Origin of the sequence: Pseudomonas sp. NPDC089547 (genome assembly GCF_050280665.1) — a bacterium.
Taxonomy (GTDB): Bacteria; Pseudomonadota; Gammaproteobacteria; order Pseudomonadales; family Pseudomonadaceae; genus Aquipseudomonas.
Genome location: NZ_JBNNVS010000035.1, coordinates 1 through 56,377, shown reverse-complemented (window position 1 = coordinate 56,377; position 56,377 = coordinate 1). Strand labels below are relative to the sequence as shown.

The 56,377-nt window shown below is 62.8% G+C and carries 53 protein-coding genes (1 of these 53 cut by a window edge); 32 read left to right on the top strand and 21 right to left on the bottom strand.

From position 1 onward, the window contains the following. A protein-coding gene (gene ptrR / locus ACQKPZ_RS21010; RefSeq protein ID WP_391125323.1) for a putrescine utilization regulator PtrR crosses the window boundary here: on the top strand, positions 1-33 show its 3' portion. It extends 861 nt beyond the left edge of the window; only the last 33 of its 894 coding nucleotides appear in the window; its start codon lies off the left edge, out of view; its stop codon occupies positions 31-33. Between the two features lie 124 nt (positions 34-157). Next, the gene (locus ACQKPZ_RS21005) at positions 158-286 is read left to right on the top strand and encodes a PA1414 family protein (protein ID WP_009683677.1); all 129 of its coding nucleotides are present in this window, start codon (positions 158-160) and stop codon (positions 284-286) included. Positions 287-425: 139 nt separating this feature from the next. On the opposite strand, the gene ACQKPZ_RS21000 is transcribed toward ACQKPZ_RS21005, so the two are convergent. Then, entirely contained in the window at positions 426-1,805 is a 1,380-nt protein-coding gene (locus ACQKPZ_RS21000) for a sodium:solute symporter (protein WP_391125326.1), read from the bottom strand. A gap of 133 nt (positions 1,806-1,938) precedes the next feature. Then, a complete protein-coding gene (gene speB, locus ACQKPZ_RS20995; protein WP_003254586.1) occupies positions 1,939-2,889 on the bottom strand; it encodes an agmatinase in 951 nt (316 codons plus the stop codon). Between the two features lie 224 nt (positions 2,890-3,113). Here speB and ACQKPZ_RS20990 point away from each other — a divergent pair, with 224 nt between their 5' ends. The 3 genes from ACQKPZ_RS20990 to ACQKPZ_RS20980 all read left to right on the top strand — a co-directional run bounded on the left by ACQKPZ_RS20990 (position 3,114) and on the right by ACQKPZ_RS20980 (position 6,373). Beyond that, a complete protein-coding gene (locus ACQKPZ_RS20990) occupies positions 3,114-4,007 on the top strand; it encodes a LysR family transcriptional regulator (RefSeq protein WP_391125329.1) in 894 nt (297 codons plus the stop codon). A gap of 136 nt (positions 4,008-4,143) precedes the next feature. After that, the gene (locus ACQKPZ_RS20985; RefSeq protein ID WP_391125332.1) at positions 4,144-5,709 is read left to right on the top strand and encodes a methyl-accepting chemotaxis protein; all 1,566 of its coding nucleotides are present in this window, start codon (positions 4,144-4,146) and stop codon (positions 5,707-5,709) included. Positions 5,710-5,773: 64 nt separating this feature from the next. Further along, positions 5,774-6,373 (top strand): tRNA-uridine aminocarboxypropyltransferase, encoded by a 600-nt coding sequence (locus ACQKPZ_RS20980; RefSeq protein WP_427541744.1) that lies wholly within the window; start codon positions 5,774-5,776, stop codon positions 6,371-6,373. Between the two features lie 125 nt (positions 6,374-6,498). Here the strand turns inward: ACQKPZ_RS20980 and ACQKPZ_RS20975 are convergent, their stop codons facing one another. The 3 genes from ACQKPZ_RS20975 to ACQKPZ_RS20965 form a co-directional block, all read right to left on the bottom strand. After that, positions 6,499-7,857, bottom strand: coding sequence for a TolC family outer membrane protein (locus tag ACQKPZ_RS20975; protein WP_391125338.1), 1,359 nt, complete (start codon positions 7,855-7,857; stop codon positions 6,499-6,501). 311 nt (positions 7,858-8,168) lie between these two features. Beyond that, complete coding sequence (locus ACQKPZ_RS20970; RefSeq protein WP_427541741.1) at positions 8,169-8,534, bottom strand: YbaN family protein; 366 nt, start codon at positions 8,532-8,534, stop codon at positions 8,169-8,171. Positions 8,535-8,541: 7 nt separating this feature from the next. Beyond that, the gene (locus ACQKPZ_RS20965; protein ID WP_300030602.1) at positions 8,542-9,129 is read right to left on the bottom strand and encodes a YecA family protein; all 588 of its coding nucleotides are present in this window, start codon (positions 9,127-9,129) and stop codon (positions 8,542-8,544) included. Positions 9,130-9,374: 245 nt separating this feature from the next. On the opposite strand from ACQKPZ_RS20965, the gene recQ reads away from it, so the two are divergent. Together recQ and ACQKPZ_RS20955 are read left to right on the top strand one after the other, a co-directional pair. After that, positions 9,375-11,522: a DNA helicase RecQ gene (gene recQ / locus ACQKPZ_RS20960; RefSeq protein WP_427541738.1), complete on the top strand. Its 2,148-nt coding sequence runs from the start codon at positions 9,375-9,377 to the stop codon at positions 11,520-11,522. A gap of 150 nt (positions 11,523-11,672) precedes the next feature. Beyond that, entirely contained in the window at positions 11,673-12,110 is a 438-nt protein-coding gene (locus tag ACQKPZ_RS20955) for a MarR family transcriptional regulator (protein WP_016711876.1), read from the top strand. Between the two features lie 118 nt (positions 12,111-12,228). Here the strand turns inward: ACQKPZ_RS20955 and ACQKPZ_RS20950 are convergent, their stop codons facing one another. Then, entirely contained in the window at positions 12,229-14,415 is a 2,187-nt protein-coding gene (locus ACQKPZ_RS20950) for a patatin-like phospholipase family protein (RefSeq protein WP_427541735.1), read from the bottom strand. A 67-nt stretch (positions 14,416-14,482) separates the two neighbouring features. Here ACQKPZ_RS20950 and ACQKPZ_RS20945 point away from each other — a divergent pair, with 67 nt between their 5' ends. Continuing rightward, complete coding sequence (locus ACQKPZ_RS20945; protein WP_427541732.1) at positions 14,483-14,764, top strand: SelT/SelW/SelH family protein; 282 nt, start codon at positions 14,483-14,485, stop codon at positions 14,762-14,764. Here ACQKPZ_RS20945 and ACQKPZ_RS20940 read toward each other — a convergent pair whose 3' ends face one another. Together ACQKPZ_RS20940 and ACQKPZ_RS20935 are read right to left on the bottom strand one after the other, a co-directional pair. After that, complete coding sequence (locus ACQKPZ_RS20940) at positions 14,765-15,652, bottom strand: DMT family transporter (RefSeq protein ID WP_427541729.1); 888 nt, start codon at positions 15,650-15,652, stop codon at positions 14,765-14,767. 183 nt (positions 15,653-15,835) lie between these two features. Next, complete coding sequence (locus ACQKPZ_RS20935) at positions 15,836-16,603, bottom strand: helix-turn-helix domain-containing protein (RefSeq protein ID WP_427541726.1); 768 nt, start codon at positions 16,601-16,603, stop codon at positions 15,836-15,838. Between the two features lie 126 nt (positions 16,604-16,729). Here ACQKPZ_RS20935 and ACQKPZ_RS20930 point away from each other — a divergent pair, with 126 nt between their 5' ends. After that, on the top strand, positions 16,730-17,530 hold the full coding sequence (locus tag ACQKPZ_RS20930) for a UDP-2,3-diacylglucosamine diphosphatase (RefSeq protein ID WP_427541723.1): 801 nt from the start codon (positions 16,730-16,732) through the stop codon (positions 17,528-17,530). Between the two features lie 138 nt (positions 17,531-17,668). Here the strand turns inward: ACQKPZ_RS20930 and ACQKPZ_RS20925 are convergent, their stop codons facing one another. After that, positions 17,669-17,980 (bottom strand): Mpo1-like protein, encoded by a 312-nt coding sequence (locus ACQKPZ_RS20925; protein ID WP_391125365.1) that lies wholly within the window; start codon positions 17,978-17,980, stop codon positions 17,669-17,671. Between the two features lie 153 nt (positions 17,981-18,133). On the opposite strand from ACQKPZ_RS20925, the gene ACQKPZ_RS20920 reads away from it, so the two are divergent. Beyond that, positions 18,134-19,195, top strand: coding sequence for an AraC family transcriptional regulator (locus ACQKPZ_RS20920; RefSeq protein ID WP_427541720.1), 1,062 nt, complete (start codon positions 18,134-18,136; stop codon positions 19,193-19,195). Here ACQKPZ_RS20920 and ACQKPZ_RS20915 read toward each other — a convergent pair. After that, a complete protein-coding gene (locus ACQKPZ_RS20915; protein WP_391125369.1) occupies positions 19,152-20,606 on the bottom strand; it encodes a TrkH family potassium uptake protein in 1,455 nt (484 codons plus the stop codon). The two genes, ACQKPZ_RS20920 and ACQKPZ_RS20915, sit on opposite strands and share 44 nt — an antisense overlap. 102 nt (positions 20,607-20,708) lie before the next feature. Between ACQKPZ_RS20915 and ACQKPZ_RS20910 the strand changes: the two genes are divergently transcribed. Next, positions 20,709-21,266 (top strand): nitroreductase family protein, encoded by a 558-nt coding sequence (locus ACQKPZ_RS20910; protein ID WP_427541718.1) that lies wholly within the window; start codon positions 20,709-20,711, stop codon positions 21,264-21,266. A gap of 141 nt (positions 21,267-21,407) precedes the next feature. Here the strand turns inward: ACQKPZ_RS20910 and ACQKPZ_RS20905 are convergent, their stop codons facing one another. The 5 genes from ACQKPZ_RS20905 to ACQKPZ_RS20885 form a co-directional block, all read right to left on the bottom strand. Further along, positions 21,408-22,745 (bottom strand): ATP-binding protein, encoded by a 1,338-nt coding sequence (locus ACQKPZ_RS20905; protein WP_427541716.1) that lies wholly within the window; start codon positions 22,743-22,745, stop codon positions 21,408-21,410. Between the two features lie 58 nt (positions 22,746-22,803). Further along, entirely contained in the window at positions 22,804-23,220 is a 417-nt protein-coding gene (locus ACQKPZ_RS20900) for a Spy/CpxP family protein refolding chaperone (protein WP_403198646.1), read from the bottom strand. 129 nt (positions 23,221-23,349) lie between these two features. Next, a complete protein-coding gene (locus tag ACQKPZ_RS20895) occupies positions 23,350-24,027 on the bottom strand; it encodes a response regulator transcription factor (RefSeq protein WP_403198643.1) in 678 nt (225 codons plus the stop codon). A 205-nt stretch (positions 24,028-24,232) separates the two neighbouring features. Next, positions 24,233-24,532 carry a YciI family protein gene (locus ACQKPZ_RS20890; RefSeq protein ID WP_012273585.1) on the bottom strand — a complete coding sequence of 100 codons (300 nt, stop codon included), beginning with the start codon at positions 24,530-24,532 and terminating at the stop codon, positions 24,233-24,235. 1 nt (position 24,533) lies between these two features. Then, complete coding sequence (locus tag ACQKPZ_RS20885; RefSeq protein WP_391125384.1) at positions 24,534-25,127, bottom strand: septation protein A; 594 nt, start codon at positions 25,125-25,127, stop codon at positions 24,534-24,536. A 67-nt stretch (positions 25,128-25,194) separates the two neighbouring features. Between ACQKPZ_RS20885 and ACQKPZ_RS20880 the strand changes: the two genes are divergently transcribed. From ACQKPZ_RS20880 to rluB, 5 genes are all read left to right on the top strand, one after another. Further along, complete coding sequence (locus ACQKPZ_RS20880) at positions 25,195-26,055, top strand: PHP domain-containing protein (protein WP_427541714.1); 861 nt, start codon at positions 25,195-25,197, stop codon at positions 26,053-26,055. 13 nt (positions 26,056-26,068) lie between these two features. Then, positions 26,069-26,698, top strand: coding sequence for an L-threonylcarbamoyladenylate synthase (locus tag ACQKPZ_RS20875; RefSeq protein ID WP_391125478.1), 630 nt, complete (start codon positions 26,069-26,071; stop codon positions 26,696-26,698). 125 nt (positions 26,699-26,823) lie between these two features. Next, complete coding sequence (locus ACQKPZ_RS20870; protein WP_427541750.1) at positions 26,824-27,549, top strand: segregation and condensation protein A; 726 nt, start codon at positions 26,824-26,826, stop codon at positions 27,547-27,549. Next, a complete protein-coding gene (scpB, locus tag ACQKPZ_RS20865; protein ID WP_427541712.1) occupies positions 27,536-28,306 on the top strand; it encodes an SMC-Scp complex subunit ScpB in 771 nt (256 codons plus the stop codon). Before ACQKPZ_RS20870 ends, scpB begins: the two co-directional genes overlap by 14 nt. Positions 28,307-28,581: 275 nt before the next feature. Beyond that, positions 28,582-29,649 carry a 23S rRNA pseudouridine(2605) synthase RluB gene (gene rluB / locus ACQKPZ_RS20860; protein WP_391125390.1) on the top strand — a complete coding sequence of 356 codons (1,068 nt, stop codon included), beginning with the start codon at positions 28,582-28,584 and terminating at the stop codon, positions 29,647-29,649. Between the two features lie 478 nt (positions 29,650-30,127). On the opposite strand, the gene ACQKPZ_RS20855 is transcribed toward rluB, so the two are convergent. Continuing rightward, positions 30,128-30,394: a hypothetical protein gene (locus ACQKPZ_RS20855; protein ID WP_427541710.1), complete on the bottom strand. Its 267-nt coding sequence runs from the start codon at positions 30,392-30,394 to the stop codon at positions 30,128-30,130. On the opposite strand from ACQKPZ_RS20855, the gene ACQKPZ_RS20850 reads away from it, so the two are divergent. After that, positions 30,393-31,811, top strand: coding sequence for an amino acid permease (locus ACQKPZ_RS20850; RefSeq protein WP_427541707.1), 1,419 nt, complete (start codon positions 30,393-30,395; stop codon positions 31,809-31,811). The two genes, ACQKPZ_RS20855 and ACQKPZ_RS20850, sit on opposite strands and share 2 nt — an antisense overlap. A gap of 176 nt (positions 31,812-31,987) precedes the next feature. Here the strand turns inward: ACQKPZ_RS20850 and ACQKPZ_RS20845 are convergent, their stop codons facing one another. Then, the gene (locus tag ACQKPZ_RS20845; protein WP_427541705.1) at positions 31,988-32,872 is read right to left on the bottom strand and encodes a LysR substrate-binding domain-containing protein; all 885 of its coding nucleotides are present in this window, start codon (positions 32,870-32,872) and stop codon (positions 31,988-31,990) included. Positions 32,873-33,024: 152 nt separating this feature from the next. Between ACQKPZ_RS20845 and ydiJ the strand changes: the two genes are divergently transcribed. After that, complete coding sequence (gene ydiJ, locus ACQKPZ_RS20840) at positions 33,025-36,045, top strand: D-2-hydroxyglutarate dehydrogenase YdiJ (protein ID WP_427541701.1); 3,021 nt, start codon at positions 33,025-33,027, stop codon at positions 36,043-36,045. Between the two features lie 120 nt (positions 36,046-36,165). On the opposite strand, the gene ACQKPZ_RS20835 is transcribed toward ydiJ, so the two are convergent. From ACQKPZ_RS20835 to phhA, 3 genes are all read right to left on the bottom strand, one after another. Continuing rightward, positions 36,166-37,353, bottom strand: coding sequence for an MFS transporter (locus tag ACQKPZ_RS20835; RefSeq protein WP_427541697.1), 1,188 nt, complete (start codon positions 37,351-37,353; stop codon positions 36,166-36,168). Positions 37,354-37,763: 410 nt separating this feature from the next. Continuing rightward, complete coding sequence (locus ACQKPZ_RS20830) at positions 37,764-38,120, bottom strand: 4a-hydroxytetrahydrobiopterin dehydratase (RefSeq protein WP_003254532.1); 357 nt, start codon at positions 38,118-38,120, stop codon at positions 37,764-37,766. A gap of 39 nt (positions 38,121-38,159) precedes the next feature. Beyond that, positions 38,160-38,948, bottom strand: coding sequence for a phenylalanine 4-monooxygenase (gene phhA / locus ACQKPZ_RS20825; protein ID WP_427541694.1), 789 nt, complete (start codon positions 38,946-38,948; stop codon positions 38,160-38,162). Positions 38,949-39,203: 255 nt separating this feature from the next. Between phhA and ACQKPZ_RS20820 the strand changes: the two genes are divergently transcribed. Then, the gene (locus ACQKPZ_RS20820) at positions 39,204-40,763 is read left to right on the top strand and encodes a sigma-54-dependent transcriptional regulator (protein ID WP_427541691.1); all 1,560 of its coding nucleotides are present in this window, start codon (positions 39,204-39,206) and stop codon (positions 40,761-40,763) included. A gap of 152 nt (positions 40,764-40,915) precedes the next feature. Here the strand turns inward: ACQKPZ_RS20820 and ACQKPZ_RS20815 are convergent, their stop codons facing one another. Further along, on the bottom strand, positions 40,916-41,170 hold the full coding sequence (locus ACQKPZ_RS20815) for a DUF2790 domain-containing protein (RefSeq protein WP_003254526.1): 255 nt from the start codon (positions 41,168-41,170) through the stop codon (positions 40,916-40,918). 398 nt (positions 41,171-41,568) lie between these two features. Here ACQKPZ_RS20815 and acs point away from each other — a divergent pair, with 398 nt between their 5' ends. The 13 genes from acs (at position 41,569) to astE (ending at position 56,261) form a co-directional block, all read left to right on the top strand. Then, a complete protein-coding gene (gene acs / locus ACQKPZ_RS20810) occupies positions 41,569-43,530 on the top strand; it encodes an acetate--CoA ligase (RefSeq protein WP_427541688.1) in 1,962 nt (653 codons plus the stop codon). Positions 43,531-44,152: 622 nt separating this feature from the next. Then, positions 44,153-44,938: an ABC transporter substrate-binding protein gene (locus tag ACQKPZ_RS20805; RefSeq protein ID WP_391125414.1), complete on the top strand. Its 786-nt coding sequence runs from the start codon at positions 44,153-44,155 to the stop codon at positions 44,936-44,938. 88 nt (positions 44,939-45,026) lie between these two features. Further along, complete coding sequence (locus tag ACQKPZ_RS20800; RefSeq protein ID WP_016488497.1) at positions 45,027-45,716, top strand: ABC transporter permease; 690 nt, start codon at positions 45,027-45,029, stop codon at positions 45,714-45,716. Further along, positions 45,713-46,411 carry an ABC transporter permease gene (locus ACQKPZ_RS20795; RefSeq protein WP_016711852.1) on the top strand — a complete coding sequence of 233 codons (699 nt, stop codon included), beginning with the start codon at positions 45,713-45,715 and terminating at the stop codon, positions 46,409-46,411. The genes ACQKPZ_RS20800 and ACQKPZ_RS20795 overlap by 4 nt, the downstream gene beginning before the upstream one ends. 22 nt (positions 46,412-46,433) lie before the next feature. Continuing rightward, entirely contained in the window at positions 46,434-47,198 is a 765-nt protein-coding gene (locus ACQKPZ_RS20790; protein ID WP_391125421.1) for an ABC transporter ATP-binding protein, read from the top strand. Between the two features lie 98 nt (positions 47,199-47,296). Further along, positions 47,297-48,277 carry a transcriptional regulator ArgR gene (gene argR / locus ACQKPZ_RS20785; protein WP_427541685.1) on the top strand — a complete coding sequence of 327 codons (981 nt, stop codon included), beginning with the start codon at positions 47,297-47,299 and terminating at the stop codon, positions 48,275-48,277. A gap of 342 nt (positions 48,278-48,619) precedes the next feature. After that, a complete protein-coding gene (locus tag ACQKPZ_RS20780) occupies positions 48,620-49,840 on the top strand; it encodes an aspartate aminotransferase family protein (protein WP_391125427.1) in 1,221 nt (406 codons plus the stop codon). Between the two features lie 135 nt (positions 49,841-49,975). Next, positions 49,976-50,995 (top strand): arginine/ornithine succinyltransferase subunit alpha, encoded by a 1,020-nt coding sequence (gene aruF, locus ACQKPZ_RS20775; RefSeq protein WP_427541682.1) that lies wholly within the window; start codon positions 49,976-49,978, stop codon positions 50,993-50,995. Positions 50,996-51,073: 78 nt separating this feature from the next. Beyond that, positions 51,074-52,102 (top strand): arginine N-succinyltransferase, encoded by a 1,029-nt coding sequence (astA, locus tag ACQKPZ_RS20770; RefSeq protein WP_391125433.1) that lies wholly within the window; start codon positions 51,074-51,076, stop codon positions 52,100-52,102. Further along, the gene (astD, locus tag ACQKPZ_RS20765; RefSeq protein ID WP_427541679.1) at positions 52,103-53,566 is read left to right on the top strand and encodes a succinylglutamate-semialdehyde dehydrogenase; all 1,464 of its coding nucleotides are present in this window, start codon (positions 52,103-52,105) and stop codon (positions 53,564-53,566) included. A 22-nt stretch (positions 53,567-53,588) separates the two neighbouring features. After that, positions 53,589-54,938 (top strand): N-succinylarginine dihydrolase, encoded by a 1,350-nt coding sequence (astB, locus tag ACQKPZ_RS20760; protein ID WP_427541676.1) that lies wholly within the window; start codon positions 53,589-53,591, stop codon positions 54,936-54,938. Positions 54,939-54,952: 14 nt separating this feature from the next. Beyond that, on the top strand, positions 54,953-55,243 hold the full coding sequence (locus tag ACQKPZ_RS20755) for a topoisomerase II (RefSeq protein WP_003256592.1): 291 nt from the start codon (positions 54,953-54,955) through the stop codon (positions 55,241-55,243). A gap of 10 nt (positions 55,244-55,253) precedes the next feature. Continuing rightward, positions 55,254-56,261 carry a succinylglutamate desuccinylase gene (gene astE, locus ACQKPZ_RS20750; protein ID WP_391125442.1) on the top strand — a complete coding sequence of 336 codons (1,008 nt, stop codon included), beginning with the start codon at positions 55,254-55,256 and terminating at the stop codon, positions 56,259-56,261. Positions 56,262-56,377: the final 116 nt, after the last annotated feature.

Genomic DNA, 56,377 nt, shown 5'->3' with positions numbered 1-56,377 from the left:
GACCAGTCGTCGGAATGCGCCGCCACGGCTTGATCCGGGTCAAAATGGCCCTTATCTGTAAGAGTAGAGGCATGCGTAATACAGGACATCGGGCTATGATCTGTATGAAACATCGCAGGATTGATTTGCCGTGAGGCTGACCCGTCAAGGGGGCATTATGAATAAACCACTGTCCAACTGGCTCCACGACCTGGCGGTCGCCTTGGGGCTGATTCCACCACCCTTGCAGCCGGTGCCGATCCCGACTGATGAAGAGCAGCGCAAGCGCCAACCCCGTCGTCGCTGATCCTACTGAAGAGCAAGACAAAGGCCGCTGCACCTGGGTGGGTGCAGCGGCCTTTTTGTGTCTGCTGGTTGTGCGTTGCTTGTACCGGCCTCTTCGCGGGTTTACCCGCGAAGAGGCCAGTGCAGGCAACCAGGAACTATCAGGCCAGGTTCACGGCACCGACGGGTTTACGCGACATCAGGCTAACCACCACAAAGCTCACCAGGCCAACAGCCAGGCTGTAGTAGATCGGGGTATTGGCCTCCAGCCCATCCTTGAACATGAACAGCAGGGCGGTGGCAAAGCCCAGCGACATGCTGGCGATGGCGCCGGCGGTGGTCGCACGCTTCCAGAAGATCGCCCCGATCAGCGGGATCAGCATGCCGCCGACCAGAAGGTTATAGGCGAGGGTCAGGGCGTTGATCACGTCGTTCACCATCAGCGCGATGCCCAATACCACCAGGCCGGTGAGCAAGGTGAACAGCCGGCTGAGACCCAGGCTCGACTGTTTGCCGCCGCGCAGCTTGGGCAGCAGGTCTTCGGTCACGGTGGTCGAGGCAGCCAGCAGGCCGGCACTGGCGGTGGACATCATCGCCGCCAGGGCAGCTGCCATCAGCAGGCCACGGATGCCATCGGGCAGGGTACTCTTGATCATCTCGGCAAAGGCGTTGTTCGGGTTGGCCAGGTCGGGCATCAGCACATGGGCGGCCATGCCGATGGCCGCGCAAGCCAGGCCGTACAACACGCAGTACACACCGGCAACGGTACCGGCACGCTGGCAGACCTTCTCGTCACGTGCAGTGAACACACGCTGCCAGATGTCCTGGCCGATCAGGATGCCGAAGAAGTAGATCAGGAAGTAGGTGATGATGGTGTCCCAGCCAATGGTGGTCAGCTGGAAGCTGGCCGCCGGCAACTTGGCCACCAGGGTGTCCCAGCCACCGGCCTTGTACAGGCACACTGGCAGCAGGATGAACATCAGGCCGACGGTCTTGATCACGAACTGCACGATGTCGGTCAGGGTCAGCGACCACATGCCGCCAATGGTCGAATACAGCACTACCACACCGCCGCCGAGCAGCAGCGAGGCCCAGAACGGCAAGTCGAGCAGCACTTGCAGCACGGTGGCCATGGCCAGGGTCGAGGTAACGCCGATCATCAGTGCATAAGCCAGCATGATCACGGCACTGGCCTGGCGCGCGGTAGGGTTGTAGCGCTGCTCGAGCACCTGGGTCACGGTGAAGATGCGCAGGCGCAGCAACGGCTTGGCCAGGAACAGGTTGATGGCAATGATGCCCAGGCCCAGGGCTGCGCACAGCCAGAAGCCGGAGATGCCGTGGACGTAGCCCAGGCGCACGGTGCCAACGGTAGAAGCGCCACCCAGCACGGTGGTGGCCATGGTGCCCATGTACAGGACCGGGCCGAGGTTACGCCCGGCTACCAGGTAGTCTTCATGGGTTTTCGCGCGCCGCATGCCATACCAGCCAAGCCCTAGCATGCCGGCGGTATAGATCATTACAACAATGATGTCCAAGGCCATTGGGGGTCTCCCGATTATCTTTATTATGGCGAGATCGACCACGCGGGCGCGTTTTCGGCGCCCGGCGGTCTTGTCGTGTTGTTGGCGGGCCTCTGTGGCCCTCCCTCATGGCTCCTGCCGGGGTGTAGCGGTGTTAACGACGCACTACGCCCGGTAGCACGCAGAGCATCTCGAACAGCAGGTTGGCACCGAGCAGCGAGGTGTTGCCGGTGGTGTCGTAAGGCGGGGAGACTTCGACAAGGTCACAGCCGATCAGGTCCAGGCCGTGGCAGCCGCGAATGATCTCCATCGCCTGGATGGTGGTCAAGCCGCCGATTTCCGGGGTGCCGGTGCCAGGCGCCCAGGCCGGGTCGATGCCGTCGATGTCGAACGACAGGTACACCGGGCCGCCGCCGACCTTTTCCCGTACTTCAGCCATCAGTGGTTCCAGCGACTTGTGCCAGCACTCTTCGGCCTGCACTACGCGAAAGCCCTGGCGGCGGCTCCAGTTGAAGTCGTCGGCGGTGTAGCCCTGGGCGCGCAGGCCGATCTGCACCACGCGGTCGCAATCGAGCAGGCCTTCTTCCACGGCACGGCGGAAGGTGGTGCCGTGGGCGATCTTCTCGCCGAACATGTGGTCGTTGACGTCGGCGTGGGCATCGATGTGCACCAGGCCGATCTTGCCGTGCTTCTTGTGCAGCGCACGCAGGATCGGCAGGGTGATGGTGTGGTCGCCGCCCAGCGTCATCGGGATGACATTGTGCTCGACGATTTCATCGTAGGCTTCTTCGATAATGCGCACGGCGTCGAGCAGGTTGAAGGTGTTGATCGCCACGTCACCGATGTCGGCAACAGACAGCGAGTCGAACGGTGCAGCCCCGGTGGCCATGTTGTAAGGGCGGATCATGACCGATTCGGCGCGGATCTGCCGTGGCCCGAAGCGGGTGCCGGAGCGCAGCGAGGTGCCGATGTCCAGTGGCACGCCGATGAAGGCGGCATCCAGGCCTTCGGCGCTTTGCAGGTGGGGGAGACGGAGCATGGTGGCGATGCCGCCGAAACGCGGCATTTCGTTGCCGCCCAGTGGTTGGTGGAGAGTCTTGTCCACGGTGGGCCTCATCAGTCGGTCGATTGTTCTGTTTGTTCGAACCTGTGCCGCCGCGCGCCTTCCACGGGGGAGTTGCCGGCGGGCAGGGACATTTCGGCCAAGTCTGCTCAAGGTAGTGGCGGGGAAGAATCGCTACCGACAAAAACTTAGTTCAGGAATTTCTGAACTAAAGCTGGCCGCAGCGGTTAGACTGCGCGCTAATACTGTTGCGGAATCGTTGCACCATGGCCTCGACCTTGCCCGACCTGAAACTGCTGCGCATCTTTGTCAGCGTGGTGCGCCACCAGGGCTTCGCCAACGCGCAGCGTGACCTGAACCTGTCGACTTCGGCCATCAGCACCTACATGAGCCAGTTGGAAAGCGCACTGGGCATTGTGCTGTGCCACCGTGGGCGTGGCGGTTTCAGCTTGACCAGCAAGGGCGAACTGTTCCATCAGGAAACCCTGCGCCTGCTGGCTGAACTGGACGGCTTCGAGCAGTATGCCGCTGCCCTCAAGGGCGAACTGCGTGGCACCCTCAACCTTGGGGTGATCGACTCCACGGTTGGTGACCGGGCCTTGCCGCTGGCCGAAGCCATCGGTGCCTACAGCCAGGAGCATCCGGCGGTGCACCTGCACCTGTCGGTGTCCAGCCCGTACGAACTGCAACTGGGCGTACAGGACAACCGCCTGGACTTGGCCATTGGTGCGTTCTCCTCGCGCATGAGTGGCCTGCTCTACCAGCCGTTGTACCGTGAACAGCACTGGCTGTACTGCAGCAGCCGCCACCCGCTGTACACCGAGCGGCGCATCCCCGAGCAGGTGGTGACCCAGCAACGCATGGTCGGGCGTGGCTACTGGAGCCAGGCCGAGCTGGCCCGGCATGGTTTCAAGCACAGTGCGGCGACAGTGGAGAGTATGGAGGCGCAGTTGATCCTGATCCTTTCCGGTGCTTATATCGGCTATTTGCCCGAGCACTACGCGCAGGCCTGGGTCGACAAGGGCGACTTGCGGGTGCTGTCGCCGTCGACCTTTGGTTATCAGGCACCGTTCTCGCTGATCATTCGCCGTGGGCGCACCCGCGAGCCGCTGATCCAGACCTTCCGCGACCTGCTGAAAAGCCAGCTCAATGTGGGTTGATAAACACGCTGTTCATGTATTTCGTCGGGAGGCTCTAATTTCCTGCATGGGCTGGCCGCTAACCTGATAGCGCTCTGCTACATATCAACTTGCGCTGATGATTTTTCCCCCATTCATCCTGCAAGGATCGCCCAAGATGCGCATGAATTTGCCCGTCACTGAGCACGAAAGAACCTTTTCCAGCGATCAACGCCTGATTTCCACCACGGACTTGAACAGCCGTATCACCTACTGCAACGACGCCTTCGTGGCGATCAGCGGCTTTACCTACGACGAGCTGGTCGGCCAACCCCACAACCTGGTGCGCCACCCGGATATGCCACCGGCGGTGTTCGGGCATATGTGGGAGACCATCAAGCAGGGCAAGCCGTGGATGGGGGTGGTCAAGAACAGGGCCAAGAACGGCGACTACTATTGGGTCAGCGCCTATGTCACGGCGATTTACGAGCAGGGCCGCATCAGTGGCTATGAGTCGGTACGTTCGGTGCCCACGCGTGAGCAGATCCGCCGTGCCGAGGCATTGTATGCACGGCTGCGGGCCGGCCATGCCGCGGTGCCCTGGGCGGCGCGGCTTGGGCATGGCCTGGGGCATGGCTGGCCGTTGATTGGCGCGGGCCTGCTGTCGGCGGCGGGCTACCTGTGGCTGCCACCCTATGCAGCGCTTGGGGTGCTGATGGCCAGCCTGCTGCTGGCCTGGTACCTGGTCGAGCACCGGCAGAACCAGGCCATCCGCCGTACGCTGGCCGAGCACCCCAAGGCCTTCACCAGCCCGCTGGTGGCGCTGACCTATAGCGACAATCCCGGGCTGCAGGGCCAGCTCGACCTGGCCATCATCAGTGAAGAAGCACGGCTGCAAACGGCTTTGACCCGTTTGGTGGATGCAGGCGTGGGGGTGAAGTCGCGGGCGGCGCAGTCATCCGATCTGTCGGATGCGCAAGCGCAAATGCTCGACCGCCAGCGCAGCGAGACCGACCAGTCCGCCACGGCCATCGCGCAGATGGCTGCGACCATCCAGCAAGTGACCCACAACGTGCAGAGTACGGCACATGCGGCGGGTGATGCCGACCAGCTGGCGCAACAGGGCAGCGAGCTGGCGCTGCAAAGCCTCAAGGCCATGGGCAGCATGAGTGATGCGGTCAATGACATCGGCCAGGCGGTCAATGCATTGGCCGAGCAAACCCAGTCGATTGGCAGCGTGGTCGATGTGATCACCTCGATAGCCGAGCAGACCAACCTGTTGGCACTGAACGCAGCCATCGAGGCGGCGCGTGCCGGCGAGCAGGGGCGCGGGTTTGCCGTGGTGGCGGATGAAGTACGTTCGCTGGCCCAGCGCACCCGTGCCTCGACCGATGAGATTCACCACATCATTGCCTCGCTGCGTGCAGGTGCCGAGCGAGCGGTGAGCACTGCCAGCCGGGGTGAGCAGATCTCGCGGGACAGCGTGCACAGCGTCGAGGCCGTGCAGGCGGCGTTGAGCGGCATAGCCCAGGCGGTCAGCCGTATCACTGGCATGAGCCAGCAGATGGCGACGGCGTCGGAGCAGCAGAGCCATGTGGCCGAGGACATCAACCAACAGATCGTGAGGATTGCCCAGTTGTGTGACCAGAGTGCCGGGCAGGCCAGGCAGGGTGCGGAGATCAGCCAGGACCTGGAGCGTATGGCCGAGTACCTGCATAGCTTGGCGGAGCGCTTCAACCGCTGAAATTGCCGGGCCCGCCAAGCGGGCCCCGGTTCTGTGGCAAAATGTCCCCGCCAAGGAGACCCCCATGCCCAGACCCCGCTGCGAGCGCTGTCAGCGCCCGCTCGACCATTGCCTTTGCCCACTGATTCCCGCGCTCGACAGCCGCACCCGCGTCATCCTGCTGCAGCACCCCAGTGAAACCGCCCATGCCCTGAATACTGCGCGCCTGGCTGCCCTCGGCTTGAACAATGCCGAGTTGCGCATTGCAGAGGTGTTCGATGACTTGAGTGGACTGTTGGCGACGCCCGGTTACCGCCCGGCGCTGCTGTTCCCGGGGGACGACGCCCAGGTGCTCTCGGCGTATGACGAACCCGAAGACAAACCCCTCCTGTTGATCGTGCCCGACGGCACCTGGCGCAAGGCGCGCAAGCTGCTGTACATGAACCCGTTGCTGGAGGGGTTGCCGAGGGTGACCCTGGGGGCTGTCACGCCTTCACGTTACCGGCTGCGCAAAGCGCCGGAAGCGGGGGCATTGTCGACGATCGAGGCGGTGGTGGGGGCGTTGAATGCGCTGGAGCAGCCGGTTAGCTTCGATGCGTTGCTGGCACCGTTCGAGGCGCTGATCGAGGGGCAGATCAAGGCAATGGGGGTGGAGACGTTCCAGCGTAACCATGGCACCGAGTAAGCGCTGGGGGCTACTGTGCAGCCCATCGCGACACAAGGCCGCTCCTACAGGGGATCGCGTACTCGTGTAGGAGCGGCCTTGTGTCGCGATGGGCCGCAAGGCGGCCCCGGCTATCTCTAGCCCGATCAACGCATCTCGGGCAAACGCGCCTCGGTACGCACCTCGGTAGTGGCCAGCGCTTCTGGCGGCAGCGAAATATGCTGCTTGGTCAGCAACTCACCCATGGTCGCCAACACGCGGTAGCGCGAGAACTCCTCGGTATAACGCACTTCGGTGTAGCGGCGGTCGGCGTTGTACAGCTCGTTTTCACTGTCGAGCACGTCCAGCAGGGTGCGCTGACCCAGGCCGAACTGGTCCTGGTAGGCGGCTCGCACGCGCTTGGTGGTCTCGGCGTATTCACGCGCAGTCGGCAGCTGCTTGCTGGCGTTGTTCATGGCGTTCCACGCCAGGCTCAGGTTCTCGGTCAACTCGCGCAGGGCGTTGTTGCGGATATCCAGGGCCTGGTTGATCTTGTGCGCGTCGGACTGCAGGCGGGCCTTGTCGCTGCCGCCACGGAACAGGTTGTAGTTCATCTCCACGCCAGCTTGCCAGTCGTTGTTGTTGTGGCCCTTCTCGCCGCCGGTGTTGTTGTTGGCACCGGTTGCCAGAATGGCGTCGAAGCGCGGGTAGAAGGTCGACTTGCCCACTTCGTACTGCTGCTCGGCGGCGTTGACGTCAGCCTGGGCAGATTTGATGTAGGGGTTGTTCTGACGCATGCTGTCGCGCGCGCCGTCGAGGGTTTCAGGTACCTCGCCCTTGATGGTCTGCGGGCTTTCCAGCTCGTCCGGGGCACGGCCGATCACGCTGAAGAAGTTGGCCTCGGCATCGGCCAGGTCGACTTCGGCGGTATCCAGGTTGTTTTCTGCCAGGGCGCGACGTGCGCGGGACTGGTCAAGGTCGGCGGTGCTGCCGACGCCGCGCTCGTTACGCAGGCCGATCTGGTCGTTGACGCGCAGGTGGGCTTGCAGGTTGTTCTTGGCCAGGGTCACCAGCTCACGGCGCTTGAGCACTTCCAGGTACACCTCCACCGCACGCAGGGCGACATCCTGGGCAACTGCCTGGGTGTAGTAGGCGCGGGAGGTGGAGACAGCCTCGGTACGGCCCACTTCATTCGACGTGTTGAAACCGTCGAAGATCATCTGCCGCAGGCGCAGCTCGGATTGGGTGTAGTTGAGGGTTTCCTTGTTATGGTTACCTTCGGCACGGGTGGTGGCGTTGTCCGAACGCTGGCGACCATAGCCTGCGACCAAGTCCACGGAAGGGTAGTAGCCACCGCGCGCAAACTTGACGTCCTCATCGGCCGACAGCTTGCTGTTGCGGTTGGAGCTTACTTGCGGGTGGTAGTCCACGGCGCTCTGGACGGCCTCGGTGATCGACATCGCCTGTACGTTGGCACTCGCCAGGGCCAACAGTAATGCACTGGTGATGGGGTTCAAAACGCGCATGGTACATCTCCCTGATCCTGGAATTGATCCTGCTGCTCGCCAAAAAAATGACGATAAAGTTATCGCGTATAGTGTTGCAGGTTTTTAACAACACAGCTAAGTACATTCAACGCGATATGTAAGAAGATTTATTCATATCAAATTGCCATATAAGACTGATATTGTCTAACAGCGTTGACAAGAAGTGCAGGGGATGAGTGCGGTCAAGGCCACGAAAGCCAGTTGATACGGGGCTTTGATGCAGTTCCAGAACAATTTCAGATAAAGGAAATTTCAGTTAGGCGAAAGTGATATTTGGCGACAAAAAAATGTCACTTTGGTGTGCGCAGGGTTTTTTGCCTGACGATATACAGGCTTACCAACACGGCGCTGGTCAACATGAACGCACGCGCCCAGAACAGGGGTACCAGATAGCACGATAATCCGATGCTGGCCCACATCAGGCCGATGGCGTAGACCTTGCCCTTGAGGGGGATGCCCTCACCACTGAGGTAGTCGCGGATCCATGGCCCGAGCTTGGGGTGATGAACCAGCCAGTGGTGAAAGCGCGGCGAGCTGCGGGCAAAGCAGGCTGCCGCCAGTAGCAGGAAAGGGGTGGTGGGCAATACCGGGAGGAATATCCCCAACACCCCCAGCGCGACGCTGAGCCAGCCTATGGCCAGCAGCAGGTAGCGCACAGGCGACTTAGTGGTGGCGTGGCTTGAGCAGTGCCGGCTTTTCGTCAGGCGCGTGCAGCAGCAGGAACAGTGCGCTCAACGCCTCGGGGATCTGTACGATCATGTCGTCCTGCAGGTTGGCGTTGCTGGCGATGTCGGCGAACTCTGGCTGTTCGTCGAACAGGCCCGAGCCAACCATGATCGGCAGCAGCATCTCGCTGACTTCTTCTTCGGCGTTCTCGAACCAGGCCTCTTCACGCAGGAACACGCCTTCCATGAAGCCGATGCACCAGCCGCGCAGGTCGGAATCATCCGGCTCGTCGGTGAGGTCGAGCTCGCATGGCAGGTCGAATTCCTCGTCGCTGGCCAGTTGGCGGGCAATGTGCGCTTTCAACGCCACCAGGGTGGCTTCGATTTCGGTGCGCTGGGCCTCGCTGGCGTAGTGCGGCTCTTCGGCGAACAGGGCATCGATCCATTCGCGCTCGGGCACTTCTTCGGCGTTGATCGACAGGGCGGTGAGGTAGCCGTGGGCGGCGACGTAGTCCAGCGCTTCTTCGTGCAGCTCGTCGGCGTCGAGGAAGGCTTGCAGGCGGGTCAGTTGCTCGGCGAAGGACATTACAGGGCTACCTTGGGGAATAAACGATAACGAATTCTAGCATCTTGCAGCGGCAGCAGGGTAAGGGAACGTCTATCGCCATGGTCCACTGCGCAGGGCGGTGCTGCGGTATACTCCGCGGTTTTTCATCCAGGCGCGGGTCTTGCCGGCTGCCTGGCAAAAACCGCTTACGCTTTTGGCGTGTGCGGGGCGGGTTTTTCGTCCAGCCTGTTTCCAGGATGGTACGGCGATTTGTGGAGTTGCACATGCTCGAACAGGCTCAGCGCGTTCTCAAGGATATCTTCGGCTACGACAGTTTCCGTGGGCGCCAGGCGGCAATCATCGAATGCGTGGCCAACGGCGGCGATGCCTTGGTGCTGATGCCCACCGGTGGCGGCAAGTCGTTGTGCTTCCAGGTGCCGGGGCTGTTGCGCCCGGGCCTCACAGTGGTGGTATCGCCGCTGATCGCGCTGATGGATGACCAGGTGGCCACGCTGGACGAACTGGGTGTGCCGGCCGCCGCGCTCAACTCCACGCTGACGGCGGAGCAGCAGCGCGAGCTGGCCGGGCGCCTGCGCCGGGGCGAAGTGAAGATGCTGTACCTGGCCCCGGAGCGCCTGGTGCAGCCGCGCATGCTCGACTTCCTGCGTGATCTGGACATCTCGCTGTTCGCCATTGATGAAGCCCACTGCGTTTCGCAATGGGGCCACGACTTCCGCCCTGAATACCTGCAACTGGGCCAGCTGGCCGAGCTGTTCCCGCATGTGCCGCGCATCGCGCTCACCGCCACCGCCGACATGCGTACCCGCGAAGAAATCGTCCAGCGCCTGCACCTGCAAGGCGCCGAGCGCTTCCTGTCGAGCTTTGACCGGCCCAACATCTTCTACCGCATCGTGCCCAAGGAAGCGCCGCGCAAGCAGCTGATGGCCTTCCTTGGCGAGCGCCGCGGCAACGCCGGTATCGTTTACTGCCTGTCGCGCAAGAAGGTCGACGAAACTGCCGCCTTCCTGTGTGACCAGGGCTTCCCGGCCCTGCCTTATCACGCCGGCTTGGCCGCAGAAACGCGGTCTGCCAACCAGCACCGCTTCCTCAACGAGGAAGGGCTGATCATGGTCGCCACCATTGCCTTTGGCATGGGCATCGACAAGCCCAACGTGCGCTTCGTTGCCCACCTCGACCTGCCCAAGTCGCTTGAGGCCTATTACCAGGAAACCGGCCGTGCCGGCCGTGACGGCCTGCCTTCCGATGCCTGGATGGCCTACGGCCTGCAGGACATGGTGATGCTCAAGCAGATGCTGCAGAACTCCGAAGGTGACGAGCGCCACAAGCGCATCGAGCAGCACAAGCTCGACGCCATGCTGGCGCTGTGCGAAGAAACCCGCTGCCGCCGCCAGTCGCTGCTGGCCTATTTCGACGAAACCCTCGAACAGCCATGCGGGCATTGCGACAACTGTGTCGACAACATCCAGACCTGGGACGCCACCGAGCCGGCCCGCCAAGCGCTGTCGGCGGTGTTCCGCACGGGCCAGCGCTATGGCGTCGGCCATCTGGTTGATGTGCTGCTAGGCAAAGACACCGAAAAAGTGCGCAATTTCGGCCACGAGAAGCTGTCGGTATTCGGCGTCGGCAAGGGCTTGGCCGAGGTCGAATGGCGTTCACTGTTCCGCCAGTTGGTGGCGCGAGGCCTGGTCGATATCGACCTGGAAGGCTACGGCGGCCTGCGCCTGTCCGACAACTGCCGGCCGCTGCTGCGCGGCGAGGTGACGTTGCAACTGCGGCGTGACCTCAAGCCGCAGACCACGGCCAAGGCCGCGTCGTCCAGTGGCGGCAGCCCGGCCAGCCAGTTGGTACGTGCCGAAGAGCGCGAACTGTGGGAAGCGCTGCGTACCCTGCGGCGCAAGTTGGCAGAGGAGCACAGCGTGCCGCCCTACGTCATCTTCCCCGATTCGACGCTGCTGGAAATGCTGCGCAGCCAGCCGGTCAGCCTCAGCGACATGGCACAGGTAAGCGGTGTGGGTGCGCGCAAGCTGGAGCGCTATGGCCAGGCGTTCCTTGAAGTGCTGAACAACAGTGGTGGCACAGAAGATGCGCCGAAAGTGGTGCTCGACTTGCGCCACGAACTGGTCAGCCTGGCACGCGCCGGCATGACCCCTGCGCAGATCGCCGGGCAGCTCAACTGCAGCGAGAAAAACGTGTACAGCCTGCTGGCCGAGGCCCTCGGCCGCCAGGAGCTGAGCCTGGACCAGGCCCTGGACCTGCCGGAAGACCTGCTGATGGAAGTGCAGGATGCCTTCCTTGATGGCGAGGGCGAGTTGCCGCCGGTATCGGCGATAGCGCCACTGTTCGGGGCGCGGGTGCCGGAAGGGGTACTGTATTGCGTGCGTGCGGCACTGGCCGCCGAGTTCGAGTTGTAAGGGGCGACCGGATCGAAGGCAGAACCGCCATCTGCTGACCTTTGTCATCCTTTTTGACGATTATCGAACAATGAGGCGCGCGCGAGCCTTGCCTCATGGGGCGGGCCATGGTTAGCTGCCTAATAATTAGATCTATTCGATGAGTTGCTTATGCCCCTGACCGACAATCAACACCGCTTCGGCATGCAGCTGGCCCAGATGTCCCGGGGTTGGCGAGCCGAACTGGACCGCCGCCTGGCCGGGCTCAACCTGTCCCAGGCGCGCTGGCTGGTGTTGTTGCACCTGGCCCGTTTTGAAGAGGCCCCTACCCAGCGCGAGCTGGCCCAGAGCGTGGGCGTGGAAGGCCCGACCCTGGCGCGCCTGCTCGACAGCCTGGAGGCGCAAGGGTTGGTGCGCCGGCAGGCGGTGCTGGAGGATCGGCGGGCGAAGAAGATCGTGCTGTGCCCGCCGGCCAAGCCGCTGATCGACCAGATCGAAACCATCGCCAATCAACTGCGGGTGGAGCTGTTTACCGGGGTGGACGAGGCGGACCTCCAAGTGTGTATGCGGGTGCATGCGAAGATTCTGGCCAACCTGGAAAAATCCTGAGGGCCATGGGGGCCGCTTTGCGGCCCTTTCGCGACACAAGGCCGCTCCTACAGGGGATCGCGTACTCCTGTAGGAGCGGCCTTGTGTCGCGAAAGGGCTGCAAAGCAGCCCCGGCAATCTAGAAGGTATGCCCCAGGTTCAGGTAGACCGCCTGTTCATGCGCACTGTTGGCGCCATATGTGAAGTTCAGCGGCCCCAGCGGCGTCTCCAGCCCCAGGAAGATGCTCGCCGCATTGATATACCCGCTGTCGAACTCGTTGTCGTTGTTCCATGCCCGCCCGCGCTCCAGCGAGCCACCGATGTACAGCGGGAAGTCCAGCGGCACATAGGCCCGTGGCGTCAGCCGGCGGTAGTAGACCACGCGCATCAGGCTCACGTTCTGCCCCGATACCGAGTCCTGGCGGAAGCCCGACAGCTCCCGCGCTCCGCCCATCACGAAACTCGACGTCACCACTTCGGTGTCATCCAGCGTGCGCCCATAGCGCCCACCTAGTACGAAGGTGTTCGGCCCGCTGCTGATGGCCTTGTCCAGGTTGAACAGCCACTGCCGGTAATCCTGGTCGGAGTCCAGCGACTTGTCGTACTTGCGCAAGGTCAGGCCAATGTCCTCGCCGCTGTGCGGGAAATACACGTTGTCGAGGGTGTCGAACGAGTACTTCAGTTCATAAAAACCTTCGTTGAAGCTGACCTTGGGCAGGTCCTGGTCGCCAATGCGTACCTCGGCCTCGCCCCAGGCCTTGCCCACGCCCAGGCGCACTTCACCGTTGGTGCCGATCTGCCGCCCCACGTTCAGGCCAAAGCCGTAGCGCTCCAGGCGGTATTCGGCAACGGGGTCGTTGTCCAGGGTGGCTTCGATGTTCTGCGAGCCAAAGTCCAGGTATGGCGCAATGAAGTAGCGTGAGCCTACATCCAGTGGTTGGTAGAACTCGCTGTACAGTTCTTGCTGGTCGCCAATCTGGCCACGGGTCAGCCATTCGGCGCCCAGGCTGTTGATGCCGTTGACCCGGTAGCTTGCGCCCAGGTTGAAGGCGCTGTCGCCACGCAGGTCGTCCGACAGGTTCAGGCCCAGGCGCAGGTAGTCGGTGCCGCCGCGTCGGCCGCGGGCGTTGATGACCAGGGTATTGTCGTTGCCCTTGTGCACCACGCGGTATTGCACCCGGTCGAAGTAGTCCAGGCCGTACAGGGTGCCCATGTCGGTCTGCAAGCGGTCGAGTTCCAGCGGCGCATCCAGCGGCTGGCGAATGTACGAGCGGATCACGTCATCACTGACCTTGGAGTCGTTCTCGATCCGGATCGCGGTAATCACTGGCGTGCGCTGGCGTGGTGACCGGGCCGCGGCCAGCTCGCTGTCGCCCTCGGGCTGGCGCAGGGTTGCCAGGCGTGGGTCGAGCAGGCGGGTGGCGCGGTAGCCCGCGTCGATCATGTCCCGGGCGCGGCCGAAATCGGTCACGCCAAATGCGGTGAGCGGCGGTTGGATGAGGATGTCGTCACGGTGCAGGCTGGCCAGTTGTTCTTCCGAGTTGCGGCGGGTCATCAGGGTGATCGACTGGTTGAGCACATCGACCACCGTAGCCAGTTGCTTGCGGTCACGCAGCGGTGTGCCGATGTCGACCACGATGGCCAGGTCCACACCCATTTCCCGCGCCACGTCGAGCGGGATGTTGTCGACCATGCCGCCGTCCACCAGCAGGCGGCCATCCAGCTCGACCGGGGCGAATACGGCGGGGATCGACATGCTGGCGCGGATTACCTGGGGCAGGTGGCCGCGGCGGAACACCACTTTTTCGCCACTGGCAATATCGGTAGCCACTGCGCGGAAAGGGATGGGTAGCTTGTCGAAGTCACGGGTGTCGGCGGTGTGCGCCAGCTTGCTTTCCAGCAGCAGCGCCAGGTTCTGGCCCTGGATTACCCCCAGCGGCAGGCCCAGGCTGCCGTCATCGCGAAAACTGAGCTTCTGCTTGACCAGGAAATCGCGGTCATCCTGCTTGCGCCGGAACGGTACGTCCTTGCGCGGCGGGGCGTCGGATAGCGCCTGTTGCCAGTCCAGGGTAGTGGCAAGCTTTTCCAGCTCTGCGACGCTGTAGCCTGAGGCGTACAGCCCGCCGATCACCGCCCCCATGCTGGTGCCGGCAATGGCGTCGATGCGCACGCCCTGTTCCTCCAGCGCCTTGAGCACCCCGATGTGGGCCAGGCCACGGGCGGCGCCACCGGACAGTACCAGGCCGACCTTCGGCCTGAGCGGTTCGGCGGCGGCTGCCGTGAGGCAGGTGAGGGTGAGCAGGAAACAGAACAGCAAACGGCGCATTGTGAGTCTCAAACCGTGGGCTAAAGACCGCTAGTATAAGCGGCCCCTTACCTGGAGATGCTTCACAATGGCCGACAGCAAACCGGAAATCGTCATCACCTATTGCACCCAGTGCCAATGGCTGCTGCGTGCCGCCTGGCTGGCCCAGGAACTGCTCAGCACCTTCGGCGACGACCTTGGCCGGGTAGCCCTGGAGCCGGGCACTGGCGGTATTTTCCGCATCACCTGCAATGGCGTGCAGATCTGGGAGCGCAAGGCCGACGGCGGTTTCCCCGAGGCCAAGGTGCTGAAGCAGCGGGTGCGCGACCAGATCGACCCGCAGCGCGACCTTGGCCACAACGATCGCTGATCAGGCACCCTCGGCCAGTGGCTGCTTGGGCGGCTGCTCGGCGGCCAGGCGGCTGGACAGCACGATGGCGAAGATGATCAGCGCACCACCCAGCAGCATGCGCAGGGTGGGCGTTTCGGCAAACACCACCCAGGCCACGGCAATGCCGTAGACCGGCTCCATGCCGAATACCACCGCGGCGGTGCGTGCCTTGATCACGGCCAGGCTGGCCACAAAAAGGCTGTGCGCCACTCCCGTGCAGAAGATGCCGAGCAGGGCAATCCACAGCCAGTCCTTGCTGGCTACGCCGGCCAGGCCCGGGGCTGCGAACGGCAGCAGGCACAGGCCTACCACCAGGTTTTGCCACAGCGCTGCCTGTACCGCGGGCAAGCGCCCGGAACCGGCCCGGTTGGTAAGTGACAGCAATGAGAACAGCAGCCCCGACAGCAGCGCCCACAGCAGGCCGCCGGTGGCCTCGCTGGCCAGGTCGAAGGCCGGCGTTACCAGTATCAGGCCGATGCTGACCAGCAGTACCAGCACAGCCTCGTTGCGGCGGATGCGTTCGCGGAACAGCAGGCCTTCGAGGATGACGGTGAAGGCAGGGAAGCTGGCGAAGCCGAGGGTGGCGATGGCCACGCCGCCGACCTTGACGGCGATGAAGAAACTGACCCAGTGGCCGGCCAGCAGTACCCCGCCGAGCAGCAGGCGACGGATGTCCTGGCCGTTCAGGCGTTGCCAGCCCGGGCCGGCAACGCTGGCGAACAGGGCCAGGGCCAGTACGGCGAAGGCGGCGCGGCCGAACACGATGATTGCCGGGCTGGCGCTGGCGGCCAGTTTGCCGAATACGCCGGTCAGGCCGAAGAACAGCGCGCCAATGTGCAGGGCGCCGAGGGCGGTGCGGTGGTTCATGGTGGTCCTTGCTCAAGATCTTTATTGGCTGTGCCGGCCTCTTCGCGGGCTTGCCCGCTCCCACAGGTACTGCACAAGTCGTGAAAGCGGTGCGTTACCTGTGGGAGCGGGCAAGCCCGCGAAAGGGCCGGCACAGGCAAAGTGTAAGGGCGCAGGCAAATACATTCTGTCGCAAGACTGCTGTCAGTTGTCGCCAGGCTCTCGCCGCAAGGCCAACGGCGTACAGCCAAACGCCCGCAACATCGCCGCCGAAAACGCACTCTGCGAGCTGTACCCCACCTGTGCGGCAATCTCACCCATCGGCAACAAGGTCTGGGTCACCAGCCGCCGCGCCTTGAGCAAGCGCCGCTGGCGAATGTAGTCCATTGGCGTCATCCCGCACTCTGCGATGAAGCGCGCATGCAACCGGGCACTGGAAAGCCCGGCCAGCCGCGCCAGATCGGCCACTTGCAGCGGGTAGGCAGCATGTTGCTCGATATGCGCATCGAAGGCGGAATAGGGCAGGCGGCGGCTGGCAGTAACGCTGGCTGCCGCAGTGGGATTGAGACTGGCCAGCAGCAGCGCTGCGCCCTGCCGTGCAATCAGCGGGTCATCCATGGGGCTGGCTGCCAGCCAATCCACCAACTGCTGTTGGCGGTGGTCCAGGCCCAGCGCGGCAGGGCGGTCGAGCAGGCGACGGCTGGCATCGGCGTGCTCGCCAAACTGCTCGTGCAACCATTGTTCCCCAGGTACATCGAGCACCAGGCAATGGCTGCCGCCATCGCTGGCGCAGGTGTGATGCGCACCCGCCGGCACCACGACCAGCCCCTGCCGATCAATGCCGGCGCCTTTCCCCTGCACCTCGAACTCCAGGCGGCCGCGCAGGCCGAACACCAGTTGCGGGTGTTCGTGGCTGTGGGCAATCAGGCTGTCGCGGTAATGACGCAGCGAAAGGATCGGGCCGGCGGTCATGGGGAGTCCTCGCAGGGCAGAAGCCCATTGTGCCTCATTCGCTGCACACCATCACTCGTCACCGTTTTGCCACGGCGCTGTCACCTACGCCTGCCAGTCTCCAGCAAACTGCGCCGGAGCCTGCCCATGACCCATGCCGAACTGTCCCGTCCCTCGCGCAAGCAACGCGTGCGTACCCTGTGGATCTCCGATGTACACCTGGGTACCCGTGACTGTCAGGCCGAACACCTTTCGCAGTTCCTCAAGGGCTACCAGGCCGACCGCGTGTACCTGGTCGGCGACATCATCGATGGCTGGAAGCTGCGCAGCGGGATCTACTGGCCGCAAGCCCACACCAACGTGATTCGCCGGCTGCTGACCATGAGCAAGCGCGGTACCGAGGTGATCTACGTCACAGGAAACCATGACGAATTCCTGCGCCGTTACTCCCGGCTGATCCTGGGCAACATCCAGCTGGTGGATGAGGCCGAGCACTTGACTGCCGATGGCCGGCGCCTGCTGGTGATCCATGGTGACCAGTTCGATGTGATTACCCGCTACCACCGCTGGCTGGCGTTTCTGGGTGACCGCGCCTACGAGTTCACCTTGGTGCTGAACCGCTGGCTCAACCACTGGCGGGCGCGTTACGGCTACGGCTACTGGTCGCTGTCGGCGTACCTGAAGCACAAGGTCAAGGGCGCAGTGAACTTCATCAGTGACTTTGAGGATGCCATTGCCCACGAATGTACCCGGCGTGGCTTTCATGGGGTGGTGTGCGGGCATATCCACCATGCCGAGATCCGCAAGGTAGGGGAGGTGGAGTACCTCAATTGCGGCGATTGGGTGGAGTCGTGCACGGCGCTGATCGAGCATTGGGATGGCAGCATCGAGCTGTACCGGCTGGCAGAGGCGCAGACTGCAGCGGCGGCGGTGCGAGAAATGGCGTAGGGCTTGAGGCCATGGGGCTGCTTTGCAGCCCATCGCGACGCAAGGCCGCTCCTACAGGGACCGCACAACCCCGAACTCACTCGGTCGGTGTAGGAGCGGCCTTGCGTCGCGATGGGCCGCAAAGCGGCCCCAAAATCCTTACAGCCTGACCTTGCCTAGCAGGATGTCGCGGAACATCACGAAATCACCGGCAAGGCTGTACAAAGGGTAGGTAAAGGTCGCCGGTCGGTTTTTCTCGAAAAAGAAATGCCCGACCCAGGCGAAGCCGTAGCCGAACAGCGGCACGGCCAGCAACAGCAACCATTTGCCACTGCCAATGGTATAGGCCAGCAGCGCAATCACCAGGCTGGTGCCGACAAAGTGCAGGCGGCGGCAGGTGGGGTTGCTGTGCTCCCCCAGGTAGTACGGATAGAACTCGGCAAAACTGCGAAACTGCGCTGTGCGGTTCATGGCAGTGCTCCGGGATTAATACTTCTGGACGAGATGCACGGCGTGGAGCCTGATTCGAGTCTAGAGTGACTCACGGAGCCTATCAGTGACAATAGGCGCCAAATGAGTATCCTTGGGGTTCACCGCAGGAGCGGTCGATAAAAGAAGCCTGTCATGAGCGAAAGAACCACGTCAGCCAGTTGGGCATCAGGGATTGTGAAGGCACTCGAACTGGAAGGGCTGGACTGCCGGGCCATGTTCAAGCAGCTGGGGCTGGATTTTGCTGCCCTCGACGACCCTGATGCACGCTTCCCGCAAGACTCCATGACCCGGCTCTGGCAGCTGGCGGTCGAATTGTCGGGCAATGAGGCCATCGGCCTGAACATGGCGCGCGTGGTACGCCCGGCGTCGTTCCATGTGGTGGGCTACGCGCTGATGTCCAGCCGCACCTTGGCCGAGGGCTTCGAGCGCCTGGTGCGTTTCCAGCGGATCATCGCGGAAAGCTCCGACCTCAGCTTTATCCTTGGCCCCGAGGGCTATTCCCTGATCCTGACCGTGCACGGCGACCATCTGCCGCCAACCCGGCACAGTGCCGAAGCATCGCTGGCCTGCGCACTGGCGCTGTGCAAATGGCTCAGCGGGCGGCCGGTGCAGCCGCGCCGGGTGCTGGTGCAGGGGCCGCAGCCAAAGGATATCGAGCCGTACAAGGTCGCGTTCCATTCACCCTTGGTGTTCGGCGCGCCGCATGATGCGCTGGTGTTCGAACGGGCCGACATGGAGGCGCCGCTGCCGACCGCCAACGAGGCGATGGCGGTGCTGCACGACCGGTTTGCCGGGGAGTACCTGGCGCGCTTTTCCGAAAGCCGGGTGACCCACCGTGTGCGCCAGGTGCTGTGCCGCATCCTGCCGCAGGGTGAGCCCAAGCGCGAAACCCTGGCCCAGGCCCTGCATTTGTCGCAGCGGACCTTGCAGCGGCGCTTGCAGGAGGAGGGCACCAGCTTCCAGACCTTGCTCGACGACACCCGTCGCGAGCTGGCCGAGCAGTACCTGGCCCAGCCCGGCATGACCCTGTTGGAAACGGCCTACCTGCTGGGTTTTGCCGACCCCAGCAACTTCTTCCGGGCCTTCCGTCGCTGGTTCGATTCCACGCCCAGCGAGTACCGTGCCCGCATCGGCGCGGGAACCGAAGGGGTCAGTGACGCCAGAACGCCGGCATACACAGCACCAGCACCGTGATGATTTCCAGGCGGCCGAGCAGCATCCCGGCTGCCAGGATCCACTTGGCCGCGTCTGGCAGCGTGGCATAGTTGCCCGACGGGCCAATCACTTCGCCCAGGCCTGGGCCCACGCCCGACACCGTGCCGGCAGCACCGGTCAATGCGGTCATCCAGTCCACGCCCAGCAACGACAACAGCAGGGCCATGACGCAGATGGTGATGGCGAAGAAGAACGAGAACGTAAGAATCGAACGCACGATGTCTTCGTCGAGGCGGTGGCCGTTGTATTTCTGTTTGATTACCGCGCGCGGGTGGATCAGCTGGTTAAGGCTGGCCTTGAGCAGGATATAGGCCACCTGGAAGCGGAAAATCTTGATACCGCCTGCCGTCGAACCGGAGCAGCCGCCAACGAAGCCCAGGTAGAAGAACAGCATCAACGAGAAGTTGCCCCACAGGCTGTAGTCGCCCAGGGCGAAACCGGTGGTGGTGACCACCGAGGTTACGTTGAGTGCCACATGCCGCAGGGCATCGAGCCAGTGCAGGTTGGTGCTGTACCAGTACCAGGTGCCCAGCACCAGCCAGGTAACCAGCAACATGCCCAGCAAGCCCTGCACCTGCTGGTCGCGGATCAGTGCCTTGCGGTTGCCGCGCAAGGTCGCTACGTAAAGGGTGAACGGCAGGCTGCCCATGATCATGACCACCACTGCAACCCAGTGAACGGCCGGGATATCCCACTTCGCCAACGACTGGTCAGAGGTGGAGAAGCCGCCGGTCGAGATTGCCGACATGGCGTGGTTGATCGCATCGAACGGGCTCATGCCGGCCCACCAGAAGGCCAGCGAGCCAAGGATCGAGAAGCCGACGTACACCCCCACGATCGACTTGGCGACCATGTGCGAGCGCGGCATGACCTTCTCTGAACGGTCGGACGACTCGGTCTGGAACAGGCGCATGCCACCGATGCGCAGCAACGGCAGGATCGCCACCGCCATGGCGATGAAGCCGATACCGCCAAGCCAGTGCAACATCGAGCGCCACATGAGAATGCCCGGCGACATGCTGTCGAGCCCGCTGAGCACGGTGGCGCCGGTGGCGGTGATGCCCGACATGCTTTCGAAGAACGCGTCGGTGTAGCTGATGTGCTGGGTCAGCAGGAACGGCAGGGCGGCAAACACGCACACCACCAGCCAGCTGCTGACCGTCAGCAGGTACATGTCGCGCGGGCGCAGGTGCACATGCTCGGGGCGCCCCTGTACCACCAGGGCCAGCCCGGCGATAAAGGTGATCAGGCTCGACCAGAGGAATGACGGCATGTCGCCGGTGCGCTGGAAGATCACCAGCGTCGCCATGGGCACGGCCATGCTGACGGCGAGGGTAATCAGGAAGATGCCGATGATGAAACCAATGATCCTTAAGGTCGGCAACGCCATGTGATCTGCTCTGACTCGAAACGGAAGGGCGCCATTCTACCTATGGGTCTGGTGATGTAAACGCTAGAATGGCCGCACATTCACCTGCCAGGAGGGTAGCCGATGGAGGCTCTCGACGCATTGCTCAACCGTGTTTCCGTGCCACGCCTGACCGGCCCGGCGCCCAATGCCGCCCAGCGCGAGGCGCTGTTCCAGGCCGCATTGCGCGCCCCGGATCATGGCCAACTGCGGCCATGGCGCTTCCTCACCATCGAGGGCCAGGGCCTGGAGAAACTGGGCGAGTTGTTTGCCGAAGCCGTGGACAAGAAGGGCGATGCCAGCCAGGCTGCGCTGGACAAGGCACGTGCCATGCCGTTGCGGGCGCCCTTGCTGATCGTTGTTATCGCCAGGCTGCAAGACCACTTCAAGGTGCCCAAGTCCGAGCAGCGCCTGGCGGCGGGCTGTGCGGCGCATGGCATCCTGATCGCCGCGCACGCGCAAGGTATCGGTGCGGTGTGGCGTACCGGGGACATGGCCTTTGATGCCCACGTGCACAAGGGGCTGGGGTTGGCCGAGAACGAGGAGTTGATCGGCTACCTGTATGTCGGCACGCCGCTGACCGAGCCGCGTACTGCGCCGATTCTGGAAACGGCTGATTTTGTCAGTGGTTGGGGCGAGTAACGGCTGAGAATGCTGGGGCTGCTTTGCAGCCCTTTCGCGACACAAGGCCGCTCCTACAGGGACCGCGTAGCTCTCGGCCTGCGCGATCCCTGTAGGAGCGGCCTTGTGTCGCGAAAGGGCCGCAAAGCGGCCCCGGCAATCTCAAACTGTGCCAGTTTCCGAAGGCAACTCCAGCCTGGCCACAAACCCACCCTGTGGATGATTGTCCAAAATCAGGCTGCCACCATGGCGCTCTGCTGCCTTGCGCGCAATCGCCAACCCCAGCCCATGCCCCGGCGCGTCCTGCCCCGGCGCGCGGAAGAACGGCTCACCCAACTGTGCCAGATGCTCCGGCGCCGCCCCCGGCCCATGGTCCCGCACGCTTATCACTATGCGGTCCTGCTCACGCAATGCACTCACTTCTACCGGCTGCCCGACGGGATTGAAGCGCAAGGCATTGCGCAGCAGGTTGTCCACGGCTCGCTCGATCAGCGTTGGCCAACCTTGCAAGGTCAACCCGGGCTGCGCTTCAAGGCGCACATCCTGGTCGGGCGCGCTGAGCAAGGCGTCCTTGCGCACGCTGCCGAGCAGGGCGTTGAGGTCGACGGGTTCGGCATGGGCCTGCTCCGCATCCACCCGGGCCAGGGCGAGAATTTCGCTGATCAGGTCTTCCAGGCGGTCACACTCGCGGGTCAGGCGCGGCCACAGGGTTTCCCGCTGCTCGGGCCCGGCCCGCTCGGCCAGGGCCAGTGCGATACGCAGCCTGGCCAGCGGCGAGCGCAGCTCATGGGACACATCGCGCAGCAACTGGCGCTGGCTGCCGATGGTGCTTTGCAGGCGTGCGCCCATCTTGTTGAAGTCCTTGGCCAGCACGCCAAACTCGTCGCGCCGCGCGGCCAGCCGTGCCAGGCTGTTCTGCTGGTAGGTGCTCTGGCCAAGGTCATGCACCGCGCTGCGCAGGCGGCTTAGCGGGCGGGTAATGGACAGGGTCACCAGCAGGCTGAACAAGGTCAGCACCACCAGCGCAATGCCCAGTGCACTGAGCGGCCACATCAGGCTTTCGCGGTGCCAGGCATCCAGTGCCGGGTGCGGTATGCGATAGATCAACAGGTAGGTTTCGCCCGTGTCAGGGCTGGTGTACTCCTCGGTCAGCCTGCGCCACGGCAGGCGCCGCTGGTCATTGTGCTGGCGTGCCTCGAAGGCTGCCGCACGGCGCGGGAAGGTGCCCGGCACCACGGCCTCGCCACTGTCGTCGAGCACTTGCACGTCGATCTTGTAACGGTCCTTGCGCCGCTCCAGGAAATGCTGTGCCGAATCCAGGCCTTCCTGCTCGTAATGTTTGGCCCACTTGCTGGCCAGGGTATTCAGGCCCGGGTGGCGGCTGAGGATCCAGGCGTCCTGGTTGAGCATGTGGCCCAACAGGATCGACAGGCCTGCGACCAAGGTAATGGCCAGCCAGAAGCTGGCCAGGATGCGCCAGAACAGTGAACGCAAGTGCACCTCCTAAACGGGAAAAGCCCGGCCCGCAGTGATGCGGGCCGGGCGTTGGGCGGACAGCTTACTGGGCCTTGTTGCCTTTTTCAGCTTTCCAGGCCTGGAACTCCTGCCACTCGGCTTTCTTGGCGGCGCGTTCTTTTTGCAGTTCGTCGAACTTCTTCTGCTGCTCAGGCTTGAGCAGGTTGCGCACTGCGGTGTCGGTCTTGGTACGGCTGGCTTGCAGTTCGTCCTTCATGGCTTTCTGGTCGGCGGCCGGCAGCTTGGACAGGTAGCGCTCGGTGATGTCGCGGCGCTGCTGCATCTGCTCGCCCATCAGCTTGCCGATCTGCTGGCGCTGGTCGCGGCTCAGGTCCAGCTGGTGGAAAGGCGCATCACCGCGATGATGCGGGCCGTCGTGACGCGGGCCGCCGTCAGGCATGGCCATGGCCACGGTCGGCAGGGCGGCGGCGAACATCAGGGCGATAAGGGTCTTGCGCATGGTGTCTCTCCTTTCATAGGCCGGTGGTTACCGGATGAGCACAGTCTAGGGAGATCACCGTCAAGCGCAGTCAGGGGATGGTAAAGGCTCGGTAAAGATGAACCAGGGGCGCGCAGCGGCCCGGAAATGTCAGAGGCAGTAGTAATAGCCACGGCTGCGCAGCGCCACGATGCGTGGCCGGCCATCGGCATGCGGGCCGATCTTCTTGCGCAGGTTGCTGACATGCATGTCCAGGCTGCGGTCGTACAGGGTCAGCTTGCGGCCCAGGCCGATCTGCGCCAGTTCCTGCTTGTCCAGCGGCTCGCCTGGCTGGCGCAGCAGCGCTTCGAGAATGCGGCTTTCGGACAAGGTCAGAGTCATTTCACGGCCATCGATGCTGGCCACGCCACGGGCAGGGCTGTACACCAGGTCGCCCAGTTCTACCTGGCTGGTGGTGGCGGTGGGGTGGCTGCGGCGCAGTACGGCGCGCAGGCGGGCGGTGAGCTCACGCGGGTCGCAGGGTTTGGCCAGGTAGTCGTCAGCGCCCAGTTCCAGGCCGAGGATGCGGTCCAGTGGTTCGCCACGGGCAGAGAGCATCAGCACCGGCAGTTCGGCATGCTCGCTGCGCAATTGCTTGAGCAGTTCCAGGCCGCTGCCATCGGGCAGCATCACGTCCAGTACTACAGCCGACGGGGCGTGCTCGGCCAGGGCCTGGCGTGCGCTCTGGCCATCGTGGCAGGCACGTACGGTGAACCCTTCCTGTGTCAGCCAGCTGCCGAGCAGCTCGCACAGCTCCTGGTCATCATCAATCAGTAACAGCTCGCTCATGACTCACTCAATTCAACCAATGACGGCGGCTATTCGGCCCGCCAGTGGCAAAGATACCGCAGACTGATGGCAACCGTATAACTGCTGGCACCGGGTCGCCTTCTTCGCGGGCTTGCCCGCTCCCACAGGGACCGCACAGAATCCGAGGCTTGTGCTGTACCTGTGGGAGCGGGCAAGCCCGCGAAGCAGGCGACGCGGTCTCAGATCAAGGCAGCACTTGCTTGAACGGCTTGACCACGACTTTGTCGTACACACCCGCAGCAATGTACGGGTCCGCATCAGCCCAGGCTTGCGCCGCAGCCAACGATTCGAACTCGGCAACGATCAGGCTACCGCTGAAACCTGCTTCGCCCGGGTCATTGCTGTCGATGGCCGGATGTGGGCCGGCCAGTACCACGCGGCCTTCGGCCTTCAACTGTTGCAGGCGTTCGATGTGCGCCGGGCGGGCAGCCAGGCGTTTTTCCAGGGAGTTTGCGACGTCGCTGGCGATGATGGCGTAGAGCATGTCAATCCTTGGGTTTGGAGGTAGAAGGGTCGTCGTGCAGGTGGCGCGACAGGTACACGCCTTGCGCCACCAGGAAGATCACGGTCATGCCCAGGCTGCCAAACACCTTGAAGTCCACCCAGAAGTCCTGGAAGGTGAAGGCGACGAACAGGTTGGCCGCGCCGCAGAACAGGAAGAAGGCGATCCAGGCGACGTTCAGGCGTGCCCAGATGGCATCGGGCAAGCTCAGGGCATGGCCCATGATGCGCTTGATCAGCACCCGGTCACCAATGAAGTGGCTGCCGGCAAAGCCCAAAGCGAACAGCCAGTTCACCACCGGTGCCTTCCACTTCAGGAAGGTTTCGCTATGGAAAGTCAGCGTCAGGCCGCCGAACACCAGGCAGGCTACCAAGGTCAGCCACTGGCCCTTTTCCAGCTTGCGCTGGCGCAGGAACAGCGCGCCGTACACCACCAGCGAGCTGATGATCAGCATGGCCGTGGCGCTGTAGATGCCGCCGAATTCGAAGCTGTGGCCGGCGACCTCCAGGGGGCGCGGGTCCAGCTTGTAGACGATGAAGAACAGTAGCAGCGGGATGAAATCGATGAATTGTTTCACAATGGCAGCCAGAATCGGGATGTGACGGCATAATAACAAACATCGATTCCAGCGAAAGCGCTCCTCCATGAATGTTGATCTGCACTGTCACAGCACGGCCTCCGACGGCGCCCTGTCGCCTTCGGTACTGGTTGCCCGGGCCCATGAGCACGGGGTGCAAACGCTGGCCCTGACCGACCACGACACCATCGAAGGCCTGCCTGAAGCGCGCCAGGCCTGCATTGAACGGGGCATGCGCTGGGTTAGCGGGGTGGAAATGTCATGCACCTGGGGTGGCGCGACCATCCACGTACTGGGCTATGACTTCCCGCTCGACGCCCCACCTTTGCTGGCGGCAATCGAGGCGCTGCACCGTGGTCGCTGGCTGCGCGCCGAAGAAATCGACAAACGGCTGGCAGCCAAGGGCATGCCCGACACGCTCGAAGGCGCCCGTGCCGTGCAGCACGAACTGGGCGACAGCGGCAACGCCCCGGCGCGCCCGCATTTTGCCGAATACCTGGTGCGCGCCGGGCACGTCAAGGACCGCGGCGAGGCGTTTCGCAAGTGGCTGGGCGCCGGCAAGCTGGGCGACGTCAAGCAGCACTGGCCGACCCTCGACGAAACTGTCGCTACCCTGCGCCAGTCCAAAGCGTGGGTGAGCCTGGCGCATCCCATGCACTACGACCTGACCCGCAGCAAGCGCAGACGGCTGATTGCCGACTATATTCAGGCAGGCGGGCAGGCACTTGAAGTGGTTAACGGAATGATGCCGGCCGAGCAGGTGGGCACGATGTCCATCCTCACCCGTGAGTTCGGCCTGTTGGCAAGCGCTGGCAGTGACTTCCACGGCCCCGGCACCTGGGGCGAGATCGGTGCCTACCGGCCTTTGCCCGAGGACCTGCCACCTCTGTGGCGTCGATTCAGCCATGAACAGCCTTTGGCGCTATGAACAGGACGACTACGTGAGCCAATTTTTCCAGATTCATCCGGAGAACCCACAGGCGCGCCTGATAAAGCAGGCCGTCGAGATCATCCGCAAGGGCGGGGTGGTGGTGTATCCGACGGATTCGGCCTACGCGCTGGGTTGCCAGATGGGTGACAAGACGGCCATCGAACGGGTGCGGCGCCTGCGCGGGCTGGACAAGACGCACAACTTCACCCTGATGTGCTGTGACATGTCGCAGCTGGGGTTGTACGCCAAGGTCGACACCGGCACCTTCCGCCTGCTCAAGGCGCACGTGCCGGGGCCCTATACGTTCATCCTCAACGGCACGCGTGAAGTGCCGCGCCTGCTGCTGCACGACAAGCGCCGCACCATCGGGCTGCGTGTGCCGGACCATGCCATTACCCTGGCTTTGCTGGCCGAGCTGGGCGAGCCGCTGATGAGCGTGAGCCTGATTCTGCCGGGCGACAGCGAGCCGATGACTGACCCCTACGAGATTCGTGAGCGCCTGGAGCATCATGTCGACCTGGTGATCGATGGCGGTTTCGGCGACCTCAAGGCGTCGACCATCATCGACCTGTCGGGTGACGAGCCGGAACTGATCCGCGCAGGCTGCGGCGACCCCACGCCGTTCATGGTCAACGCGTGAGTCAGGTAGAAGCACCCGAGGCGCCGGCTGAACAAGTGGACTCGCCCCGACAGCTGCAACTGGCCCTGGTCTATGGCGAAGCGGTCACTGAGCTGCCGCTGGACCTCTACATCCCGCCAGACGCCCTGGAGGTCATCCTCGAAGCCTTCGAAGGCCCGCTGGACTTGTTGCTGTACCTGATTCGCAAGCAGAACATCGACATCCTCGACATCCCCGTGGCAGAAATTACCCGCCAGTACATGGGCTACGTGGAGCTGATGAAAAGCGTGCGCCTGGAGCTGGCCGCCGAATACCTGGTGATGGCTGCCATGCTCGCCGAGATCAAGTCGCGCATGCTGCTGCCACGTTCGGCCGATGTCGAGGAGGAGGAGGGCGACCCGCGGGCCGAACTGATCCGCCGCCTGCAGGAGTACGAGCGCTTCAAGGCCGCTGCCGAGGGTGTCGACGAACTGCCGCGGGTGGGCCGCGACGTCGTGGTGCCACGCCTGGAAGCGCCGCAGGCCAAGGTGCGCAAGTTGTTGCCGCAGGTAAGCCTGGAAGAGCTGCTGATGTCCATGGCCGAGGTGATGCGCCGCAACGACCTGTTCGAAAGCCACCAGATCAGCCGTGAAACGTTGTCTACGCGCGAGCGCATGAGCCAGGTGCTGGAGCGCCTCAAGGGCGGCGCTTTTGTGCCGTTTGTCGAGCTGTTTGCCGCCGAAGAGGGCAAGCTGGGTGTGGTGGTGACCTTCATGGCGATTCTCGAGCTGGTGAAGGAATCGCTGATCGAACTGGTGCAGAATGAACCTTTCGCCGCCATTCATGTGCGGCTTCGCCCAGCGCTTGTTGAAGAACTTGATGAACCTGAATGACCCCCGCGACCTGGCGTCGCTGATCGAAGCTTTTTTGCTGGCTTCGGGCAAACCGCAATCCCTGGAGCGCCTGTACGAGCTGCTTGAAGAGGCCGAGCGCCCCGAGCCCGGCGTGTTCAAGAAGGCCCTTGAGGTACTGGGCAAGTCGTGCAGCGGCCGTGCTTTCGAACTCAAGGAAGTGGCAAGCGGCTACCGCCTGCAGATCCGCGAAGACTATGCACCCTGGGTCGGGCGCCTGTGGGAAGAGCGCCCGCAACGTTATTCGCGCGCATTGCTCGAAACCTTGGCCCTGATTGCCTATCGCCAGCCCATTACCCGTGGCGAGATCGAAGATGTGCGGGGTGTGGCGGTGAACAGCAACATCATCAAGACCATGATGGAGCGTGAGTGGATCCGCGTGGTGGGCTACCGCGAGGTGCCCGGGCGGCCGGCGATGTTTGCTACCACCAAGGCGTTTCTCGATCACTTCAACCTCAAGAGCCTGGATGAGCTGCCAGCCTTGGCCGAGCTGCGCGAAATGGAGCCGGAGCCGCTGCTCGACCCGGATGACGCGCCGGTACCGGCGCACTTGCAGGTATTGGCGGATGCCAGCATTGGGGAAGAAGAGGAAGTCGCGGAGCCGAAGGAGGAGACCAGTTTCCGTAGCCTGTTGGTGGAACTGGATGCCATGGAAGAGGGCCTGAAGACTGATTTTGATGATTTGCGTGAAGAGGAGCCTGAGGCTTCTGTGGAAGAAGAGGGCAAGGAACAGCCCTGATTTTTGCGGGTGCCTGTGCTGGCCTCTTCGCGGGCATGCCCGCTCCCACAGGTACCGCGCAATCCTCAGGGGCTGTGATATCTCTGTGGGAGCGGGCGTGCCCGCGAAAGGGCCGGTACTGCCGATGCATCACCATTAGGCAGAAACCCCTGCCAAAGCCCTTAAAACCTTCTACCCTCCAGTGCGTTCTCCCTCTGAACCGCGTATGATGCCCGGCCTTTTGGCGCGCTCGTCGCCAAAAAACTGTTTTCATTCCTACACCGGGAGGTGCCCAGATGAGTGAGCAAGACCTGCAAGATACCGAAATCACCCCTCCATCCGGCGAAAAGCTGCAGAAAGTGCTGGCACGCATTGGCGTGGGCTCGCGCCGTGACGTCGAGGCCTGGATCAGCCAGGGCCGCATCAAGGTCAACGGCGTCGAGGCCACCCTCGGCCAACGTGTCGACCTGCATGATGCCATTGCCGTAGACGGCAAGCTGATCAAGCGCGAAGAGGCCGCCGAGGCCACTCGCCGGGTGATCATGTACAACAAGCCCGACGGTGAAATCTGCACCCGTGACGACCCGGAAGGCCGCCCGACCGTGTTCGACCGCCTGCCACGGCCAAAAGAAGGTCGCTGGATCAACATTGGCCGCCTCGACATCAACACCACTGGCCTGTTGCTGTTCACCACCGACGGTGAGCTGGCTAACCGCCTGATGCACCCGTCCTACGAGATGGACCGTGAGTATGCGGTACGTGTGCGTGGTGAGGTCGACGACGAGATGATCGAGCGCCTGAAAGCCGGCGTGATGCTGGAAGACGGCCCGGCCAAGTTCACCGACATCCAGAAGGCACCAGGTGGCGAAGGCTTCAACCACTGGTATCACTGCGTGGTAATGGAAGGCCGTAACCGTGAAGTGCGTCGCCTGTGGGAATCCCAGGGCATGGTTGTCAGCCGCCTGAAGCGCGTGCGTTTTGGCCCGGTGTTCCTCAACTCCGACCTGCCGATGGGCCGCTGGCGTGAAATGAGCCAGGGCGAAATCGACATCCTGGCCGCTGAAGTGGGGCTGCAGCCGGTAGCGCTGCCGGCCATGAAGCTCAAGGCCAAGGACAAGATGGAGCGCCTGCAGCGCAAGTCGACCCGCCCACTGGGCCGTGGCGAGCGCGTACGCAACCTGCGCCCGGCCCACGAAGGTGCCGCTGGTGGCGAACGCCCTGCGCGTCAGCCGCGTGAAGAGGCCCCGCGCAAGAATACCCGTGGCAGCACGGTGGCCGAGCGCCCGAGCGAGATGCGCAAGCGCCCGGGCAAGCCCGATGGTGACAAACCAGCAGGCCGTGGCCGCGGCAAGCCGCGTGGCTGATTGGCCTTTGTGGTGATCGAGAAACCAGCCTTCGGGCTGGTTTTTTATGCCTGTCAGAATTTGGGGCTGCTGCGCAGCCCATCGCGACGCAAGGCCGCTCCTACAGGGGATCGCACCGGCCTGAAGGTGACGCGCTCTGTGTAGGAGCGGCCTTGTGTCGCGAAAGGGCCGCAAAGCGGCCCCAAGATATTGAAGCAAAAGAATATTTCGGACGACTGGCAAGTTCTTGAACCGGCTTGTAAAGAAATTTATACAAATGTGGGCTATTTCAGCCCTGATTCCAGATTTGACCAAACCGTGTAAACAAACCTTGCCGTCGCCCATGTGCAAAACCAGCCGCCCCCGCCTCACCCACCCTTGCCCAAACCCCCGTCTACACGGTGTTATAGCCGCCATTGCCGTGTGCAAGAGCCCGTCCACAGAGCCTGGCTGACAAAACAACAAATGGAGGCGCCATGTACGCCGATCACTTCGCCTTTCAAGGCCCTGCACCACAGGACCGCTGCGCTTTTTCTTCAGAAACGGTGCGGCGCGTTGACGCCTGCGCACTGGGGTATACAATGCGCCGCGTTTTACCTGTGACCCCTTTTGCGTACAGCGCACTCTTGATCACGCCCGGTTGATCCGCCCCGGCGGCACCTGAGGTCAGGAACCCAAGGTAACCACCTTGCCCATTCCGCTGCGCCACGAGCGCGGTGGGTCCGATTCCGTCACAGATAAAAACAATGCAGGTGACTTCGTTCATGAGTGGACAAAACATGCATTCAGGCGAGCTAAAGCGGGGCCTGAAGAACCGCCACATCCAGTTGATCGCCCTCGGCGGTGCGATTGGTACCGGCCTGTTCCTCGGCTCGGCAGGCGTGATGAAATCCGCTGGCCCGTCGATGATCCTTGGCTACGCCATCTGCGGCTTCATCGCCTTCATGATCATGCGCCAGCTTGGCGAAATGATTGTCGAAGAGCCGGTGGCCGGCTCGTTCAGCCACTTTGCCCACACCTACTGGGGCGGTTTCGCCGGCTTCCTGTCGGGCTGGAACTGCTGGGTGCTGTACATCCTGGTGGGCATGTCGGAGCTTTCTGCAGTTGGCAAGTATGTCCACTACTGGTGGCCAGAGATCCCTACCTGGGTCACGGCGGCAGCGTTCTTCGTGCTGATCAACGCCATCAACCTGATGAACGTGAAGTTCTTCGGTGAAGCCGAATTCTGGTTTGCCATCATCAAAGTCGTCGCCATCGTCAGCATGATCGGCCTGGGTGCCTACCTGCTCACCAGCGGCAGCGGCGGCCCGGACGCCACCATCGCCAACCTGTGGTCGCATGGCGGCTTCTTCCCTAACGGTGTCAGCGGGTTGGTGATGGCCCTGGCGTTCATCATGTTCTCCTTCGGCGGCTTGGAAATGCTTGGTTTCACCGCTGCCGAGGCCGACAAGCCGAAGAGCGTGATCCCCAAAGCGATCAACCAGGTCATCTGGCGCATCCTGATCTTCTATGTGGGTGCCTTGGTGGTATTGCTGTCGTTGACGCCATGGGACAACCTGGTCGCCAGCATCGATGCCTCGGGTGGCAGCTATGGCAGCAGCCCGTTCGTGCAGGTGTTCTCGCTGCTAGGCAGTGACGTTGCTGCCCACCTGCTGAACTTCGTGGTCCTGACAGCCGCGCTGTCGGTGTACAACAGTGGCACCTACTGCAACGCCCGCATGCTGCTGGGCATGGCCGAGCAGGGCGATGCCCCGGCGTCGCTGGCCAAGGTCGACAAACGTGGCGTGCCAGTGCGTTCCATCCTGGTATCGGCTGCCTTTACCTTTGTTGCCGTGCTGCTCAACTACCTGATGCCGCAGAACGCCCTTGAGCTGCTGATGTCGCTGGTAGTGGCGACCCTGGTGATCAACTGGGCGATGATCAGCTACTCGCACCTGAAGTTCCGCCAGCACCTGGACCGTACCGGCCAGAAGCCGCTGTTCAAGGCACTGTGGTACCCCTACGGTAACTATGTGGTGCTTGCCTTCGTGGTGCTGATCCTTGGCATCATGCTGATGATCCCAGGCATTCAGGTTTCGGTTTATGTAATGCCAGTCTGGCTGTTCGGCATGTTTGTGGTGTACATGGTCAAGCCGCGTCGCCGGGTGAATGCCGGTGGGGCTGCGGGTCACGTAGCCAAGTAAGTTGGTTGAAGCAGTATGAAGAAACCCGAAGTCAGGTGACTGGCTTCGGGTTTCTTGTTTTCTGTGCCGGCCCTTTCGCGGGCTAGCCCGCTCCCACAGGGAAATCACTGGACCTGAGGCAGCGCTAAACCTGTGGGAGCGGGCTTGCCCGCGAAGAGGCCGGCACAGGCAAAAATTCAGATCTGCTCCAGCAACCAGCTCCTGAATGCCCGCAAGGAAGGCAAGGCCTCATTGCGCGGCGGGTAGATCAGGTAATAACTGCGCTGGCTGGCAAACGCCACCCCGGGGCTGTAAAGCTCGCCTTTTGCCAGCTCCTCCTCCACCAGAATGCGTGGCACCAGCCCGATACCAATCCCGGCCCGTACCGCCTGGATCAGGTGTGAGGTCAGCTCGAAGCTCGGCCCCAAGCGCATCGACCGGTGCGGCAGGCCATGGTGCGAGAACCACTCGCCCCAGGCGTGCGGGTTATTGGCCACATTCAACAGCACCTCTTCACTGATCCTTGCCGGGTTCCAGCCTTGGCTATCCGCGCCGGCCTCCGTTGGCAGGATCACCACCAGTTCTTCAGCATGCAGGCGATGGCAGATCAGCCCCGGCAGGTCGTGGCTAGCCACGCCGATGGCGGCGTCGATCTCACTGGTATCGAAGTTGATGGCTTCGATGCGTGAATGAATGTGCACCAACATGCCCGGGTGGGCGCCGTAGAACGCATGCAGGCGCGGCAACAACCATTTGGAGCCAAACGTGGGCAGGGTGGCCAGGCGCAAGGTGCCCACCCCTGACTGGTAGGCCAGGGCCTGCAGGGTGGCGCTGCGGATACGCCCCAGTGCCTCACTGAGTTCGCGCTGGTACAGGCGGCCGACATCGGTCAGCTGTACCTGGCGGCCCTCGCGGCGGAACAGGGTCAGGCCCAGTTGCTGTTCCAGCGCCTGTACCTGGCGGCTGACCGCGCTCTGGGTCAGCGACAGTTCGGCAGCCGCGCGGGTATAGCTTTCATGCCGGGCGGCGGCCTCGAATGCCAGCAGCAGCGACATGGACGGTGTCAGGTGGCGGTAATTCATTCATAAAAGTCATTGATAGCGGCAGGATTATCCGTTTGCCCCTGAAGTGAAACTACAGGAACATTGGCCTATACGTCATCCCCGCATGGCAACATCCATGCGGGAGCGACAGGAATCCCGTGAACTAGCCAATATCAAGAGGCCATCCTTCGATGATCGCCCAGCTGTCGACCCTTGCGCCGAGCGCCAACTACCCCGAATTCCTCGAAGCCCTGCGCAACAGCGGCTTCCGTGGCCAGATCAGTGCCGACTACGGCACCCGCACGGTGCTGGCCACCGACAACTCGATCTACCAGCGCTTGCCGCAGGCGGCGGTGTTCCCGCTGGACGCCGACGATGTGGCGCGGGTTGCCACGCTGATGGGCGAGGCGCGCTTCCGGGATGTCAAGCTGACCCCGCGCGGTGGCGGCACCGGCACCAACGGCCAGTCGCTCACCGACGGCATTGTCGTCGACCTGTCGCGGCACATGAACAAGATTCTCGAAATCAACGTCGAGGAGCGTTGGGTGCGGGTGCAGGCCGGTACGGTGAAAGACCAGCTCAATGCCGCGCTCAAGCCGCACGGCCTGTTCTTTGCCCCTGAGTTGTCCACCTCCAACCGCGCCACCGTCGGCGGCATGATCAACACCGACGCCAGCGGCCAGGGCAGCTGCACCTATGGCAAAACCCGCGACCACGTACTGGAACTGCACAGCGTGCTGCTGGGTGGCGAACGCCTGCACAGCCTGCCGATCGACGATGCCGCGCTGGAGCAGGCCTGCGCCGCGCCCGGCCGGGTCGGCGAGGTGTACCGCATGGCGCGTGACATTCAGGAAAACCAGGCCGAACTGATCGAAACCACGTTCCCCAAGCTCAACCGCTGCCTGACCGGCTACGACCTGGCACATCTGCGCGACGAGCAGGGCCGTTTCAACCTCAACAGCGTGCTGTGCGGTGCCGAGGGTTCGCTGGGTTATGTGGTCGAAGCCAAGCTCAACGTGCTGCCGATTCCCAAGTACGCCGTGCTGGTCAACGTGCGCTACACCAGCTTCATGGACGCCCTGCGTGACGCCAACGCGCTGATGGCGCACAAGCCGCTGTCGATCGAGACGGTGGACTCCAAGGTGCTGATGCTGGCGATGAAGGACATCGTCTGGCACAGCGTGGCCGAGTATTTCCCGGCCGACCCCGAGCGCCCGACCCTGGGCATCAACCTGGTGGAGTTCTGCGGCGACGAGCCGGCCGAGGTCAATGCCCGGGTGCAGGCCTTTGTCGAACACTTGCAATCGGATGCCAGCGTCGAGCGCCTGGGGCACACCCTGGCTGAAGGTGCCGAGGCGGTTACCCGTGTCTACGTCATGCGCAAGCGCTCGGTAGGGCTGCTGGGCAACGTCGAGGGCGAAGTGCGCCCGCAGCCGTTCGTGGAAGACACGGCTGTACCGCCGGAGCAACTGGCCGACTACATTGCCGACTTCCGCGCCTTGCTCGATGGCTACGGCCTGGCCTATGGCATGTTCGGCCACGTCGATGCCGGCGTGCTGCACGTGCGCCCGGCGCTGGACATGAAAGACCCGGCCCAGGCAGCGCTGGTCAAGCCGATTTCCGATGCGGTGGCGGCCCTGACCAAAAGCTATGGCGGCCTGCTGTGGGGCGAGCACGGCAAAGGCCTGCGCTCGGAATACGTGCCGGAGTACTTCGGCGAGCTGTACCCGGCGCTGCAGCGCCTGAAGGGCGCGTTCGACCCGCACAACCAGCTCAACCCAGGCAAGATCTGCACCCCGCCAGACAGTGCCGAGGGCCTTACCCCGGTCGATGGCGTTACCCTGCGCGGCGACCTGGACCGCACCATCGACGAGCGTGTGTGGCAGGACTTCCCCAGCGCCGTGCACTGCAACGGCAACGGCGCCTGCTACAACTATGACCCCAACGACGCCATGTGCCCGTCGTGGAAGGCCACCCGTGAACGCCAGCACTCGCCCAAGGGCCGCGCTTCGCTGATGCGTGAATGGCTGCGCCTGCAGGGCGAGGCGAACATCGACGTTCTGGCTGCGGCACGCAACAAGGTTTCGTGGCTCAAAGGCCTGCCAGCGCGCCTGCGCAACAACCGCGCACGCAGCCAGGGCCAGGAAGACTTCTCCCACGAGGTGTACGACGCCATGGCGGGTTGCCTGGCGTGCAAGTCGTGCGCCGGGCAGTGCCCGATCAAGGTCAATGTGCCGGACTTCCGCTCGCGCTTCCTTGAGCTGTACCACGGTCGCTACCAGCGCCCGCTGCGTGATTACCTGATCGGCTCGCTGGAATTCACCATCCCGTACATGGCCCACGCGCCGGGGCTGTACAACGCGGTAATGGGTTCGAAGTGGGTCAGCAAGCTGCTGGCAGACAAGATTGGCATGGTCGACAGCCCGCTGATCAGTCGCTTCAACTTCCAAGCCACCCTGACCCGTTGCCGTGTCGGCGTGGCCAGCGTGCCGGCCCTGCGTGAACTGACCCCTGCCCAGCGCGAGCGCAGCATCGTGCTGGTGCAGGACGCCTTCACCCGCTATTTCGAAACGCCACTGCTGTCGGCCTTCATCGACCTGGCCCACCGCCTGGGTCACCGGGTGTACCTGGCACCGTACAGCGCCAACGGCAAGCCGCTGCACGTACAGGGCTTCCTGGGGGCGTTCGCCAAGGCGGCGATCCGTAACGCCACTCAGCTCAAGGCCTTGGCCGACTGCGGAGTGCCACTGGTGGGCCTGGACCCGGCGATGACCTTGGTGTACCGCCAGGAATACCAGAAGGTGCCAGGGCTGGACGGTTGCCCGAAAGTGCTGTTGCCACAGGAGTGGTTGATGGATGTGCTGCCCGAGCAGGCGCCGACTGCACCGGGCAACTTCCGCCTGATGGCGCACTGCACCGAGAAGACCAACGTGCCGGCCAGTACCAAGCAGTGGGAGCAGGTTTTTGCCCGCCTGGGGCTGAAACTGGTGACCGAAGCGACGGGCTGCTGCGGCATGTCGGGTACTTACGGCCACGAGGCGCGTAACCAGGACACCTCGCGGACCATCTTCGAGCAAAGCTGGGCGACCAAGCTGGACAAGGAAGGGGAGCCGCTGGCGACCGGTTATTCTTGCCGTAGCCAGGTCAAGCGCATGACCGAGCGCAAGATGCGCCACCCGCTGGAAGTAGTGTTGCAGTACGCCCAGCGCTAGGTTCGAGGGCCTTGGGGCTGCTTTGCAGCCCATCGCGACACAAGGCCGCTCCTACAAGGGGCCGCGCTTTCCTGTAGGAGCGGCCTTGTGTCGCGAAAGGGGCGCAAAGCGCCCCCGCTCTTAGTGGCCGCGCACTTGCCTGGCCTGCCTGTATAGATACAGGCTCAACACCAACCCACAACCCGCCGCCCCCGCCGCAAACAGAAACATCGACGCAAACCCGAACCCCGCCGCCACCGCGCCCACCAGCGGCCCGGTCACCCCCAGCGACAAATCGATGAACAGCGAATACGCCCCCACCGCCGCCCCGCGGTTGGCCGCTGACACCTGGTTCACCGCTTCCACACCCAGCGCCGGGAATACCAGCGAGAAACCAAACCCGCTCAGTGCTGCCCCCGCCAACGCCAGTTCGGCACTGGGCGCCAGCCACAGCATCAACAACCCCAGTGTTTCCACCGACAGGCAGGCAATCGCCACCCGGAAACCGCCTATGCGGTTGATCAGGTTGCCAAACAGCAGCCGCGCACTGATGAAGCTGGCGCCAAACAGGCTCAGGGTCAGCGCCGCATTGGTCCAGCCGCGGCTTGCGTAATACAGGGTGATGAACGTGGCGATGGTGCCAAAACCGATTGACCCCAGCGCCAGCCCCGAGCCATGCGGGAACACCTTGCCCAGCACCCGCAGGAACGGCAGGCGTACACCACTGACGATGGGCGCTGCCTGCTTCGGCCAGGCCAGCAGCAGGCCAAGCATGCACAGCAGCATGATGCTCACGCCCATGCTCCACAGCCCAAGGCTCTTGACCATCAGCACGCCCAGCGGAGCACCGATGGCCAGCGCGCCGTAACTGGCGATGCCGTTCCAGGAGATGACCTTGGCGGTGTTTTCTGCCCCCACCCGGCCAATCCCCCAGCCAATCGACCCCGACCCCACCAGGCTTTCGGCGCTGCCCAGCACCAGGCGGCCAACCAGCAGGCAGGCCAGGCTCAGCCAGGGCAGGTGAGTGAGGAAGGCGCACGCCAGCATGAACACCCCGCTAAGCCCGCAGCCGGCCAGGCCATACATGACGGCCTTCTTGCTACCGTGGTTGTCGATGATGCGGCTGGCGGTGGGGCGGCTGAGCAGGGTGGCCAGGTATTGCACGCTGATCACAAGGCCTGCAACCACGGCGCTGAAGCCCAGGTCGTTGTGCACATAGCCAGGCAGCACGGCCAGCGGAATGCCGATGTTCAGGTAGCCGATGAAGGTGAAGAGGACGATGGAGACGACTTGCAGGGTGACCGCAAGGGGGCGCGGTGAGTCGGGCATGGGGGCCTACGTGGGTTCTGGGCAGTGTGAAAACGTGATGACGGGGGTAGCCCGCAGGTCAGCCGTTTTCACACTGTCGGAGGTTGCGCGGTTTATTCCTGGTCAGCGCTGGATTGATCGTCACCATCCTGCTCGACGGCAGCTGCCGGTTCGGCGTGAACGGTCACGGATGGCTCTTCTGGGTTCAAGCTTGGGAAGGGAAGATTCGGGATTTCGTGCATCTCGTCGTTCCTCGCAAGTGTGAGTGAAAAGTCTGCGCCAGGCGCGGTTGAAGCTTCGCAAAGCTCGGGCAGGATACACAAGTCTGGATGACAGTTTGGATTTTTTACCGGTCGCTTGTCGGTTTTGCGGGCGAACAGCGGACATTTTTCCCATAAAAAATGGGGCCGCCGGGCCCCGTTTTTCAGTGCTTACTTACGGCCTTCGGCCGTTTCCGCCACCTTGTCAGTGCGTGCGCACATGATGAAGTCGTTGCGGTGCAGGCCTTTGATCGAGTGGCTCCACCAGGTCACGGTGACCTTGCCCCACTCGGTCAGCAGCCCCGGGTGGTGGCCTTCGGCCTCGGCGATTTCGCCCACGGCATTGGTGAACGCCAGGGCGTGCTTGAAGTTCTTGAACAGGAACACGCGCTCCAGCTCCATGTGGCCGTCACGTACTTCGATGTTCCAGTCCGGGATTTCGCGAATCAGCTCGGCCAGCTCTTCGTCGGTGACTTTTGGCGCGTCGGCGCGGCAGGCTTCGCAATGGGCTTGGTTCAAGGCATTCATGGGGTGTTTTCCGGTTCGAGTTGTTATCGGCAAGGTCGCTCAGGCGGCGACCTTGGGTGGAAATTTCGGTGCGTGCAGGCCCAGCTGCATGGCTTTGTGGACCATGCCCATGATGTCCTCGTGGGCCAGGTCGAACAGGCGCTTCATGTTCGGCAGCACGAAATACAGGGGCTGCAGGATGTCGATGCGATACGGCGTACGCATGGCCTCGATCGGGTCGAAAGCCTGATGCTCGGGCTCACCAGACAGACTGTAGACGGTCTCTTTGGGTGACGAGAGGATGCCGCCGCCATAGATCTTGCGACCCTGCGCGGTTTCCATCAGGCCAAACTCGATGGTCATCCAGTACAAGCGCGCCAGGTACACGCGTTGTTCCTTGGTCGCCGCCAGGCCGAGCTTGCCGTAGGTGTGGGTGAATTCAGCGAACCACGGGTTGGTCAGCAGCGGGCAGTGGCCGAAGATTTCGTGGAAGATATCGGGCTCTTGCAGGTAGTCCAGCTCTTCCGGGGTGCGGATGAAGGTGGCGACCGGGAAGCGCTTGCTGGCCAGCAGTTCGAAGAAAGTCTGGAAGGGGATCAGTGCCGGTACCCGGGCAACCTGCCAGCCGGTGGTGGCGCCTAGCACCTTGTTGACTTCGCCCAGTTGCGGAACACGGTCATGCGGCAGTTTGAGCTGTTCGATGCCGTCCAGGTACTCCTGGCAGGCACGGCCCTCGATCACTTTCAGCTGGCGAGTGATCAGGGTGTTCCATACCGCATGCTCTTGCTGCGGATAATCGATAAAACCATGCGCATCGGGCTCGCGTGCCACGTATTGCGTCTGTTTCATGTGGCTCTCCTGGTGAGGGCTTTCTTGTTATGTGCAGGACATGCCTAAGTAATATCCTTGCCTAGGTCGGTTTGCACGATGGAACGCCCGCCCTGATGCGAGCCTTTGCCCTTGGTTTCGTAACGATAATTTTACAAAAGCGCCTGGGTGTCGGAAAATCCGGGGCATCTGGCTGATGCTTTTCCTGTTTTTGTCAGCTTATCTTTACGAATTTTATGCGCGGTGTTGAAAAACATTGGCGCTTCGAGAGCCCACATGCGTATCAAAGTGCATTGCCAGAACCGAATTGGCATCCTGCGCGACATCCTCAACCTGCTGGTGGAGTACGGCATCAACGTGCTGCGCGGCGAGGTGGGGGGTGACCATGGCAACGCCATCTACCTGCATTGCCCCAACCTGATCAACTTGCAGTTCCAGGCGTTGCGGCCGAAGTTCGAAGCGATTGCCGGGGTGTTCGGGGTCAAGCGTGTAGGGCTGATGCCCAGCGAGCGCCGGCACATGGAGCTTAACGCCCTGTTGGGCGCGCTGGACTTCCCGGTGCTGTCGATCGACATGGGCGGCAGCATCGTCGCCGCCAACCGCACGGCGGCGCAGCTGCTGGGGGTGCGGGTGGACGAGGTGCCGGGCATGCCGCTGGCGCGCTATGTGGAAGATTTCGACCTACCGGAGCTGGTGCGGGCCAACAAGTCGCGTATCAACGGCATGCGTATCAAGGTCAAGGGCGACGTGTTCCTGGCTGATATTGCGCCGCTGCAGTCCGAGCACGATGACAGCGAGGCGCTGGCTGGCGCCGTGCTCACCCTGCACCGTGCCGACCGCATTGGCGAGCGCATCTACAATGTGCGCAAGCAGGAGCTGCGCGGCTTTGACAGCATCTTCCAGAGCTCGCGGGTAATGGCTGCCGTGGTGCGTGAGGCGCGGCGCATGGCACCGCTGGATGCGCCGCTGCTGATCGAGGGCGAGACCGGCACCGGCAAGGAGCTGCTGGCGCGCGCCTGCCACCTAGCCAGCCCGCGTGGGCAGTCGCCACTGATGGCGCTCAATTGTGCCGGGCTGCCCGAGTCGATGGCCGAGACCGAGCTGTTCGGTTACGGCCCCGGGGCATTCGAAGGTGCACGGGCCGAGGGCAAGCTGGGGCTGCTGGAGCTGACCGCAGGTGGCACGTTGTTCCTTGATGGGGTAGGGGAGATGAGCCCGCGGCTGCAGGTGAAACTGCTGCGCTTCCTGCAGGACGGTTGCTTCCGTCGGGTAGGCAGCGATGAAGAGGTGTACCTGGATGTGCGGGTGATCTGCGCGACCCAGGTGGACTTGTCCGAGCTCTGTGCCCGCGGCGAGTTCCGGCAAGACCTTTATCACCGCCTCAATGTGTTGTCGCTGCACATTCCGCCTTTGCGCGAATGCATGGATGGGCTGGAAGGGTTGGTACAGCATTTTCTCGACCAGGCCAGCCGGCAGATTGGCTGCGCCATGCCACGCCTGGCGCCGGCGGCGATGGATAAACTTGGGCAATACCATTGGCCGGGCAATGTAAGGCAGCTGGAAAACGTGTTGTTCCAGGCGGTTTCGTTATGTGACGGCGGGGTGGTTAAAAGCGAGCATATTCGTTTGCCGGACTATGGGGCACGGCAGCCGCTGGGGGAGTTTTCGCTGGAGGGGGATCTTTCGCAGATTGTCGGGCGCTTTGAAAAAGCGGTGCTGGAAAGTTTGATGGGGGAGTTTCCGAGTAGTCGGGCTTTAGGCAAAAGATTGGGTGTTTCGCATACCACTATTGCCAACAAGTTGAGGGATTATTCGCTTAACAAGTCTGTGGAATAGTTGTTGGGCAACAAGCTTAGGACTGCTTCGCAGTCCTATCGCGACACAAGGCCGCTCCTACAGGTATTGCTGCTGGTTTGAACCTGCGCAATACCTGTAGGAGCGGCCTTGTGTCGCGAAAGGGGCCCGCAGGGCCCCCAATTCATCAGGTCTCAGCCGTTGGAGCAGCCGTTCCCCATCACGCGGTATTCGAGAATGTGCTTCTGGCCCTGGGAGTCCTCGTAGGTCATGCGGGCTGGCACGACTTCGCACACATTGGGCACTTCGCTCATGGAAATGACGCGGGCAATGTCCAGGTGCTGCGAGTAACTGTACTGTTCAACCGGAATCTGCTCGGCATCTTTGGCTTCGCCGGCCATCGCCGCGCCGCAAAGACTACCAAGTACCAATACCAGTAAAGCTTTCATTTTCTATTTACCTGTCTAAGGTCGTGAGGGGGCACGCGGCGCTTATGACGCCGCGAGTACAGCTAGTTTTAACTATCAGGATTAGAGGGAGATTAACGCTTGCCTTCGTGGGGGCTGTTACCAGTTGTTAATCGCCTTGCCGTTGCTGGCGAGGTGAATTCTAGGGTTGTGGCCAAGGCTGAAACAGTGGGTCTTTTGATAAAGTGTTTTGACAGAATCTGTAACAATCCTCTGGTAAAACCCCCCGGTTTTTCGTGGCCCGGGCTGTAATCCTCATGCCAGAGCGCTTTACCGGCACGGGCGTACCAAATTACTACCAACGTCGAATGGCTTTTGTCGCTCTGGTACAGTTACAAACGGTTCCATACAAAAACAACTATTACACCGAGGTAACACAGATGAGTGCGGCTCCACTGTATCCCGTTCGTCCCGAGGTTGCGGCCACTACCCTGACCGACGAGGCCACCTACAAGGCCATGTACCAGCAATCGGTGATCAACCCGGACGGCTTCTGGCGCGAGCAGGCCCAGCGTATCGACTGGATCAGGCCGTTCACCAAGGTCAAGCAGACCTCCTTCGACGACCACCACGTCGATATCAAGTGGTTCGCCGACGGCACTCTGAACGTTTCCTCCAACTGCCTGGATCGCCACCTCGAAGAGCGCGGTGACCAGTTGGCAATCATCTGGGAAGGCGACGACCCATCCGAACATCGCAACATCACCTACCGTGAGCTGCACGAGCAGGTCTGCAAGTTTGCCAACGCCCTGCGTGGCCAGGACGTGCACCGTGGTGATGTGGTTACCATCTACATGCCGATGATCCCCGAAGCCGTGGTCGCCATGCTGGCCTGTGCCCGTATCGGTGCGATCCACTCGGTGGTGTTCGGTGGCTTCTCGCCCGAAGCGCTGGCGGGTCGCATCATCGACTGCAAGTCCAAGGTGGTTATCACCGCCGACGAAGGCGTGCGCGGTGGCCGTCGTACTCCGCTCAAGGCCAACGTCGACCTGGCGCTGACCAATCCTGAAACCAGCAGCGTGCAGAAGATCATCGTGTGCAAGCGCACCGGTGGCGACATTGCCTGGCACCAGCACCGTGACATCTGGTACGAAGACTTGATGAAAGTGGCCTCCAGCCACTGCGCACCGAAGGAAATGGGTGCTGAAGAAGCGCTGTTCATCCTTTACACGTCCGGCTCCACGGGTAAGCCGAAGGGCGTGTTGCACACTACGGGCGGCTACCTGGTGTATGCCGCGCTGACCCACGAGCGGGTGTTCGACTATCGCCCGGGCGAAGTGTATTGGTGCACCGCCGATGTCGGCTGGGTTACCGGCCACAGCTACATCGTCTATGGCCCGCTGGCCAACGGCGCCACCACGCTGCTGTTCGAAGGCGTGCCGAACTACCCGGATATCACTCGCGTGTCGAAAATCGTCGACAAGCACAAGGTCAATATCCTCTACACCGCGCCCACTGCCATTCGCGCCATGATGGCCGAAGGGCAGGCCGCCGTTGCAGGTGCTGACGGTTCCAGCTTGCGCCTGCTGGGTTCGGTAGGTGAACCGATCAACCCCGAAGCCTGGAGCTGGTACTACAAGACCGTCGGCAAGGAGCGTTGCCCGATCGTCGATACCTGGTGGCAGACCGAGACTGGCGGCATCCTGATCAGCCCGCTGCCAGGCGCCACCGGCCTCAAGCCGGGTTCGGCAACCCGCCCGTTCTTCGGTGTGGTGCCAGCGCTGGTGGACAACCTGGGCAACCTGATCGAGGGTGCCGCCGAAGGCAACCTGGTCATCCTCGACTCCTGGCCGGGCCAGTCGCGTTCGTTGTACGGCGACCACGACCGCTTCGTCGACACTTACTTCAAGACCTTCCGTGGCATGTACTTCACCGGCGACGGCGCGCGCCGCGACGAGGATGGCTACTACTGGATCACCGGGCGTGTGGATGATGTGCTCAACGTGTCCGGCCACCGCATGGGTACTGCCGAGATCGAAAGCGCCATGGTGGCCCATTCGAAAGTGGCCGAGGCTGCGGTGGTGGGTGTGCCGCACGACATCAAGGGCCAGGGCATCTATGTGTATGTCACGCTCAATGCCGGTGTCGAGGCCAGCGAGCAGTTGCGCCTGGAACTGAAGAACTGGGTGCGCAAGGAGATCGGCCCGATCGCCTCGCCGGATGTGATCCAGTGGGCACCAGGCTTGCCGAAAACCCGTTCGGGCAAGATCATGCGCCGCATTCTGCGCAAGATTGCCACCGCTGAGTACGATGCACTGGGTGATATCTCCACCCTGGCCGACCCGGGCGTGGTGCAACACCTGATCGACACCCACAAGGCCATGAACCTGGCTTCGGCCTGATTCTGGAGCAGCGCGCGGGCCCTGTAGGAGCGGCCTTGTGTCGCGATGGGGCGCGAAGCGGCCCCGGGATTTCAGCTTCGCAGCCTGGATTGCCGGGGGCGCTTCGCGCCCCATCGCGACACAAGGCCGCTCCTACAAGGGGCGTGCGCAGCCAAAAGGAACCCCGCCCAGGCAACCGGCGGGGTTTTTGCTTTACTGTTACCCGACATTCATCGGTAACTGTTCTGTCACCGGCCCTGCACAGGTTCGGGGCGCCAGGAAACAAATCTGGCTTGTTCTGGTGCATTCCTGCGGCCATTTTGTGTAACACGGCACGCTGCACTTGCCGTAGTACAAGGCTTTGCCAATAATAGGCCCAGGAATTGCTAGGTCTATAGGTTCTATTTCTTGCGCTTTTGCATAATTTGCACTGGCTGTCAACATCGCCCGCAGCGGTTTCAGGCGCTTCTGTAAGTAGTTGTCGCTTTGAAGAAATATCGACTACCGGGCTATCGCTAAAATGCCACTCACTCGCTCGTGGTCTGCGACCTTGGTCGAACCCTGCGCGGCTCGCGTTGTACCCATTCGCATATCGGGCAGTTGTTACCTGCCTTGTATTGCCCCGTACCGATGGAGTTACCTGATGAAGAAGCTCGCACTGCTTGGCGCCCTGGCGCTGTCCGTGTTTTCCCTGGTGTCGCAGGCCGATGAAAAACCACTGAAAATCGGCATCGAAGCCGCCTACCCTCCCTTCGCCTTCAAGCAGCCCGATGGCAGTATCGCTGGTTTCGACTACGACATCGGCAACGCCCTGTGTGAAGAGATGAAAGCCAAGTGCACCTGGGTCGAGCAGGAGTTCGACGGCCTGATCCCGGCGCTGAAAGTGCGTAAGATCGACGCCATCCTGTCGTCCATGTCGATCACCGAAGACCGCAAGAAGTCGGTCGACTTCACCAAGCGCTACTACCTGACCCCGGCGCGCCTGGTAATGAAGGAAGGCACGGCTGTCAGCGAGAGCCTGGATGAACTGAAGGGCAAGAAGATCGGTGTGCAGCGCGGCTCGATCCATGACCGCTTCGCCAAGGAAGTGCTGGGCGCCAAAGGTGCCACCGTGGTGCCTTACGGCACCCAGAACGAAATCTACCTGGACGTTGCAGCCGGTCGCCTGGACGGTACCGTGGCTGACGCCACCCTGCTGGAAGACGGTTTCCTCAAGACCGACGCCGGCAAGGGCTTTGCGTTCGTAGGCCCGGCCTTCACTGACGCCAAGTACTTCGGTGACGGCATCGGTATTGCGGTGCGCAAAGGCGACAAGGCCAACGTCGACCGTATCAATGCGGCCATCGACGCCATTCGTGCCAACGGCAAGTACAAAGAAATCGAGAAGAAGTACTTCAACTTCGACATCTACGGTCCAGACTCGAACTAAGACGTCGGGTTTCACCTGTGCAATGGTGCAAACAGCAGAGGCTCTGAGGTTTGCACCATTTTTCATTCTCTAGGTCGAGGACCTCATCATGTTGAAAGGCTACGGGGCAGTCATCCTCGACGGGGCGTGGCTGACGCTTCAGCTCGCCCTGTCGTCGATGGCCCTGGCCATCGTGCTCGGTCTGATCGGTGTGGCGCTGCGCTTGTCGCCTGTGCGCTGGCTGGCCTGGCTGGGCGACCTGTACTCCACGGTGATCCGTGGCATCCCGGACCTGGTCCTGATCCTGCTGATCTTCTACGGCGGGCAAGACATCATCAACCGGGTGGCACCGCTGCTCGGCTACGAAGACTACATCGACCTGAACCCGCTGGTTGCGGGTATCGGTACCCTGGGCTTCATTTTTGGCGCTTACCTGTCGGAAACCTTCCGTGGTGCTTTCCTCGGTATTCCCAAGGGCCAGGCCGAAGCCGGCGTGGCTTATGGCATGAGCAACCGCCAGGTGTTCTTCCGCATCCAGGTGCCGCAAATGATTCGCCTGGCGATCCCGGGCTTTACCAACAACTGGCTGGTGCTGACTAAGGCCACCGCGCTGATCTCGGTCGTCGGCCTGCAGGACATGATGTTCAAGGCCAAGCAGGCGGCCGATGCCACCCGCGAGCCTTTCACCTTCTTCCTGGCGGTGGCGGCCTTGTACCTGGTGCTGACCAGCGTCTCGCTGCTGGCCCTGAAGTATCTGGAGCGCCGCTACTCGGTGGGCGTCAAGGTGGCTGAACTATGATCTTCGACTACAACGTCGTCTGGGAGGCATTGCCGATGTACTTCGGCGGCCTGCTGACTACCCTCAAGCTGCTGGCGATTTCGCTGTTCTTCGGCCTGCTGGCGGCCATTCCGCTGGGCCTGATGCGGGTATCGAAACAGCCAGCGATCAATCTGACTGCGTGGCTTTACACTTACGTAATCCGCGGCACACCCATGCTGGTGCAACTGTTCCTGATCTACTACGGCCTGGCGCAGTTCGAAGCGGTGCGCGAAAGCTTCCTCTGGCCGCTGCTGTCCAGCGCCACCTTCTGTGCGTGCCTGGCGTTCGGCATCAACACCAGCGCCTACACCGCCGAAATCATTGCCGGCAGCCTCAAGGCCACGCCCCATGGCGAGATCGAGGCGGCCAAGGCCATGGGCATGTCGCGCATGAAAATGTACCGGCGCATCCTGCTGCCTTCGGCCCTGCGCCGGGCACTGCCGCAGTACAGCAACGAAGTGATCATGATGCTGCAGACCACCAGCCTGGCGTCGATCGTGACCCTGATCGACATCACCGGTGCCGCACGCACGGTCAACGCCCAGTACTACCTGCCTTTCGAGGCCTACATCACGGCGGGCGTGTTCTACCTGTGCCTGACCTTCATCCTGGTGCGCCTGTTCAAGATGGCCGAACGCCGCTGGCTCGGCTACCTGGCGCCGCGCAAGCACTGACCGCTTTGTGAGAATCGACAGCATGTACAAACTCGAAGTCCAAGACCTGCACAAGCGCTACGGCAGCCATGAAGTGCTCAAGGGCGTGTCCCTGGCGGCAAAGGCCGGCGACGTCATCAGCATCATCGGCTCCAGTGGTTCGGGCAAGTCGACCTTCCTGCGCTGCATCAACCTGCTGGAACAGCCGCATGCCGGCAAGATCCTGCTCAACAACGAAGAGCTGAAGCTGGTGGCCGGCAAGGACGGCGCGCTGAAGGCTGCCGACCCGCGCCAGTTGCAACGCATGCGTTCGCGCCTGTCAATGGTGTTCCAGCACTTCAATCTGTGGTCGCACATGACTGCGCTGGAAAACATCATCGAAGCGCCGGTACACGTACTGGGCATGAACAAGAAGGAGGCGCTGGAGAAGGCCGAGCATTACCTGGCCAAGGTGGGTGTCGCCCACCGCAAGGACGCCTTCCCTGGGCATATGTCGGGTGGTGAGCAACAGCGTGTGGCAATTGCCCGGGCCCTGGCCATGGAGCCAGAGGTTATGCTGTTCGACGAGCCGACCTCGGCGCTCGACCCCGAGCTGGTGGGTGATGTGCTCAAGGTGATGCAGGCGCTGGCACAGGAAGGCCGGACCATGGTGGTCGTGACCCACGAAATGGGCTTTGCCCGCGAGGTGTCCAACCAGCTGGTGTTCCTGCACAAAGGCCTGGTGGAAGAAACCGGCTGCCCGCGTGAAGTGCTGGCAAACCCGCAGTCGGAGCGCCTGAAGCAGTTCCTTTCCGGCAGCCTGAAGTAAAAGCTGCATTTTTGCACCAGAATAGGGCATGCTGCGCGACGAGCGCAGCCTGACCCGGCGCACAGACTCGAACGACCTCAGGTTTCGGACCGCACCCTATGACCACCCAGCGAATCGGTTTTCTCATCTGGCCCGGCACCAGGCCTTTGACCCTGGCGCTGGCCGAGGAAGTGTTGCTGGTGGCGCAGCGGGTGCACCCGGATGTGGTCTACGAACTGGCCTTCCTGCAGGCCGAGCCTGCGCTGGAGGGTAGTTGGCGCTTGCCGGGCGAGGCGTGGGCGGGCCGCCTGGAAGGCTGCCATAAACTGTTTGTGCTTGCTGATGAGCCGCCTGCGGCGGTTGGGGCTGCGTTGTCCACGGCGCTCAAGCAACTGGCGCGCAGTGGTTGCATGGTCGGCGGCCTGTCTGCGGGTGTTTATCCGCTGGCCATGTTGGGCCTGCTCGACGGTTACCGGGCAGCAGTGCACTGGCGCTGGCAGGACGATTTTGCCGAGCGCTTCCCGAAGGTCATCGCCACCAGCCACCTTTTTGACTGGGATCGCGACCGCTTGACCGCCTGTGGCGGCATGGCTGTGACCGACCTGCTGCTGGCGGTGCTGGCCCGTGATCATGGCGCCGAGCTGGCGGGGGCGGTGTCGGAAGAGCTGGTGGTCGAGCGCATTCGCGAGGGGGGCGAGCGCCAGCGGATTCCGCTGCAAAATCGCCTGGGTTCGAGCCACCCCAAGCTGACCCAGGCGGTACTGTTGATGGAAGCCAACATCGAAGAGCCGCTGACCACCGACGAGATTGCCCAGCATGTGTGCGTGTCGCGCCGGCAGCTGGAGCGCATCTTCAAGCAGTACCTGAACCGTGTGCCGAGCCAGTACTACCTGGAACTGCGGCTGAACAAGGCGCGGCAGATGCTGATGCAGACCAGCAAGTCGATCATCCAGATCGGGTTGTCCTGTGGGTTCTCGTCGGGGCCGCATTTCTCCAGTGCCTACCGCAATTTCTTTGGGGCTACCCCGCGGGAAGACCGTAACCAGCGGCGCAGCAGCAGCCCGTTCGAGTTGAGTTCGGCGCCGGCTGAAAAGGGCTGACATTCCCTTCTCCTGTACCGGCCCTTTCGCGGGCAAGCCCGCTCCCACAGGGACCGCGCAGGTTTCGAGTTCTGTGGTGATCCTGTGGGAGCGGGTTTACCCGCGAAGAGGCCGGCACAGGCAGCCTCCTTTCTTAATGTGAACACCCGTTCACCCAGCCCCCTCTCTCCCGTACACTGCGCGATTGCGACAGTGTTTGTCGCATTGCCGAAAACCTTGTCAAAACTGGGTTTTGCGCTGTAACAAGTTGTCGCTTGGCCGCAAGGACAGGCGCGGATCAGTCCTTACAATCCCCCCATCGCTCGCCACTTCCAGGCCAGCGTTCCTCTTCAGGAGACTCAGATGTCCGTTGAGCAAGCCCCGGTGCAACGTGCCGATTTCGACCAGGTCATGGTCCCCAACTATTCTCCGGCGGCCTTCATTCCTGTGCGAGGCGAGGGTTCCCGCGTCTGGGACCAGTCGGGTCGCGAGTTGATCGACTTTGCCGGTGGTATCGCGGTAAACGCCCTGGGCCACTGCCACCCGGCACTGGTCAAGGCCCTGACCGACCAGGCCAACACCCTCTGGCACGTGTCCAACGTGTTCACCAACGAGCCGGCCCTGCGCCTGGCCCACAAGCTGGTGGACGCCACCTTTGCCGACCGCGCCTTCTTCTGCAACTCCGGCGCCGAGTCCAACGAGGCTGCTTTCAAGCTGGCCCGCCGCGTGGCCCATGACCGCTTCGGCCCGGAAAAGCACGAAATCATTGCCACCGTGAACAGCTTCCACGGCCGCACCCTGTTTACCGTCAGCGTCGGTGGCCAGCCGAAGTACTCCGACGGCTTCGGCCCGAAGATCACCGGCATCAGCCACGTGCCCTACAACGACCTGGAAGCGCTCAAGGCACAGATTTCCGACAAGACCTGCGCCGTTGTGATCGAACCGATCCAGGGCGAGAGCGGTGTGGTGCCGGCCGACAAGGCCTACCTGGAAGGCGCCCGCAAGCTGTGTGACGAGCACAACGCCCTGTTGATTTTTGACGAAGTGCAGACGGGTGTTGGCCGTACCGGTTCGCTGTATGCCTACCAGCACTACGGTGTAACGCCAGACATCCTCACCAGTGCCAAGAGCCTGGGCGGCGGTTTCCCGATCGGCGCCATGCTGACCACCAGCGAGCTGGCCAAGCACCTGGCTGTCGGCACCCACGGCACCACCTACGGCGGCAACCCGCTGGGCTGTGCCGTTGCCTGCGCGGTGCTGGATGTGATCAACACCCCGGAAACCCTGGCCGGCATCAAGGCCAAGCATGAGCGCTTCAAGGCCCGCCTGGAGCAGATTGGCCAGAAGTACAACCTGTTCACCCAGGTGCGTGGCGTCGGCCTGCTGCTGGGCTGCGTGCTGACCGAAGCCTGGCAAGGCAAGGCCAAGGACGTGCTCAACGCTGCCGAGAAAGAAGGCGTGATGGTGCTGCAGGCCGGCCCGGACGTGGTTCGCTTCGCGCCAAGCCTGGTGGTTGAAGACGCCGACATCGATGAGGGCCTGGACCGCTTCGAGCGCGCCGTGGCCACCCTGACCAAAGGCTGACCCGCCTGTGGTCCCTTCGCCGGCCCCAGCCAAGGCTTAGCCGGGCCGGCGATACCCGATTCCAGTGCAGGTGCCCACGCGCCTGCCGTTTTTCCGTGCCGCCATGAGCGGCCCGTATTCCAAAGGAGTGACACCATGCTGGTGATGCGCCCCGCGCAAATGGCTGATCTGAACGAAGTGCAGCGCATGGCTGCAGACAGCCCCGTTGGTGTCACCTCGCTGCCGGACGACGCTGCTCGCCTGGGCGACAAAATCGCCGCCTCCGAGACTTCCTTCGCCGCCGAGGTCAGCTTCAACGGTGAAGAAAGCTACTTCTTCGTGCTCGAAGACAACGAAACCGGCAAGCTGGCCGGCTGCTCGGCCATTGTCGCTTCGGCGGGCTACTCCGAGCCGTTCTACAGCTTTCGTAACGAAACCTTCGTGCACGCTTCGCGCGAGCTGAAGATCCACAACAAGATCCACGTGCTGTCGCTGTGTCATGACCTGACCGGCAACAGCCTGCTGACCAGCTTCTATGTATTGCCGGAACTGGTAGACAGTGGCTGGGCCGAGCTCAATTCGCGCGGCCGGCTGCTGTTCATGGCGGCGCATCCGGAGCGTTTCGCCGACTCGCTGGTGACCGAAATCGTAGGCTACAGCGACGAGCAGGGCGAGTCGCCGTTCTGGGATGCCATTGGCCGTAATTTCTTCGACCTCAACTATTCCGACGCCGAGCGCCTGTGTGGCCTGAAGAGCCGTACCTTCCTCGCCGAACTGATGCCGCACTATCCAATCTATGTGCCGCTGTTGCCTGACGAAGCGCAGGAGGCCATGGGGCAGGTTCACCCACGGGCCCAGATCACCTTTGACATCCTCATGCGTGAAGGCTTCGAGACCGAGCACTACATCGACATCTTCGACGGCGGCCCGACCCTGCATGCGCGTACTTCCGGTGTTCGCTCGATTGCCCAGAGCCGCGTTGTACCGGTGAAGATCGAGGAGGGCGCGGCCAAGGGCGGGCGCCCGTACCTGGTGTGCAATGGCCAGTTGCAGGACTACCGCGCAGTGTTGCTGGAGCTCGACTGGGTGCCCGGCAAGCCGGTCAGCCTGAGCGAGGCTGCGGCCGACGCGTTGGGCGTGGGTGAGGGTGCCAGCGTGCGCCTGGTCGCGGTCTGAGGTCTGGTAACAGACGTTTCGGGATTGATGCGTTAGAAGAGTTTTGCGCCGGCCGACGCCGCCGCTCAAGGAGATAGCATGATCGTTCGTCCTGTACGCAGCAGCGATTTGCCTGCGTTGATCGAATTGGCACGCAGCACCGGCACCACCGGGCTGACCACGCTGCCGGCCAACGAAGAGCGCCTGGGGCAGCGCGTTGGCTGGGCGGAAAAGAGCTTCCGTGGCGAAGCCGAGCGTGGCGACACCGACTACCTGTTCGTGCTGGAAAACGACGAAGGCCTGGTGGTTGGCATCAGTGCCATCGCCGGTGCCGTGGGCCTACGCGAACCTTGGTACAACTACCGGGTCGGCCTGACCGTCAGCGCTTCGCAGGAGCTGAAGATCTACCGCGAAATCCCGACGCTGTTCCTGGCCAACGACCTGACCGGCAACTCTGAACTGTGCTCGCTGTTCCTGCGGGGCGACTACCGCTCCGGCCTCAATGGCCGCCTGCTGTCGCGTGCGCGCATGTTGTTCATTGCCGAGTTCCCGGAGCTGTTCGGCAAGAAGATCATCGCCGAAATGCGCGGCATGTCGGATGAGCAGGGCCGTTCGCCGTTCTGGGAAAGCCTGGGCCGGCATTTCTTCAAGATGGAATTCAGCCAGGCCGACTACCTCACCGGCGTTGGCAACAAGTCGTTCATCGCCGAGCTGATGCCCAAGTTCCCGCTGTACACCTGCTTCCTTTCCGAGGCGGCGCGTGACGTGATCGGCCGTGTGCACAAAGACACCGAGCCAGCGCTGGCGATGCTCAAGCAGGAAGGCTTCAACTATCAGGGTTACGTCGACATCTTTGACGCCGGCCCCGCAATCGAATGCGACACCGCCAGGATCCGCGCGGTGCGTGAGAGCCAGACCCTGGTGCTGGCGGTTGGCACACCGGGCGATGACGCCACCCCTTACATCATCCACAACCGCAAGCGCGACGATTGCCGTATCACGGCGGCACCTGCGCGGCTGGCCGCCGGTACCCTGGTGGTCGACCCGTTGACCGCCAAGCGCCTGCGCATGGGCGCGGGTGACAACGTGCGCGCCGTGCCGCTGTCGGCAAGCCGGGAGGCCCAATAAATGACCACGCATTACATCGCAGGCAATTGGCAGGCCGGCCGGGGCGAAGGCCTGCAGTCGCTGAACCCAGTGACCCAGGCCGTGATCTGGCAGGGGCAGGGCGCTGACGCAAGCCAGGTGGATGCTGCCGTGCAGGCGGCACGGCAGGCTTTTCCGGCCTGGGCGCAACTGAGCCTGGAAGCGCGCATCGATGTGCTGGAGAGGTTTGCCGCGCAGCTCAAGGCGCATGCCGAGGCCATGGCCCAGTGCATTGGCGAGGAAACCGGCAAGCCCCTGTGGGAGTCGGCGACCGAAGTCACCAGCATGATCAACAAGGTCGCAATCTCGGTACAGAGCTACCGCGAGCGCACCGGGGAAAAGAGCGGCCCGCTGGCCGACGCCACGGCCGTGCTGCGGCACAAGCCCCACGGTGTGGTGGCGGTGTTCGGCCCCTACAATTTCCCGGGCCACCTGCCCAATGGCCATATCGTGCCGGCGTTGTTGGCAGGCAACTGCGTGGTGTTCAAGCCCAGCGAGCTCACGCCCAAGGTCGCCGAGCTGACGGTCAACTGCTGGATCGCCGCCGGCCTGCCGGCGGGTGTGTTGAACCTGGTGCAGGGCGCACGCGAAACCGGTGTGGCGCTGGCCGCCAACCCTGGGATCGATGGCTTGTTCTTCACCGGTTCCAGCCGCACCGGTAACGTGCTGCACCAGCAGTTCGCTGGCCGGCCGGACAAGATCCTGGCCCTGGAAATGGGTGGCAACAACCCGCTGGTGGTGGACGAGGTCAAGGACATAGACGCTGCGGTGTACACCATCATCCAGTCTGCGTTCATTTCCGCCGGCCAGCGTTGCACGTGCGCGCGCCGCCTGCTGGTGCCGCAAGGTGCCTGGGGTGATGCGCTGCTCGCCCGCCTGGTCGAGGTGTGCAAAACCATCACGGTAGGCGCGTTCGATGAGCAGCCGGCGCCGTTCATGGGCTCGGTGATTTCGCTGCAGGCGGCGCAGGGGCTGATGCGCGCCCAGGCAGACCTGCTCGGCAAAGGTGGCGTGAAACTGCTGGAAATGACCCAGCCTCAGGCCGATGCCGCGCTGTTGACCCCGGGTATTGTCGATGTCACTGGCGTGGCTGGGCGCCCGGACGAAGAATTCTTCGGCCCACTGCTGCAAGTCATCCGTTATGCCGATTTCGATGCGGCCATCGATGAAGCCAACAACACCCAGTACGGCCTGGCCGCCGGGTTGTTGTCCGATTCACGCGCTCGCTACCAGTACTTCTGGTTGCGCAGCCGCGCCGGCATCGTCAACTGGAACAAGCAGCTCACGGGTGCCGCCAGCAGTGCACCGTTCGGCGGCGTGGGCGCCAGTGGCAACCATCGCGCCAGTGCCTACTACGCGGCTGACTACTGCGCTTACCCCGTGGCTTCGCTGGAAACCGCCAGCCTTGCCTTGCCGGCGACCCTGACGCCGGGCATCACCCTATAACAACAGTCACGGAGCCTAGCCGATGAAATCCTATGAAGTGAATTTTGATGGCCTGGTGGGGCCTACCCACAATTACGGCGGCCTGTCCTACGGCAACGTGGCTTCGCAAAGCAACAGCCAGCAAGGCTCCAGCCCGCGTGAAGCGGCGCGCCAGGGCCTGGCAAAAATGAAAGCGCTGGCCGACATGGGCTTCAAGCAAGGCGTGCTGGCGCCACAAGAACGCCCGGATGTGGCCGCACTGCGCCGCCTGGGCTTCAGCGGCAACGATGCCGAGGTGATCCAGCGTGCAGCCAAGGAGGCGATGCCGTTGCTGGTGGCCAGCTGCTCGGCGTCGAGCATGTGGGTGGCCAACGCGGCCACGGTCAGCCCCAGTGCCGACACCGCGGATGGTCGCGTGCATTTCACTGCGGCCAACCTGAACTGCAAGTACCACCGTAGCATCGAGCACCCGACCACCAGCCGCGTGCTGGGTGCCATGTTCAACAACGAGAAACACTTTGCCCACCACCCAGCACTGCCTGCCGTGGCACAGTTCGGTGACGAGGGCGCGGCCAACCACACGCGCTTCTGCCGTGCCTATGGCGAAGCGGGTGTGGAGTTCTTCGTTTATGGCCGCAGTGCATTCGACAGCCGCTACCCGGCGCCGCAGAAGTACCCGGCCCGGCAAACCCTGGAGGCCTCGCAGGCCGTGGCCCGGCTGCATGGGCTGAGTGATGGCGGTGTGGTCTACGCTCAACAGAACCCGGCGGTGATCGACCAGGGCGTGTTCCACAACGATGTGATTTCGGTGGGTAACGGCGAGGTGCTGTTCTATCACGAGGACGCTTTCCTCGAGACTGACGCGGTGCTTGGCCAGCTGCGAGCTAAACTGGCCAGCAAGGGTGGCAACTTCCAGGCCATCTGTGTGCCGCGGGCGGCGGTGGCGGTGGAAGACGCGGTGCGTTCCTACCTGTTCAACAGCCAGCTGCTCAGCCGCGACGACGGCTCCATGCTGCTGGTGGTGCCGGAAGAGTGCCGCAACAATGAGCGGGTCTGGGCTTACCTGGGGCAGCTGACCAGCCAAGGTGGCCCGGTGAAGGAGGTCAAGGTATTCGACCTCAAGCAAAGCATGCAGAACGGTGGTGGTCCGGCCTGCCTGCGTTTGCGCGTGGCGTTGAAGGAATCGGAACTGGCGGCGGTCAACCAAGGCGTTATCATGACCGCCCCGCTGTACGACACCCTGGTGCAGTGGGTCGACAAGCATTACCGCGATCGCCTCGTCGAGGCGGACCTTGCCGACCCGCAACTGCTGGTGGAATGCCGTACGGCACTGGACGAATTGACCCAGATCCTGAAGTTGGGCTCGGTGTACCCGTTCCAACGACAACCTTGAAGAGAGACTTTGCAATGACCGACGCCCTGCGCCTGATCCTTGAAGATGAAGACGGCACCCAGCTGGAAACCTCCTGCACCCGTTTTGCCGTGGTTTGGCAAGGCAAGGAAGTGTGGATTCAGCAGGATGGCCGTGGCCAGCTGCTGATCGGTGTGGATGTCGAGGAAGACGACACCGAGTACGCCAACCTGCTGCTGCGCCCGATGGCCACCAACCTGGTCAGCCTGCAGCTGGAAATGGAGCCGGCCGAGGTTGGCGAAGACGACGATCACGTCCATGGCCCCGACTGCGGCCACCACCACTAAGGAAGTCCCTATGCTCGCCCTTGGCAAATTGCTTGAGCTGACCCTCACCGATCACGAACCGGCCGAGAAGACCCAAGTGACACCCAAGGGCGCGCGTTTGCGCTGGCTGGGGGAGGGCGCGTTGGAAGTGCGCCCTGCCGAGAGCGAGGATTGCGGGCTGGACTTGCTGTTGTCCGCCGGCATCCATGGCAACGAAACGGCGCCGATCGAGTTGCTCGAACGGCTGCTGCACGGCGTGGCCAACGGCAAGATCAAGCCCAAGGCGCGGTTGCTGTTCCTGTTCGGCAACCCGGCGGCGATCCGCAAGGGTGAGCGTTTCATCGAGCAGGACATCAATCGCCTGTTCAACGGCCGCCATGAGCTTTCCAGTGGTTTCGAGGCATTGCGTGCCGCGGAGCTTGAGCAGTTTGCCCGGGTGTTCTTCAGCAAACCGGGGCGCAGCCGCCTGCATTACGACCTGCATACCGCAATTCGCGGTTCCAAGATCGAGCAGTTCGCCTTGTACCCCTATAAAGAGGGGCGCAAGCATTCCCGCCGCGAACTGGCGCGCCTGGCGGCGGCCGGCATGGAGGCGGTGCTGCTGCAAAGCAAGTCTTCCATCACCTTCAGTGCCTTCACCTATGAACAGCTGGATGCCGAAGCCTTCACCCTGGAGTTGGGCAAGGCCCGCCCGTTTGGCCAGAACGAGCAGGTCAATCTCGACAGGCTGGAAGAGCGGCTGATCCGCATCATCGAGGGGACCGAGCCCGAGGGCGAGGGCTCGCTCGATGGCCTGCAACTGTTCAGTGTCTCCCGCGAGATCATCAAGCACAGCGACAGCTTCCACCTGCACTTGCCCGCAGACATCGAGAACTTTTCCGAGTTGAGCAAGGGCTACCTGCTGGCCGAAGACCTGGCCGAGACGCGCTGGGTGGTCGAGGAGGAGGGCGCGCGCATCATTTTCCCCAACCCCAAGGTCAAAAATGGCTTGCGGGCTGGCATCCTGATCGTTCCGGATTCGGGGCAGCGGCTGGGCTGATACCGGTGTCGCCTGCTTCGCGGGGGTTGAACCGACCCCCACGGGGGGGGGGGGCAGGGGGGGGGGGGGTTGGCCCCGAAGACACGCGGCCGGGTGGGGGGACAAAAAAAAAATAA

Bases quoted from the DNA above. Each gene is read 5' to 3' on its own strand.
- ACQKPZ_RS21005 (WP_009683677.1), top strand. From the start codon at position 158: ATGAATAAACCACTGTCCAACTGGCTCCACGACCTGGCGGTCGCCTTG.
- ACQKPZ_RS21000 (WP_391125326.1), bottom strand. From the start codon at position 1,805: ATGGCCTTGGACATCATTGTTGTAATGATCTATACCGCCGGCATGCTA.
- ACQKPZ_RS20990 (WP_391125329.1), top strand. From the start codon at position 3,114: ATGGCCTCGACCTTGCCCGACCTGAAACTGCTGCGCATCTTTGTCAGC.
- ACQKPZ_RS20985 (WP_391125332.1), top strand. From the start codon at position 4,144: ATGCGCATGAATTTGCCCGTCACTGAGCACGAAAGAACCTTTTCCAGC.
- ACQKPZ_RS20980 (WP_427541744.1), top strand. From the start codon at position 5,774: ATGCCCAGACCCCGCTGCGAGCGCTGTCAGCGCCCGCTCGACCATTGC.
- ACQKPZ_RS20975 (WP_391125338.1), bottom strand. From the start codon at position 7,857: ATGCGCGTTTTGAACCCCATCACCAGTGCATTACTGTTGGCCCTGGCG.
- ACQKPZ_RS20965 (WP_300030602.1), bottom strand. From the start codon at position 9,129: ATGTCCTTCGCCGAGCAACTGACCCGCCTGCAAGCCTTCCTCGACGCC.
- recQ (WP_427541738.1), top strand. From the start codon at position 9,375: ATGCTCGAACAGGCTCAGCGCGTTCTCAAGGATATCTTCGGCTACGAC.
- ACQKPZ_RS20955 (WP_016711876.1), top strand. From the start codon at position 11,673: ATGCCCCTGACCGACAATCAACACCGCTTCGGCATGCAGCTGGCCCAG.
- ACQKPZ_RS20950 (WP_427541735.1), bottom strand. From the start codon at position 14,415: ATGCGCCGTTTGCTGTTCTGTTTCCTGCTCACCCTCACCTGCCTCACG.
- ACQKPZ_RS20945 (WP_427541732.1), top strand. From the start codon at position 14,483: ATGGCCGACAGCAAACCGGAAATCGTCATCACCTATTGCACCCAGTGC.
- ACQKPZ_RS20940 (WP_427541729.1), bottom strand. From the start codon at position 15,652: ATGAACCACCGCACCGCCCTCGGCGCCCTGCACATTGGCGCGCTGTTC.
- ACQKPZ_RS20935 (WP_427541726.1), bottom strand. From the start codon at position 16,603: ATGACCGCCGGCCCGATCCTTTCGCTGCGTCATTACCGCGACAGCCTG.
- ACQKPZ_RS20930 (WP_427541723.1), top strand. From the start codon at position 16,730: ATGACCCATGCCGAACTGTCCCGTCCCTCGCGCAAGCAACGCGTGCGT.
- ACQKPZ_RS20925 (WP_391125365.1), bottom strand. From the start codon at position 17,980: ATGAACCGCACAGCGCAGTTTCGCAGTTTTGCCGAGTTCTATCCGTAC.
- ACQKPZ_RS20920 (WP_427541720.1), top strand. From the start codon at position 18,134: ATGAGCGAAAGAACCACGTCAGCCAGTTGGGCATCAGGGATTGTGAAG.
- ACQKPZ_RS20915 (WP_391125369.1), bottom strand. From the start codon at position 20,606: ATGGCGTTGCCGACCTTAAGGATCATTGGTTTCATCATCGGCATCTTC.
- ACQKPZ_RS20910 (WP_427541718.1), top strand. From the start codon at position 20,709: ATGGAGGCTCTCGACGCATTGCTCAACCGTGTTTCCGTGCCACGCCTG.
- ACQKPZ_RS20900 (WP_403198646.1), bottom strand. From the start codon at position 23,220: ATGCGCAAGACCCTTATCGCCCTGATGTTCGCCGCCGCCCTGCCGACC.
- ACQKPZ_RS20895 (WP_403198643.1), bottom strand. From the start codon at position 24,027: ATGAGCGAGCTGTTACTGATTGATGATGACCAGGAGCTGTGCGAGCTG.
- ACQKPZ_RS20890 (WP_012273585.1), bottom strand. From the start codon at position 24,532: ATGCTCTACGCCATCATCGCCAGCGACGTCGCAAACTCCCTGGAAAAA.
- ACQKPZ_RS20880 (WP_427541714.1), top strand. From the start codon at position 25,195: ATGAATGTTGATCTGCACTGTCACAGCACGGCCTCCGACGGCGCCCTG.
- scpB (WP_427541712.1), top strand. From the start codon at position 27,536: ATGAACCTGAATGACCCCCGCGACCTGGCGTCGCTGATCGAAGCTTTT.
- rluB (WP_391125390.1), top strand. From the start codon at position 28,582: ATGAGTGAGCAAGACCTGCAAGATACCGAAATCACCCCTCCATCCGGC.
- ACQKPZ_RS20850 (WP_427541707.1), top strand. From the start codon at position 30,393: ATGAGTGGACAAAACATGCATTCAGGCGAGCTAAAGCGGGGCCTGAAG.
- ACQKPZ_RS20855 (WP_427541710.1), bottom strand. From the start codon at position 30,394: ATGAACGAAGTCACCTGCATTGTTTTTATCTGTGACGGAATCGGACCC.
- ACQKPZ_RS20845 (WP_427541705.1), bottom strand. From the start codon at position 32,872: ATGAATTACCGCCACCTGACACCGTCCATGTCGCTGCTGCTGGCATTC.
- ydiJ (WP_427541701.1), top strand. From the start codon at position 33,025: ATGATCGCCCAGCTGTCGACCCTTGCGCCGAGCGCCAACTACCCCGAA.
- ACQKPZ_RS20835 (WP_427541697.1), bottom strand. From the start codon at position 37,353: ATGCCCGACTCACCGCGCCCCCTTGCGGTCACCCTGCAAGTCGTCTCC.
- ACQKPZ_RS20830 (WP_003254532.1), bottom strand. From the start codon at position 38,120: ATGAATGCCTTGAACCAAGCCCATTGCGAAGCCTGCCGCGCCGACGCG.
- phhA (WP_427541694.1), bottom strand. From the start codon at position 38,948: ATGAAACAGACGCAATACGTGGCACGCGAGCCCGATGCGCATGGTTTT.
- ACQKPZ_RS20820 (WP_427541691.1), top strand. From the start codon at position 39,204: ATGCGTATCAAAGTGCATTGCCAGAACCGAATTGGCATCCTGCGCGAC.
- ACQKPZ_RS20815 (WP_003254526.1), bottom strand. From the start codon at position 41,170: ATGAAAGCTTTACTGGTATTGGTACTTGGTAGTCTTTGCGGCGCGGCG.
- acs (WP_427541688.1), top strand. From the start codon at position 41,569: ATGAGTGCGGCTCCACTGTATCCCGTTCGTCCCGAGGTTGCGGCCACT.
- ACQKPZ_RS20805 (WP_391125414.1), top strand. From the start codon at position 44,153: ATGAAGAAGCTCGCACTGCTTGGCGCCCTGGCGCTGTCCGTGTTTTCC.
- ACQKPZ_RS20800 (WP_016488497.1), top strand. From the start codon at position 45,027: ATGTTGAAAGGCTACGGGGCAGTCATCCTCGACGGGGCGTGGCTGACG.
- ACQKPZ_RS20795 (WP_016711852.1), top strand. From the start codon at position 45,713: ATGATCTTCGACTACAACGTCGTCTGGGAGGCATTGCCGATGTACTTC.
- ACQKPZ_RS20790 (WP_391125421.1), top strand. From the start codon at position 46,434: ATGTACAAACTCGAAGTCCAAGACCTGCACAAGCGCTACGGCAGCCAT.
- argR (WP_427541685.1), top strand. From the start codon at position 47,297: ATGACCACCCAGCGAATCGGTTTTCTCATCTGGCCCGGCACCAGGCCT.
- ACQKPZ_RS20780 (WP_391125427.1), top strand. From the start codon at position 48,620: ATGTCCGTTGAGCAAGCCCCGGTGCAACGTGCCGATTTCGACCAGGTC.
- aruF (WP_427541682.1), top strand. From the start codon at position 49,976: ATGCTGGTGATGCGCCCCGCGCAAATGGCTGATCTGAACGAAGTGCAG.
- astA (WP_391125433.1), top strand. From the start codon at position 51,074: ATGATCGTTCGTCCTGTACGCAGCAGCGATTTGCCTGCGTTGATCGAA.
- astD (WP_427541679.1), top strand. From the start codon at position 52,103: ATGACCACGCATTACATCGCAGGCAATTGGCAGGCCGGCCGGGGCGAA.
- astB (WP_427541676.1), top strand. From the start codon at position 53,589: ATGAAATCCTATGAAGTGAATTTTGATGGCCTGGTGGGGCCTACCCAC.
- ACQKPZ_RS20755 (WP_003256592.1), top strand. From the start codon at position 54,953: ATGACCGACGCCCTGCGCCTGATCCTTGAAGATGAAGACGGCACCCAG.
- astE (WP_391125442.1), top strand. From the start codon at position 55,254: ATGCTCGCCCTTGGCAAATTGCTTGAGCTGACCCTCACCGATCACGAA.